Origin of the sequence: Pseudomonas sp. RIT-To-2, from assembly GCF_029623465.1 — a bacterium.
In the GTDB taxonomy this organism is placed as follows: Bacteria; Pseudomonadota; Gammaproteobacteria; order Pseudomonadales; family Pseudomonadaceae; genus Aquipseudomonas; species Aquipseudomonas silvicola.
Genome location: NZ_JAPYKM010000022.1, coordinates 56,917 through 104,977 on the forward strand (window position 1 = coordinate 56,917; position 48,061 = coordinate 104,977).

Genomic DNA, 48,061 nt, shown 5'->3' on the forward strand with positions numbered 1-48,061 from the left:
TGGTGATCGGCTTGACGTCGGACTCGATCGGGCGATACGGGTCGAGAGCGTGGGTCGACTTGTAGGTGATCACGCCCAGCACGATCAGCAGGCAGAGCGGGATGCCCCACACCACGGCTTCGATCTTGGTGGAGTGGTTCCAGTCCGGCGTGTACTTGGCCGCGGTGTTGGTAGCGCGATACTTCCACGCGAACACGACGGTCATGACAATGACAGGTACCACCACCAGCAGCATCAGCAGGGTAGCGGTAATGATCAGGTTTCTCTCGTCGAGACCGATAGGCCCTTTCGGGTCAAGCAGGGTCCACTTGCAACCACCGAGAAAAAGCATGCCGAAAAAGGGCAATATGCCAAACAGTCTGGGGTAACGCTTTTTGCTCATCTCACGACCTCTAAGCAGCTTGCATCAGTGCAATTGTGTTTTGATCGCCAACACTTCGTCCTGCCAAGCGTCAGCATTTATCGAGTTGGATACGGGCATGCCTAGAGATCAGCTGCTGCTGTTTGGCAGACCTGTGTGGTGCGGTAAATTCTTATCGGCAATAGCCTGTCTGCAAACCAAATCCATTTGGCTGCGCATTCACAAGGCGGGTTCTTGAACCCCGCGCCCGACGTGGCCTTGAGTGCCGTTCAAGAGGGCGGTTTGCCTTCTGTTCCAGCGGTTCGAGGCGCCTGGCCGAGCGATTTTGCGGGGATTGTAGATACCTCAGGAATCATTGACTATGGCTTATTTAGCAACAATAAGTTTCTGATTATGCAACAATGACCCCCACTTTCAAGGCCTTGCGACACGATGTCGCACCCCCTGCCACACCGCTAAAAGCCTATGTTTGCTAGGGATAAAGCCCGTACAAAAGGTCTGTGCTTATCGGTCACGCCCCCCGAAGGGAGCAAAACAGGCACGAATAATGATTTGTAACCGAGCGGCTTTTCACCCTTTGCGACGGTTGCGCCAGATGCCAAGCGGCACCAGAACGATGGTGAGTGCGAAGGCTACCAGAGCCCACTGGGCGAGCGACAGCCCCAGCACGGGTGGGTAGGCGGTGGTGCAGAAGCCGCCGACCTGGAACACCAGGGGCCAGGCATCGGCCATGGGGAGGCCGTCGACGAAAGGCTGCAGAACGTCGACGCCGCAGCTTACCGACGGGTTGGCGAGCACGTAGACATGATTGCCCGCGGCCACCGCGCCACCGATGGCGCTCACCACCACCAGGGCTTCGAACACCGTGAGGCTGCGCTTGCCGGGCATGGCGGCGCCGATGAAAGCGAACAGGGCAATGAACAGCAGCGCATAGCGTTGCAGGATGCACAGCGGGCACGGCATTTCCTGAAGCACCACCTGCATGTACAGCGCACCGCCTACCAGCGCCAGGCAGATGATGCCCAGCAAGACCAGAAAACGCTTTTCGCGGCTCAGCTGCAATTTCACATCGCTCATTGCTTGTCCTTTCATAGGTGTGGATCGGCGTACCGAGTCATTTCGCCCGCCAGTCTACACGCTCCCCAAGACCCCGAATAAACAGGAAGGTTCCTAAACTGCTGCAGGATGTTGGAGTTAATAGCAGGGAAATTATCCCAGCATTAACCCACCCGCCACGGCCCCTCCCCTCTTTGTTCATTCCAGGGCAGCGGCCGGCCCGAAGAATTCATGGTGCGCCTGGCCTTGCGGCACGCCCAGCGCCTTGAGATGGCCGCTTACCGCTTTCATGAAGCCCTTGGGGCCCAGGAAATAGGCATCCAGGTCACGCTCGGCCGGCAGCCAGGCGTCCAGCCGCTCCTGGCTCAGCAGCCCGTCAACATCATCGTAGCAATAGAAGCGCTTGAGCTGCGGGTGTTGTGCTGCCAGGCCGTCCACCCAAGCGCGAAACCCATGGGCGGCGCTGTTGCGCGCACAATGAATGAAGTGAATGGGCCGCCCACTGGGAAGTGCCGCCTCCAGCATGGCCAAGGTCGGGGTAATACCTACCCCGCCACTGATCAATACCAGCGGCTTGGTGCCGCCGTGAAGCACGAACTCGCCGGCCGGCGGGAACAGCTCAACCTGGTCACCCACTTTCAAGTGGTCATGCAGGAACCCCGAGACCTTGCCGCCTGCCTCTCGCTTGACGCTGATACGGTACTGGCCAGCGTTCAACAATGCCGACAGCGAATAGGTGCGGCGGTGCTCCTGCCCCTCGATCATGACCTTGATGCCAATGTACTGCCCGGCACTGAAGTCCAGAACCGCGCGGCCATCCACAGGCTCGAAATAGAAGGAAACGATTTCCGCGCTTTCTTCGACCCGCGCCGCCAGCTTGAACGCGCGGCCACCGCGCCAACCACCCGGTGCCTCTGCCTTGTGCTGATACACCTCGGCCTCGGCGCCCATCAGAATGTCGGCCAACTGCTGGTAAGCATTGCCCCAGGCGGCCAGCACATCGGGGGTCGCGATATCGCTGCCCAGCACATCCTCGATGGCGCGCAGCAGGCAGGCCCCGACGATAGGGTAGTGCTCGGCCTGGATCTGCAAAGCCACGTGCTTGTTGATGATGCGCGCCACCAGACCACCCAGTTGGTCGAGTTCGTCGATGTGCCGAGCGTACATCAGTACGCCGTTGGCCAGGGCGCGGGGTTGGTCACCATTGGCCTGGTGAGCCTGGTTGAACAACGGGCGCACGCCCGGGTTCTCTTCCAGCAGGGTACGGTAGAAATGGGTAGTGAGCGCTTCGCCGCCGCTTTCCAGCAGGGGGACGGTGGCTTTGACGATGGCGCGGTCCTGGGCACTGAGCATGAGGTAACTCCTTGAGCCTTGAGTAAAAAGTCACTTCAGCAGTATCAGTATCCGTGCCATTAATATTTTCCTTTAAAAACAACATCTTAAATATTATCGAGTCATATTGACCACGAAGCGCGTATAGTCAGTTTGACTACGCGAGGTCAATATGACTGCAAAACCACTGCTCACTGCCCTGCTTCCCCTGGTCTCGGACCTGTCACGGGACTTGCCCGAACAGGAGCGTTACCGCCGCCTGTTGCAGACCTTGCGCAACCTGCTGCCTTGCGACGCCACGGCCCTGTTGCGGCTGGAAGGCGATGTCCTGGTACCCCTGGCAGTGGATGGCCTCAGCACTGATACCCTGGGCCGCCGCTTCAAGGTCAGCGAGCACCCGCGGTTCGAGAGGCTGCTGGCCAGCCCCGGCCCTACCCGTTTCGATGTCGACACGACGCTTCCCGACCCATACGACGGCCTGGTCGAGGGGCTGCACGAAGACCTGCTCGTGCACGATTGCCTCGGTTGCCCGCTGTTCGTCGACGAGCACCCCTGGGGCTTGCTGACCCTTGATGCCCTTGACCCGCAACGTTTCGACAGCCTCGACCTGGAAGCCCTGCAAGCCTTCGCCAGCATGGCGGCCGCGACCGTCACCGTAGCGCAGCGTATCGACCACCTGGCCCTGCGTGCCGAAAACGAACACCAGCGGGCCGAGTTCTACCGCCAGGCCAGTGACCAGCAACCCCGGGAAATGATCGGCCAGAGCCCCGCCCTGAAACGGTTGGTGGACGAGACGCGTTTGGTGGGCAGCAGCGACCTGACCGTGCTGATCACGGGCGAAACCGGCGTGGGCAAGGAATTGGTGGCCCAGGCCATTCACCAGGCCTCCAGCCGCGCCGGGCAACCGATGGTCAGCCTCAACTGCGCTGCCCTGCCCGACACCCTGGTGGAAAGCGAACTGTTCGGCCATGTGCGGGGTGCGTTCACCGGCGCCACCAGCGAACGCCGCGGCAAGTTCGAACTGGCCAATGGCGGCACACTCTTCCTGGACGAGGTGGGCGAGTTGTCATTGACCGTGCAGGCCAAGCTGTTGCGGGTACTGCAGAGTGGCCAACTGCAGCGGCTGGGCTCCGACCGCGAGCACCGAGTGGATGTGCGCCTGATCGCCGCGACCAACCGCGACCTCGCCGAAGAAGTGCGCGAAGGCCGTTACCGGGCCGACTTCTACCACCGCCTCAGCGTGTACCCGCTGCTGGTGCCCCCCCTGCGGGCGCGCGGTGCCGATATCCTCTTGCTCAGTGGCTTCTTTCTCGAACAGAACCGCTCGCGCCTGGGCCTCAACAGTCTGCGCCTGAGCACTGACGCCCAGGAGGCGCTACTGGGCTACCCATGGCCCGGTAATGTGCGGGAGCTGGAGCACCTGATTGGCCGTGCATCACTCAAGGCCCTGGGGCAGCAGGGCAAGCGCCCGACTATCCTCACACTCAGCGCCAGCGACCTGGGCCTGCGCATGGGTGATACGCCCGATGTAGCCGAGCCACCCGCCGACCAGCCGACGGGCGTCGACGCCGACCTGCGTCAGGCCACCGATGCCTTCCAGCGGCGGCTGATCCAGGCCAGCCTGGGTCGGCACCCGGGCAATTGGGCGGCTGCGGCCAGGGACCTGGGCCTGGACCGCGCGAACTTAAGCCGCCTGGCCAAGCGGCTAGGGCTCAAGTAATGGCTCAATGGTGCTAAAGACAAGGGTTGCCGGGTCGATAAACCTGGCAATGAATAGATCCGGTCTGACAAAGAAGGTCCCCATGTCGTCCAAGAATGCCCGCGCAGATTCACTCTCGCTCCTGCTGTTTACCTTGCGCAGCGGCAAGCTGATGGCTATCAACCTGCTGAAAGTCAGCGAAATCATTCCCACGCCCTCCCTGACCCGGCTGCCGGAGTCGCACCCCCATGTAAAAGGCGTCGCCACCCTGCGCGGCAACTCGCTGTCGGTGATCGACCTCAGCCGTGCCATTGGTGAGCTGCCGCTACTGGACCCCAATGGCGGCTGCCTGATCGTCACTGATATCAGCCGCTCCAAACAGGGCCTGCACGTGCAGGCGGTGAGCAAGATCGTTCACTGCCTGACCACCGACATCCGCCCGCCACCTTACGGCGCGGGCATGAAGTCGTTCATCACCGGCGTCACGCGGGTCGATGACAAGCTCGTGCAGGTGCTGGACATCGAGAAGGTCATCCACGGCATCACCCCGGCGCCCCTGGTGGCCGCGCCCGAGCAACTGGGCGAAGATGATGCACAACTGCTGGCCACGGCCAAGATCCTGGTAGTGGACGACAGCCAGGTAGCCCTGCAGCAATCGGTACTGACCTTGCGCAACCTCGGCCTGCACTGCCACACGGCACGCAGTGCGCGGGAGGCCATCGACCTGTTGCTGGAGTTGCAGGGTACCCCTGAGCAGATCAATGTGCTGGTATCGGACATCGAGATGTCGGAAATGGACGGCTACGCGCTGACCCGCACCCTGCGCGAGACGCCGGACTACAAAGACCTGTACGTGCTGCTGCACACGTCCCTGGACAGCAAGATGAACAGCGAAAAAGCCCGGGCCGCCGGCGCCAACGCGGTGCTGACCAAGTTCTCCTCCCCCGAGCTTACCCAGTGCCTGATCCGCGCCGCCCGCGTGGTCAACGGCCTGGACGACTGAGCGAGGCGCCAGGGTGGAGTGCTTGATGTTGCGCAAGGCGCTGGACCCCGAACAGGGCCCGGCCCATTGGCCCAATGGCTTGCAGTCGCGCCCTTGGGCCCCGGCCACCGGCCCCGCAGCCCATGCCCTGCTGCTGGAAACCGAGCAGCTGGAGCCCGGCCTCACGTGCGTGCAGTGGCTGGAACAGCTGCAGGCAGACCCGGAAATCAGCCCCCACCTGTGCCTGACCGTTTTCGACGCCAACGGCCTGGCCGGCTTCGCCATGGGCTGGGCCAGCACCTTCATCCGCCACCTGGCGGTGCAACCTCACGCGCGGCGCCAGGGCCTGGGCGCCGCCCTGCTGGCCCAGCTGTTTTTCATGTACAGCCAGCGCGGCGAAGTGCTGGTCGACCTGACCCTGCGCGCCGACAACACGGCGGCGCGGCGCCTGTATGCCCGGGCGGGCATGTTCGAGTTTCGTCGATATACTCTGTAACAACGCCGGGCTGCAACCTACGCGATTCGCTCGGGCATACTTGCTGACTTTGCCCCGGAGACTCCCATGTTCAAAAGCGCCGCGCTGGGCCTGATACTCCTCGCCACCCTGGGCAACGCCCAGGCGTCCAGCGAAGAAGCCTGGGCCGAGCACGACCAGCAGGTACTGCAGGCCTGCGTGGCCGCCAGCCAGCTCGAGGATACCCAGGCCGTGGGCCGCCCGGCCGAGTTCGATGACAGCGTGGGTTACAGCGCCTTGTTGTTGCAGGGCCGCTACCCCCAGGCGCACATGAAGAACCGCACCGGCCGTGAGCTATGCCTGTTCGACAAGAAAACCCGCAGTGCCCACGTCAGCGAGTGGGACTCGATCATCAGCGTGCGCAAACCCTGAGCTCACAGCCGGATGAACACATTCACCAGCGGCCACCAGTCGTGCACGCGCTCGCCAGCGATGAACAGGGCCAATAGCGCCAGGGGCATCGACATGCACAGTGCGGCGGGGATGAACCATTTGCCCGAATTCTGATGGAGCACGGGGTGGCCTCTTGTAAGGGAATATGTACGCAACCAAGTGTCACGGCATCAGGGGGGATGCTGCCATTGGCCGTTTCGCTTTTTCTTGTAGGAAATGCCCTATTTCAAAGCGTTAACCGTTCGCCTGTGGAACCTCACGCGGCTCGGGAAGCGGCCATGCCAGCCCGTTGAAAGGGCTGGCCAGCCCGGTTTCCTGACAAATCTGACAGCAAGGCGTCACGTTCCCGACCGGGTTGCCGCTATATAAAGGACAGCATTACCCCCTTTCCAGCCCTGAACCCCGGCGTAGTCTCCGCATGCGCAACTCGATAACAAAAAAACTGCTGTTGGCCCTGATCGTCATCCTCATGCTCGCCACTGCCTTGTGGTACTGGAAACGCCCCGAGCACAAGGCCGCCATCGTGGCCGCCGTGCCCATCAGGGTGGTGCAAGTGCAACGCCAGGACGTGGCCAAGTCATTGTCGGGGATCGGTACCGTGCAATCACTGCAGAGCGTGACCATCCGCCCCCAGATCGATGGCATTCTCAGCAAGCTCGCGGTGAAGGAAGGGCAATGGGTCAAGCAGGGCGACCTGCTGGCAAGCATCGATGACCGCGCCATCCGCGCCGAGCTCGACCAGGCCCGCGCGCAGTTGGGGCAGAGCCAGGCGCAACTGCAGGTGGCCGGCGTCAACCTAAAGCGCTACAAGGACCTGAGCGTCGACAATGGTGTGTCGCGCCAGACGCTCGACCAGCAGCAAGCCCTGTTCGACCAGCTCAAGGCCACCATTCAGGGTAACCAGGCCGCCATCGCCGCCGCCCAGGTGCAGTTGTCCTACACCCAGATTCGCTCACCGGTGACTGGCCGCGTGGGTATTCGCACCGTGGATGAAGGCAACTTCCTGCGTGTCACCGATACCCAGGGGCTGTTCACCGTGACCCAGATCGACCCCATTGCCGTGGAGTTCGCCCTGCCCCAGCAGAGCCTGCCCATCCTTCAGGCGCTGGTGCACGGCAGCCAGCAAGCGGCCGTGAAGGCGTTCGTCGACGGCGATACGGATAACGGCACCTTGCTGGGCCAGGGCCACCTGACCCTGATTGACAACCAGGTGTCGGCCAGCACCGGCACCCTGCGCGCCAAGGCTGAATTCGATAATAGCGCGCAGAAGCTCTGGCCCGGCCAGCTGGTGAATATCAGCGTACAGAGCGAGGTATTGCGCGATGCCCTGGTGGTGCCGCCCCAGGTAGTGCAGCGGGGTGTCGATAACCACTACGTCTACCGGGTCAAGGCTGACACCGTGGAGTCGGTACCCGTGAAAGTGGTGTACCAGGACAGCAAACTCACGGTGGTGGACGGGGTCGCCGCCGGCGACACCCTGGTCAGCGATGGGCAGTCACGGCTCAAGCCCGGCAGCCATATAGAAGTGGTTCACCAACCGCAACCCGACGTCGCCGACAGCGTCGCGGAGCCACAGCCATGACCGTGCGCGGCGGCGTCTCGGGCTGGTGCATCGACCACCCGGTGGCAACCCTGCTGTTGACCTTCGCGCTGGTGCTGCTGGGCTGCATCGCGTTTCCGCGCCTGGCGGTAGCGCCCCTGCCCGAGGCCGAGTTCCCCACTATCCAGGTCAGCGCCACCCTGCCCGGCGCCAGCCCGCAGACCATGGCGTCATCGGTGGCAACGCCCCTGGAGGTGCAGTTCAGCGCCATCCCCGGGGTGTCGCAGATGACCTCCACCAGTGCCCTGGGTACCACCAACCTGATCTTGCAGTTCACCCTGGACAAGAGCATCGACACCGCCGCCCAGGAAGTGCAAGCCGCCATCAACACCGCCGCTGGCCTGCTGCCCAAGGACATGCCGACCCTGCCGACCTGGAAAAAGGTCAACCCGGCGGACAGCCCGGTGCTCATCTACAGCATCAGTTCTTCGCAGATGCCTGGCACCGAATTGAGCGATTACGCCGAGTCGCTGCTGGCCCGGCAGATCAGCCAGATCGAGGGCGTGGGCCTGGTCAACATTACCGGCCAGCAACGCCCGGCCATTCGTGTGCAGGCGTCGGCGGACAAGCTGGCCGCCATCGGCCTGACCCTGGCGGACGTGCGCGTGGCCCTGCAGAACACCAGCCTGAACCTTGCCAAGGGTGCGCTGTACAGTGACTCCAGCGTTTCCACGTTCTCGGCCAACGACCAGCTGTTCGAGCCGGCTGACTACTCCCAGGTGATCATTTCCTACAAGGACGGTGCCCCTGTGCACCTGACTGACGTGGCGAAGATCATCCACGGTTCGGAAAACGCCTATGTGCAGGCCTGGTCCGGTGACCAACCGGGGCTGAACCTGGTGATCACCCGCCAGCCGGGGGCGAACATCGTCGACACCGTGGAGCGAGTGCAGGCCGCCCTGCCCGGCCTGCAAGCCATGCTCCCAGCCTCGGTGAAAGTGACCACGCTGATCGACCGTACCCGCACCATCCGCGCTTCGCTGCATGAAGTGGAAACCACCCTGCTGATCGCCGTGCTGCTGGTGGTGGCGGTGATGGCGCTGTTCCTGCGGCAATGGTCCGCCACGCTTATCGTGTCGAGCGTGCTGGCCGTGTCGCTGGTCGCCAGCTTCGCGCTGATGTACGCCCTGGGCTTCAGCCTCAACAACCTGACCCTGGTGGCCATCGTCGTTGCCGTGGGCTTTGTGGTCGACGATGCCATCGTGGTGGTGGAGAACATCCACCGCCATCTGGAGGCCGGCGAGAACATGCGCGACGCCGCGGTGAAGGGCGCCGGGGAGATCGGCTTTACCGTGGTCTCGATCAGCTTCTCGCTGGTGGCGGCGTTCATTCCGCTGCTGTTCATGGGGGGCGTGGTGGGGCGGCTGTTCAAGGAATTTGCCCTCACGGCCACCTCCACCATTCTGATTTCCGTGGTGGTGTCGCTGACCCTGGCGCCTACCCTGGCGGCCAAGTTCATGCGCGCCCCCGTGCACACACCCGACGCCAAGCCTGGCTTCAGCGAACGGTTGCTGGCCGGGTATGAGCGCTATCTGCGCAAGGCACTTGCACACCAGCGCTTGATGCTCGGCATCTTCGGTTTGTCGGTAGCCCTGGCGGTGGGTGGCTACGTGCTTATCCCCAAAGGCTTCTTCCCGGTGCAAGACACCGGCTTCGTGCTGGGCACCACCGAGGCGGCTGCCGACGTGTCCTACCCGGACATGATCAAGAAGCATCTGGAACTGGCGAAGATTGTCAGCGCCGACCCGGCGGTGATGGCCTATTCCCACTCGGTGGGCGTCACCGGCAGCAACCAGACCATCGCCAACGGCCGCTTCTGGATTGCCCTCAAAGACCGCGGTGACCGGGACGTGTCGGCCAGCGAATTCATCGACCGCCTGCGCCCGAAACTGGCCAGGGTGCCGGGCATAGTCCTGTACCTGCGCGCCGGCCAGGACATCAACCTCAGCTCCGGCCCCAGCCGCGCCCAATACCAGTACGTGCTCAAGAGCAACGACGGCCCGACGCTGAACCTGTGGGCACAGCGCCTGACTGAAAAACTGCGCTCGCTGCCGGCCTTCCGCGACCTGTCCAACGACCTGCAACTGGGGGGCAGCATCACCCATATCAGCATCGACCGCAGCGCCGCTGCGCGTTTCGGCCTGAGCGCCGCGGATGTCGACCAGGCGCTGTACGACGCCTTCGGCCAACGACAGATCAACGAATTCCAGACCGAGACCAACCAGTACAAGGTGGTGCTGGAACTGGACGCTGCCCAGCGCGGCAAGGCCGAAAGCCTCAACTACTTCTACCTGCGCTCACCGCTGACCAACGAAATGGTGCCGCTCTCGGCGCTCGCGCGGGTAGACGCCCCCACCATCGGCCCGCTGTCCATTGCCCATGACGGCATGTTCCCGGCCGCCAACCTGTCCTTCAACCTGGCCCCTGGCGTAGCCCTGGGCGATGCAGTACAGATACTCAACCACGCGCAGAGCGAAATCGGCATGCCGGCGTCCATCACCGGCACTTTCCAGGGCGCCGCCCAGGCGTTCCAGAGTTCGCTGGCCAGTCAGCCGTGGCTGATCCTGGCGGCACTGGTGGCGGTTTACATCATTCTGGGGGTGCTGTACGAAAGCTTCGTGCACCCGCTGACCATCATCTCCACCCTGCCCTCGGCCGGCCTCGGGGCGCTGATCATGCTGTGGCTGTGTGGCCAGGACTTCTCGATCATGGCGCTGATCGGCTTGGTGCTGCTGATCGGTATCGTCAAGAAAAACGGCATTCTGATGGTCGACTTCGCCCTGGAGGCCCAGCGCCACGAAGGCCTGTCCCCCCACGATGCCATCTTCAAGGCCTGCCTCACACGGTTCCGGCCCATCATCATGACCACCCTGGCCGCCCTGCTCGGCGCCCTGCCGCTGATGTTCGGCTTCGGTGCCGGCGCAGAGCTGCGCCAGCCTCTGGGCATGGCGGTGGTAGGTGGGCTGCTGGTAAGCCAGGCGCTGACACTGTTCACCACGCCAGTCATATACTTGCAGCTGGAGCGGCTGTTCCACCGGCGCCAGGGGGCACCCGCCCCGGCGCTGCCAGCCGGCCATTGAGAGCGGACCATGCGTATCCTGATTATCGAAGACGAAGAAAAGACCGCTGACTACCTGTACCGCGGCCTCACGGAACAAGGCTTTACCGTGGATGTAGCCCCGGACGGCATCGAAGGGCTGCACCTGGCCCTTGAGAGCGACTATGCCGTGATCGTCCTTGACGTGATGCTGCCCGGCCTGGATGGCTACGGCGTGCTGCGTGCCTTGCGCGCGCGCAAACAGACGCCGGTGATCATGCTCACCGCCCGCGAACGGGTGGAAGACCGCATTCGCGGGCTGCGCGAGGGCGCCGATGACTACCTGGGCAAACCCTTCTCCTTCCTGGAACTGGTGGCCCGGTTGCAGGCCCTGACCCGCCGCAGCGGCGGCCACGAGCCGGTGCAGGTCAGCGTTGCCGACCTGTGGATCGACCTGATCAGCCGCAAGGCCAGCCGCGGCGGCCAGCGCCTGGACCTCACGGCCAAGGAGTTCTCGTTGCTCAGCGTTCTGGCCCGGCGCCAGGGCGAGATTCTCTCGAAAACCGCGATTGCCGAGCTGGTCTGGGACATCAACTTCGACAGCGACACCAACGTCGTCGAGGTGGCCATCAAGCGCCTGCGCGCCAAGCTCGACGGCCCGTTCGAGGAAAAACTGCTGCACACCATCCGCGGCATGGGCTATGTGCTGGAGAGCCGGCGTGAGTACTAACTCCATCGCCATGCGCCTCAGCGCCTTGTTTACCCTGGTGGCCATGGTGATCTTCCTGCTCAGCGGCTGGGCCATCTATTGTCGGGTGAACAAGAGCCTGGGGTTACTGCCCGAAGCCGAGCTGGACGCCCGCTATAGCGTGCTGGAGTCAGTGCTTACCCGCGACGGTTCCCCGGAGCGCTGGGCCAAGATTGTCGCCAAACTAAAACTGCTCGAGGAAGAGGACCGACGCCTGCACTTCTGGGTGGTCAGCAGCAACCCGACGTTCGAATACGGTACCCCGGACCAGCAGATCCGCCACTTCGCTCAAGGCCCCACCGGCAAGCGCGACCTGAACCGCCCTGGTGACCGCTCACCGTTGCGGGTGCTGGCCGTGGCCCTGCCGGCCATTGATCAGCGCCCCCCGCTGCGCTTCCTGGCAGCCATCGACACCGACAGCTTTTCGCAGACCCGCCAAACCCTCTTCATGTCGCTGGTCAGCTTTGCCGCGTTGGGCATTGTGCTGACGTGCGGCCTGGGTTACTGGGTGGCCAGGGTGGGCCTGCGGCCATTGGGCAACCTCTCTCGCGAGGCGCAGAAACTGGCGCCGCCCCGGCTTTCCGGGCGCCTGCAACTGACCTCCCTGCCGCCGGAGCTGGCGCAGTTCGCGGCCGCTTTCAATTCATCGCTGGAACGGGTCGACCAGGCCTATAGCCGCCTGGAAGCCTTCAACGCCGATGTCGCCCACGAACTGCGCTCGCCGCTGACCAACCTCATCGGCCAGACCCAGGTAGCCCTGACCCGTGGCCGCTCCGCCGAGCATTATTTCGAGGTACTGCAATCCAACCTTGAAGAACTGGAACGCCTGCGCAGCATCATCAACGACATGCTGTTCCTGGCCAGCGCCGACCAGGGCAGCAAGGCCACGCAACTGACTGCCAGCTCCCTGGCCGAGGAAGTGGCAACCACTGTCGAGTACCTGGACTTCATCCTCGAAGACGCGCAGATCAGCGTACGGGTCAGCGGCGATGCGCTGGTGCACATCGAACGCGCCCACCTGCGTCGGGCCCTGATCAACCTGCTCAACAATGCCGTGCAGCACACGGCTGCCGGCCAGCACATCGACGTGCACATCCAGCCCCGGGGGGACCAGGTGGACATCGAAGTGAGCAACCCCGGCCCACGCATCGACGACGAACACCTGCCCATGTTGTTCGAACGCTTCTATCGCGTGGACGCCTCGCGCAGCAACAGCGGCGCCAACCACGGCCTGGGCCTGGCCATCGTCAAAGCCATCGCCCTGATGCACGGGGGCAATGTTTTCGTGCGCAGCCAGAACGGCGCCAACACCTTTGGCATCAGCCTTCCCGCCTGATCAACGGCTACTGTTACAAGTTCTGTAAAGGCTCTTATCTTTATTTTCACTTGTTCGGTGGCCCCACGCTTTATATATTGGCGCCACACAAACGAACTTGCAGACGCAAGAAGGCTTCTCCAGATGTCCAACTCAATGGGTATTGCCAGCGCATTCATTCTCTCTTCTCTGTTGTTGTCCCCACTGGCCATGGCGGAAGAATCGCCGGCATTCGTGGCGCGGAACGAGGCTATTCAAGCCAACTTCGAACAGCATCAGGAAGCGTTGGCGCAGAAGGCCCAACAGCACGAAAACAGCCAACAGGCCCAGGCGGTGAAGGCCCAGGGCGACAATGCCAAGGCGAGCTGAAGTTGCTGACGAAACTTTTTCCCTCGACGTTGCTCAGATGATCGTTGTCCGAGCGATTGATCTTAAAGCCGCTGCTTTCAGCGGCTTTTTTTTGCGTGTCGATAACACAGATCTACACCCGATTTTACCTATTACAAAAAACTGAGCTGATGAAAATAACAACTGCCAAAGTTAAATAATGTTTACCAAGGAGTTTAACAGCAGTGAAATCGACATTCCGCTTTACCCCCCTTTTCGTTGCATTGGCTGCAACGATGTCCGGTGCCGCGTTCGCTGACGACGCCCCGGCCACCAACAACCAGGACGGTTTCATCGCCGGCTCCAGCCTGACGCTGGACCTCAAGAATTACTACTTCAACCACGACCGCCACGACGGCAAGCAGGACAGCAAGGAATGGGGCCAGGGCTTCATCGGCATCTTCCAGTCGGGCTTCACCGAAGGCACCGTGGGCTTTGGTGTAGACCTCAATGCCATGCTGGGCCTGAAACTGGACGGCGGTGGCGGTAGCGGTGGTTCGAGCATCCTGCCGACCACGGCTTCGACGAAACCCGACAACCTGTACGGCGATGCGCCGGACTCGTTCTCCTCGGCCGGCGGCGCAGTGAAGATGCGTGCGTTCAACACCATCGTCCGCGCCGGTGACCTGTTCCTCAACAACCCGGTCATCGCTGGCGGCTCGACCCGCATGCTGCCCATGACCTTCCGCGGTTTCGAGGCGACCAACACCAGCATCGACCACCTGACCCTGGACGCTGGCCAGGTCAGCTTCGACAAGCTGTTCAACCAGAGTGGCAACGGCCGCATCGGCACCTACTACGGCGCCCTGCCCGACGGCAAGGAAAGCAAGCACATGGACTGGGCGGGCGGCACCTATACGGGCCTGCCGGGCGTGACCACCAGCCTGTATGCCTCGCAGCTCAAGGACATCTGGAACCAGTACTACTACGACCTGGACTACACCTGGGCGCTCAACGACCTGGTCAGCCTGAACCCCGGCTTCCATTACTACCATACCGAAGACAGCGGCCAGGCCTTGCTGGGCCCGATCGACAACAACACCTTCAGCCTGCACCTGGGCGTGACCGTGGGCCACCAGACCGTGACCGCGTCCATGCAGAAGGTCAACGGCAACACGCCGTTCGACTACATCCAGGACGGCGACAGCATCTTCCTCGACAATTCGCAGCAGTACTCGGACTTCAACGCCCCCGGCGAGAAGTCGTGGAAGCTGCAATACGCCTACGACTTCGTGGGCTGGGGCTTGCCGGGCCTGACCTCGGCCGTGTCCTACACCCGCGGTACCATGGACCTGACCAAGGCCACCCAGAACCCGGATTCGGGCTACAGCTATTACAGCGCCGATGGCAAAGACGCCAAGCACTGGGAGCGGGATGTGGATCTCAAGTACGTGGTTCAGGAAGGCCCTGCCAAAAACCTGGGCGTGCGCCTGCGCTGGGCGACCAACCGTGGTGGCGACGGCTACAAGGCGGTGGACCACAATGCTGATGAATACCGGGTCATCGTTGATTACCCGATCAATATTTTCTAAAACAAACGTTTAAATGATCCAGGAGCCGGCAGTTGATGCCGGCTTTTCATTTTCACGGTAACTTCAAGAAACACAAAAGAATGTGAGCATAATCCTGACTGAACAATCAGCACGTTCGTCTTAAACGGTGCCATTATTTTCCAATCACGCTTGTCCTACAATTTCAACCCTCCTAGAATACCGCCGCCTAGCGCGCCTCAGCCCCCTTGCAGTAGCGATATTCACTGCGTCAGACGCTATTCAGCGCGCCGCTGACATCCCGGTTTCACCGGGCCCCGCCCGCGCCTGTCGTGCCATGGAACGACACAAGTACCGCGGCGATTGAAATGATCAGAGCTCGTTGACTTGCGCCCGACCAACCCAACTTCACGGCGGCAATCGCGCGCACCGCTTCGGTATTTATATATCGGCTGTGCGCTGACTATTATCGCGATTGTCAGCATCGTCACCTTCTTGCTGGTGCGTGAGCACGATAGCGCCGAGCGCTCTGCCGCGCGCTCGGCGAATAATATCGTGCAACTGATCAACCTCGATGTGCAGCGCAACGTCGACCTGTATGACCAGTCGATCAAAGCGCTGATCGAAGCCACTCAGCATCCCGACTTCCAGCGCATTCCCCAAAGCCTGCGCTACCGGGTGTTGTTCGACGCGGCCATCACCGGCCCGTTTCGCGGGGATATTCTGTGGTTGAGCCCGGCGGGCGACATCATCGCCGATTCACACAGCTACCCACCGCGCCAGGCCAACTTCAGTGACCGCCCCAATTTTCAGTACCTGCGGGACCACCCGGACGCGGGGCTGGAGATCAGCGCGCCCTTCCACGACCGTATCGGCAACCTGGGCTGGTGCATCAGCTTCAGCCGGCGTATTTCCTCGCCCAATGGCCAATTCCTCGGCGTGGCATCGGGAGCATTGCAACTGGCCTATTTCGCCGGGCTGTTCAAGAGCCTGACCATTGGCAAGGACAGCAACGTCAACCTGATCAGCGAGCAAGGCCTGTTCCTGGCCCGCGAGCCCCAGGTGCCTGGCCAGGACCTGATTGGCCAGGACTTCAGCCAACGGCCCAACTTCCAGCGCGTCGTGCGCGAGGGCAGCGGCAGCTTCGTTTCCACCTCCAGCCTGGATAACAAGGAACGTCTGTATACCTTCGCCAAAGTCGGACAACTGCCGTTCGTGGTGATCGTCGCCTTGTCCACCGAAGAGGTGTACGCCCCCTGGCGCCGCACCGTGGCTTTCGTGGGTACCGCCACCGCGCTGCTGTGCCTGGCCTTGCTGTGGCTATGCCTGATGATGGGCCGTGAACTGCGCCGGCGCCTGAGCGCCGAGCGCGAGCTGGCCACCCTGGCGTCGACCGACAGCCTGACGGGGCTGGCCAACCGCCGTAGCCTGGACCGCACCCTGCGCACCGAATGGGCGCGGACCCAGCGCAGTGGCAAACCGCTGTCGGTGCTGATGATCGATGTCGACCACTTCAAGGCTTTCAACGAACGCCATGGGCACCCGGGTGGCGACAAAGCATTGCAGCAGGTGGCCAAAGTCATTGCCGGCTGCGTACGAAGGCCGGCAGATCTGGTGGCGCGTTACGGCGGGGAGGAATTCATGGTGGTGCTGGCCGAGACCGACCTGAACGGCGCGCTGATCATCGCCGAGACCATCCGCAATGCCGTCGAACATCAGCCACCCTATGGTGACGATGCCACGCCGGTGACGGTCAGTGTGGGGGTGGGCACACACAGATCACGGTGCGGGCTGAAGCTGGAGGATTTGCTCGCATCGGCGGACCTGGCGCTCTACCAGGCGAAGGACAATGGCCGGAACCAGGTAGGTTTCAGTGAAGAGCGGCTTTATAAAAGCAACGACAGGAGCTGACTTGCCAGCGAGCTATTTGGGCAAAAAGCTCACTGGCAAGCCAGCTCCTGTACAAGCCGGCGTTGCTTCAGCTATCGATGATCAGCTAGCGCGGGCAATGTTGCGCAGCGCCTTGACCTGGTCATGGTTACGCTGCACGCCGTGGAACTGGCGCTCGACAATCGCGTAAATATTGGCTGGCAAGGGCTTGGCCAACGCTTCCTTGTACGCTTTCAGGGCGTGGTCTTCACCGCGCTCGGCTTCGTTCAGCACAGCTTCTTCACCTTTGCCGGTGAACAGCGACTTCACGTCTACCCAACGGCGGTGCAGGTCACCGGCCACACTGGTAGAGTCTTCCGGGTCGCCACCCAATGCACGAACTTCGCGTTGCAACTCGGCCGCTGCCTCACCGCATTCCTGAGCGTGCTTGACGAACAGGGCTTTCAGTTCGGCGTTCTTGATGTCTTCGGCACAGGTCTGGAAACCTTTCTGGCCGTCCTTGCTGGTTTCGATCAGGTCGTTCAGTACCGAGATAACTTCTTTGTTTGGATTGGACATTTTCGATTCCCTCGTGGGTTGAAAGGTTACGAAGGTATATCGCAGGGTTTGTGCCAAGTTTTACGATCTGTAAAAACCCTTTTAATTCAACAAGTTATAATATAAATGAACTTCTGGATTGCCGCGTTCTGCATGAAACGGGTTTGGCGGTCATGCAGAATGCATGTATCTTCGATTTCCTTTTGCACCCCAGTATTTGATGCCCATGAATCCGGAAAAACTTGAACTGCTGATTACGCGTGAAATGCCCTTCGGCAAATACAAGGGGCGTATTCTGGCCGACCTGCCAGGCCCTTATCTCAACTGGTTCGCGCGGGAGGGGTTCCCCAAGGGGGAGCTGGGCGGGTTGCTGGCGCTGATGCAGGAGATCGACCACAACGGGCTCTCGGACCTGCTGGAGCCGTTGCGCAAGAAGCATAACCGGCCGGCGCCCAAGCACTGAAAACGCGATGCTCGGGAAGCCAGACACAAAAACTCCGGGCAAAAAAAAGGGGCGCCGACCAAGCGCCCCAAAAAGCCGTAAAACAACCAACAGCAAGCAAAAATCAGTCGAACAGCGACAGCGCCTCTGCCGTGCATTCCTGGATGCGTGCCCAGTCGCGGTTTTTGATCCACGCGCTGTCCAGCATCCAGGAGCCGCCCACGCACATCACGTTGGGTTGGGCCATGTAACTTTTCAGGTTGGCTGGGCCAACGCCCCCCGTCGGGCAGAAACGCACCGAGGGGAAAGGGCCGCCAAATGCCTTGATCGCCGCCACGCCACCGCTCACTTCCGCCGGGAACAGCTTGAAGCGGCGGTAGCCAAGGGCGTAGCCCATCATCAATTCCGACGGGCTGCTGATGCCCGGCAGCAGCGGCAATGGGCTTTCCACGCCCGCTTCGAGCATGTCCTGGGTCACGCCCGGGGTCACGGTGAACTGCGAGCCCGCGGCCTCGGTGGCCGCCAGCATGTGGCGGTCCAGCACGGTGCCGGCACCGACGATCAACTCGGGGCGTTCCTCGCGCAGCAGCTTAATGGCCTTCAGGCCCAGCTCGGAACGCAAGGTCACTTCCAGTGCAGTCAGGCCACCGGCAGCCAAGGCATCGGCCAGCGGCAGAATGTCTTCTTCACGGGCGATGGTGATCACCGGAAGAATTTTCGCCTTGGCGGCCAGGGTGTCGATCAGGGCGATCTTGTCCGCCATGCGGTTTTGCACCAGTTGTTGTTTTTCGAGTGTCGTCATAGCGGCTGATCCTTGGCTCAGGGGCACCAGTAGATATCCAGTGGAGAGTGTAAGAAGGCGCGCACCGGCATCTGGGCAATGTCATCGCCCGCCAGCGCGTCACGCAGCGTGTTCAATTTGCCCTGCCCCTGCAGCGACAGCGCGGTGTAACCGGCCGTGGCCAGCAGGGCGCGGGTCATGGTCAGGCGCTGGTGCGGCACGGTGGGTGCCAGCATCGGCAGGCAGCGACGGCTACCGGCAGGCTCCAGCGCCTGGGCCAGGTTCGGGCTGTTGGGGAACAGCGACGCGGTGTGACCGTCGTCACCCATGCCCAGGATCAGCACATCGATGGCGGGCAATTCACCCAGCACGGCGTCGGCTTCATCAGCCGCCAGTTCCAGGTTCTGGGCCGGGCTGTACAGGCTGACGAAACGCGCCTTGGCTACCGGCCCTACCAGCAGGTAGCGCTTGAGCAGGCCAGCGTTGCTGTCAGCATGCTCAACCGGCACCCAACGCTCGTCGGCCAGGCTGACCACCACCTTGGACCAGTCCAGTGCCTGGCGCGCCAGGCATTGGAAAAACATCACCGGGCTGCGGCCACCGGAGACGACCAGGGTGGCGACGCCGCGCTGCTCGATGGCAGCACGCAGTTTGTCGGCCACCGTGGCTGCCAGCCCTTCGGCCAGCAGAGGTGGGCTGGCGAAGTCGCGTGGAACCACTTCGCTTGGCAGTTTGAGTTCAGATATCGCCATACCAGGACCTCCCATCGCGGGTAATCAGTGCGATGGAGCTCATAGGCCCCCACGACCCCGCCGCGTACGGCTTGGGCGCATCGCCAGACTTCTTCCAGCCGGCGATCAACTGGTCGCACCACTTCCACGCATATTCGATTTCATCTTTACGGACAAACAGGTTCTGATTGCCCTGCATCACCTCCAGCAACAACCGCTCGTAGGCATCGGGGATGCGCGCGCTGCGGTAGGTGTCGGAGAAGTTCAGTTGCAGCGGGCCGCTGCGCAGTTGCATGCCTTTGTCCAGGCCTTGGTCCTTGGTCATCACCCGCAAGGAAATGCCTTCGTCCGGTTGCAGGCGGATGATCAGCTTGTTGCTGATCTGCAGGCGCTGTTCGGGGGCGAAGATGTAGTGCTGCGGTTCCTTGAAGTGGATGACGATCTGCGACAGTTTCTGCGGCATGCGCTTGCCGGTACGCAGGTAGAACGGCACGCCGGCCCAACGCCAGTTGCGGATATCGGCACGCAGGGCGACGAACGTCTCGGTGTCGCTCTGGGTGTTGGAATTCTCTTCTTCCAGGTAGCCGGGCACCGCCTTGCCGCGGCTGTAGCCGGCAATGTACTGGCCACGCACTACCTGGGTGGCCAGGCCTTCGCCGCTGATGGGCGCCAGCGCCTTGAGCACCTTGACCTTCTCGTCACGAATACTGTCGGCCGAAAGTTCGGCGGGCGGGTCCATGGCGATCAGGCACAACAGCTGCAACAGGTGGTTCTGGATCATGTCGCGCAACTGGCCGGCCTGGTCGAAATAGCCCCAGCGCCCTTCGATGCCAACTTCCTCGGCCACGGTGATTTCCACGTGGGAAATGTAGTTCTGGTTCCACTGGGTTTCGAACAGGCTGTTGGCGAAACGCAGGGCGATCAGGTTCTGTACCGTTTCCTTGCCCAGGTAGTGATCGATACGGTAGATGCGGTTTTCCGGGAAGTACTGCGCCACCGCGTCATTGACCCGACGCGAGGAAGCCAGGTCGTGGCCGATTGGCTTTTCCAGCACCACACGAATGCGTTCGGCCAGCCCGACCTTGGCCAGGTTCTCGCAGATGCCGCCGTAGACAGCAGCCGGAGTGGCGAAGTAAGCGATCAACTGCTCACTGGCGCCTACCCGCTCGGCCAACTGGACGTAGTCCTCAGCCCTCATGAAATCAACATGCACGTAGCTCAGCCGCGCCAGGAAGCGACGCAGCGGCTCTTCTTCGACCTGCGCCTTGGCCACATACAGCCGCAGGTGTTCCTCGATATTGGCCAGATGCTGCTCGGGCGTGCCGGCCTCGCGGGCCAGCGCCAGAATGCGCGTGTCGTCGTGCAGCAGCTGGGCTCGATCAAGCTGGTAGAGCGCCGGGAACAGCTTGCGCAATGCCAGGTCGCCCAAGGCGCCAAACAAGGCAAAAGTGCAGGGTTCTACGGAAGTCGAAGGCATGATGTTTGTTCTTTTATCAAGTTAGACTAGAAATACCTTTTTTCAAGGCACCATTCAAGGGAAAATGTAGTAATAAACACAACATTTTCCCGGTACAGCAGATTCGAGTGGTGATCGCACCAAGCCGTCAGTACGATAGGCCACCCGTGAATACAGCCGCGCCAGACAGCTGTACTGGCTGCATCCTCGACCCAAGGACATAACATGGACCGCGTGCGTAATCTCCTGGAGCAAATCCAGGGCCGCCTCGAAGAGCTGAACAAGGCTGAGCGAAAAGTCGCCGAAGTCATTTTGCTCAACCCTCAGCAAGCCACCCGCTTCAGTATTGCCGCGCTGGCCCAGGCCGCCTCGGTCAGCGAACCGACGGTCAACCGGTTCTGCCGTTCGTTCGGGGTCAGTGGTTACCCCGAGCTCAAGCTGCAACTGGCCCAGAGCCTGGCCAGCGGCGCTGCCTACGTCAGCCGCGCGGTGGAAGCCGATGATGATCCGGCCGCCTACACGCAGAAGATTTTCGGCAGTGCCATTGCATCATTGGACAGCGCCTGTCAGCAACTGGATCCTCAGCTGATCAGCCGCGCCGTGGACATGCTGATACAGGCGCGGCAGATCCATTTCTTCGGCCTGGGCGCGTCGGCGCCGGTAGCATTGGACGCCCAGCACAAGTTCTTCCGTTTCAACCTGGCGGTGTCGGCTCACGCCGATGTGCTGATGCAGCGGATGCTGGCCTCGGTGGCACACACCGGCGAGCTGTTTGTGATCATTTCCTACACCGGGCGCACTCGCGAACTGGTGGAAGTGGCGCGAGTGGCGCGGGAAAACGGCGCGTCGGTACTGGGCCTGACCGCCAAGGACTCGCCCTTGGCCAAGGCCAGCAGCCTCAGCCTGAACATCCCGCTGCCCGAGGACACCGACATCTATATGCCGATGACCTCGCGGATCATTCAGTTAACCGTACTCGATGTGCTGGCCACGGGCATGACCCTTCGTCGCGGCGCGGACTTCCAGCCGCACCTGCGCAAGATCAAGGAAAGCCTGAACGCCAGCCGCTACCCCATCGATGAGTGATGTGGGTTGAAGATTGCCTGATACCCGGCGCCGCCCTCATCGCGAGCAAGCTTGGCTCGCAGCTTCGACATCAATTCAACAGGCGCGCCTGCAGGCTGATATGAGCTTTCTCGCCAGGCGCCAGGCTCAGGTTGTCCTGGCTGCCACTGGTGGCCTCCACGCACAGAAACCCCTGGCTTTCGTTGCCCGCCACGCCCAGCAATGGCCGCGAACCGGGGTGCCACACCACGGTGTCCTCGCTGTCAGCCGTGTGGATGGCCAGCTTTCGCGCCCAGGCATGGTCTTTGAGGTGCAGCTGGTTGGCCCCACTGAACACCCGTTGGCAGGCGCCTGTCACTTCCAGCTCGCCCTTTTGGGTGGTGGTCTTGCGGCTCAGCTTGTCGTAGCTCTGCACGCCGTCCAGCCCCGCCAGGCTCACTTCATTCACATCCCCGATGCGCCAGTAGGCCAGCAATGCATGGCTGAGCTGACACGGCAGGCTGTCCTGGTGCTCGGTGCTCAGGCGCAACTCCATCTGGTCACCCAGCCGCGCGTGCAGGTCTACCTGCCAGTCGCATAGCATCAGCCGCCAGTGCAGGGTCACGCCATCATTGTCTTCACTGGTGTCGTGCAGTTTCCAATCCACCAGGCGGCCCCAGCCGTGGGCTGGCCACATGCCTTCGCTGGGGTGCCGTCCGTACCACGGCCAGCACACCGGCACACCACCGCGGATGGCGCCGGCCTGGGGCCAATGGCCCGAGCACCACAGCCAGGGCTTTTGCCCCTGGGGGCGAAAGTGCAGCAATTGCGCGCCCTGGCGGCTGAACACCGCCTGGCATTTGGGGTGGTCGATGACCAGCACGTCGCGCTGCTGAAAACGCTCCCACTCAAAGGTGGGCCGAGGCCGCTGCGATTTGAAGAAACGCTGGAGCGGGTGGTCGTGCATGACAGTAGACATGGAAGTAAAGCTCACCGAGGTCGGCTGATATTATTCGAGGTAGCGCTATCTTACCGATATAAACCAGTTTTTCGCCGAGCTTTTTGCCGCAAAGGAATTGGCGGGATTTGTGGCGAGGGGTCGGTGCTGGCGTACCAGCGAGCTTTTCACGGTATCAAAAGCTCGCTGGCAAGCCAGCGCCTGCAGGGCGGGTTCAGCGCCCTTTTTGCGTCAGAACTTGGTTTGCAGCTTCAGGCCAGCCACCACTGCGTTGTCCACCTGGTCAACACCACCCGGGTGCTTGATGTATTGCAGGTTGGGGCGCACGGTGAGCCAGTTGGTCACATGGAAGCCATAGTAGATCTCGGCGTCGTACTCGGTGTCCTGCACGGGCAGGTAGCCGGGGTTGTCGTAGTCGTCGATGCCACTGAGCTGGTTGACCAGTTTGGCGCGGTCCTGGGCGTCGTCGTTGACATGGATACGGCCGATACCTACACCGATGTCATCCTTGGGCCGTGCGTCGAACGGGCCTTTGTACACCAGGCCTACCTGCTGGTAGTTGTCGATGTAGTTGGTGGCCTTGTCATGCACGGTGAAGTTGGCGAACACGCTCAAGCCGCGGCTGGCATCACCGTTGTGGGCGGTCAGTTGTTGCTGTGCCACGATCCACCAGCCGTGCTTGCTGCCGTGGGTCTTGTAGGCACCCGACACCGGTTGTGGCTGGCCATCGATGCCGTCGTAGACGTCATCAGCCTTGGCGGTGCTGTAGTAGTAACCCAGGCGGTATTCACCCGGCAGCCCGTTGATCTGTGGCGACCACACGCCTTCGACCGGCAGGATGGTGCCCTTGGTACCGCTGCCGTTGAGCTTGAAGCCGTTGCCGGTTTCCAGGTTGGACGGGTTCTGGTTGTACGCACCCACCTGCATGTAGAACTCGGGGGTCAGGTTGTACTTCACGCGCCCGGCCCACTGGCTGACAGGCCAGTTGTACCAGATACCGCCCACCCAGTTACCCACTTGCGAGCCGCAGAAGGTCAAGTTCTGGAAGTCGCACGGGAAGCTGTTGAAGTCTTCGCCCGGGCCGAAGCGGCCGACCTTGACGTCCAGTGCACCGTCGAAGAACTTCTGCTTGTACCACATCTGGGTCAGACGCCAGGTCTGGCCACGGCCCCACACTTCCTGCGAGGAGCTGAGGGTGCCGGCACGCGGGTCGCCGATGCGGTCGTTGGAGATGTTGCGGCCGCTACGCTCAGTGACCGTCAGCTTGAACTCCGCATCCTTCCAGCCAAGGATCTTGTTCAGGTCCATGTCCACGCCCAGGGCGAACTGGTCGCTGTAACGCGCGGTCACGTGCTTGTCGTAGCCGCCGCCCAGGTTGCTGCCCGCCTCACCCACGTACTCCAGCGTGAAGTCATAGCCCTTGTTCAACAGTTCCGTACGTTCCCCACCCCAGTCACCGAGCATCCACGGCGATTCCGGGTCGAAGGCGTCGTACGCGTGGGCGCTTGTGGCCAGGCCCAGTGCGCTGAGCACCGAGACCTGCAACAAACGATTGCGTGCTGACTTGTTCATGCGCTTTTTCATCCTTTGCTTCCTCGTCTTATTGTTATTGGCTGTTGATAAACGCGGTGTACTTCGGTGATGCCGGGCGACAGGCCGCCCGGCACGGATTCAGCGCCCCTTGAACTGCGCGACGTTGTCGCCTGCAAGAGATGCCTGTGCACGCCCCACCGCCCCCAGGCGTTCGCCGGTCTGGGCGTCGAACAGCAACACCTTCGCCGGGTCGAATTGCAGGTTCAGGGTCTCGCCCACGCGCGGCGCCATATCGGGGGCCAGGCGGCAGCAGACCTTGGTGTCGTTGAGGGTGACGAAGACCAGGGTGTCCGGGCCGGTCGGCTCGGTGATGTGAACCTCGGCGCGGATGCTCGGCAAGCCGTTCTCCTGCGCACCGGCCAGCACGATCTGCTCAGGGCGCATGCCCAGGATCACTTCGCGGTCTTCCAGGCCCGCGTCGCTCATGGCCAGGGGCAGCTCGCAACGGGCCTGCCCGCTGTCGAGCAGGGCCACCAGGCGGCCGTCCTTGCGCTGCAGGCGCAGCGGGATGAAGTTCATCGGCGGCGAGCCGATGAAGCTGGCGACGAACAGGTTGGCCGGGTCGTTGTAGATGTCCTTGGGCGTGCCGAACTGCTGGATGATGCCGTCCTTCATCACCGCCACCTTGTCACCCAGGGTCATGGCCTCGATCTGGTCATGGGTGACGTACACGGTGGTGGTCTTGAGGCGCTGGTGCATCAACTTGATTTCAGTGCGCATCTCGACCCGCAGCTTGGCGTCGAGGTTGGACAGCGGTTCGTCGAACAGGTAGATCTTCGGCCGCCGCGCCAGCGCCCGGCCCATGGCCACGCGCTGCTGCTGGCCACCGGACAGCTGGCCCGGCTTGCGGTTGAGCAGGTGTTCGATCTGCAACAGCTTGGAGACCCGCGCCACTTCCTCGTCGATGGCCGCGGCGGACATCTTGCGAATCTTCAGGCCAAAGGCGATGTTCTCGCGCACGGTCATGGTGGGGTACAGGGCGTAGGACTGGAACACCATGGCGATGTCACGGTCCTTGGGGCTCATGCCGCTGATGTCGGCGCCGTCCACCAGAATGGCGCCGCCGGTGATGTTTTCCAGCCCCGCGATGCAGTTCATCAGGGTGGACTTGCCACAGCCAGAGGGGCCGACCAGGATCAGGAACTCACCGGAATCGATACTCAGCTGGATGTCTTTCAAGGTGTCCGGCAGGCCGCTGCCATAGGTCTTGATTACGTTGCGCAGTTCGAGCGTTGCCATGTTTCTACCCCTTGACCGCGCCGGCGGTTAGCCCACGCAGGAAATACTTGCCGGCCATGATGTACACCAGCAATGTCGGAAGGCCGGCGATCATCGCCGCGGCCATGTCTACGTTGTATTCCTTGGCACCCGTGCTGGTGTTCACCAGGTTGTTGAGCGCCACCGTGATCGGCTGCGCGTCGCCACTGGCGAACACCACGCCGAACAGGAAGTCGTTCCAGATCTGGGTGAACTGCCAGATCAGGCAGACCATGATGATCGGAATCGACATGGGCAGCAGGATCTTGTTGAAAATGGTGAAGAACCCTGCACCATCCAGCCGCGCGGCCTTGACCAGTGCATCCGGGACGCTGACGTAATAGTTACGGAAGAACAGCGTAGTAAAGGCCAGCCCATACACAATGTGCACGATGACCAGACCCGTGGTGGTATTGGCCAGGCCCAGCTTGCCGAGCGTGAATGAAGCAGGCAGCAATACCGTCTGAAACGGCAGGAAACAGCCGAACAGCAGCAGGCCGAAGAATAGCTGTGAACCGCGGAAGCGCCACATGGACAGCACGTATCCGTTCATGGCACCGACGAAAGTCGAGATCAGCACCGCAGGCACGGTGATCTTCACCGAGTTCCAGAAGAACCCGCCAACGATGTCCCAGGCCTTCAACCAGCCGATGCCGGTGAACACCTCGGGCAGGCTCAGCAGGTTGCCGGTACGAATATCGTCAGGGGTCTTGAAGCTGGTCAGCAGCATCACCACCAGCGGTACCAGGTACACGGCCGCGGCAAGGATCAAGGTGGCGTAGATAGCCACGCGGCTGAAGGTCAGCGCAGGTTTGCCATAGGCACTATTCAAGGCGCTTGCTCCTCAATTCCGAATACAGGTACGGCACCAGAATCGCCAGGATCGCGCCGAGCATCAGCATCGCACTCGCCGAGCCGACGCCCATCTGGCCACGGCTGAAGGTGAACGAATACATGAACATGGCGGGCAGGTCCGAGGAGTAGCCCGGGCCACCGGCGGTCATGGCCGCCACCAGGTCGAAGCTCTTGATGGCGATGTGGGCCAGGATCATGAAGGCACTGAAGAACACCGGCCGCAGGCTGGGCAACACAATCTTCAGGTAGATGGTGGGCAGGCTGGCGCCGTCCACCTGGGCGGCGCGAATGATCGACTGGTCGACCCCGCGCAGCCCCGCCAGAAACAGCGCCATGACGAAGCCCGAGGCTTGCCACACCGCAGCAATCACCAGGCAATACACCACGCGGTCCTGGTCGATCAGCCAGTCCAGGCGAAAGCCTTCCCAGCCCCAGTCACGCAGCATCTTGTCCAGGCCCAGGCCTGGGTTGAGCAGCCATTTCCAGGCCGTGCCGGTGACGATCATCGACAACGCCATGGGGTACAGGTAAATGGTGCGCAGGAACCCTTCGCGGCGGATGCGCTGGTCCAGCAGCACCGCCAGGAATACCCCAAGTACCAGACTGATGGCGATGAACATGCCGCCGAACACGGCGAGGTTCTTGCTTGCCACCCACCAGCGGTCGTTGTTGAGCAAACGCTCGTATTGCGCCAGGCCGGCGAAGGTGTACGTCGGCATGAACGTGGAGGTGGTGAACGAAAGAATGAACGTCCAGAAAATGTAACCGTAGAAACCGACCAGCACGATCAGCATGCTTGGCGCCAGCACCACTTTGGGGAGCCAGCGTTGCAGCGCATCGAACGGCGAGGCCTTGCTGAACACAGCCACAGAGCTCATCGAGAAATCCAGTGTAAAGGTCAATCGGCACCGAATCCCTGCGCCGGGGGATGGGGAGGGAGAACCCCGGCGCAGGTATCGGACGCGTTATCTATACGGCGTTACTTGGCCGAAGAGATACCGGCATACAGTTGCTTGGCAGCCTTGGCAGGGTCGGCGTTCTTGTCACTCATGAAATTGGTGACGACGTCGAAGATCGCGCCTTGTACCGCCAGCGAAGTGGCCATGTTATGCGCCATGCTCGGTTCCAGCTTGCCGGCCTTGTCGGCGTCGGCGAAGTCTTTGGCCGAGGCCTGGCCACAGCTGTCGAACTTGGTCATGTCCAGGTCGTTGCGAACCGGGATGGAGCCTTTGTTCTGGTTGAACACGTACTGGAATTCCGGCTCCAGGACGACCTTGGCCAGGTCGTCACGCGCAGCGTTGTTGCCGGGGGTGTCGTTCTTCTTGGCCAGCTTGAACATGGCCAGGGAGTCGATGTTGTAGGTGTAGCTGCCCTGGGTGCCGGGGAATGGCACGCACTCGTAGTCGCTGCCGGCTTTCTTGCCTGCCGCGCTCCACTCGCTCTTGGCCCAGTCGCCCATGATCTGCATGCCGGCCTTGCCGCTGATGACCTTGGCCGCTTCCAGGTTCCAGTCCTGGCCAGCGCCGTCCGGGTCCATGTAGGTCTTGAGCTTTTTGAGCTCGGTGAACACCTTGGTCATTTCAGCGCCGGTGAGGGTCGCCTCGTCCTGGTCGATGAAGGCTTTCTTGAAGCCGTCGGCGCCCATGACGCTCAGTACCATGTCTTCGAACACGGTGCTGTCCTGCCACGGCTGGCCACCGTGGGCGATCGGGATGATGCCGGCGGCCTTCAGCTTGTCGCCAGCGGCGTAGAGTTCTTCCAGGGTGGTGGGGGCCTTGGCGATGCCGGCCTTCTTGAAGGCCTCGGGGTTGACCCACAGCCAGTTGACGCGGTGAATGTTCACCGGCACGGCCACGTAATGGCCTTCGAATTTCATGGTGTCGGAGACGGTCTTGGACAGCAGCTTGTCCCAGTTGTTGGCCTTGGCCACGGCGTCAACATTGGTCAGCAGGCCCAGGGAGGCCCATTCCTGAATGTCCGGCCCCTTGATCTGCGCGGCAGAGGGCGGGTTGCCCGACACGGCACGGGTTTTCAGCACGGTCATGGCAGCGGCACCACCGCCGCCGGCGACAGCGCTGTCCTGCCAGGTGTAGCCATCTTTCTCGACGAGCTGTTTGAGCACACCCACAGCCTTGGCTTCACCGCCCGAGGTCCACCAGTGCACCACTTCGACGTTGCCTTTGGCATCGGCAGCGTGCGCGGCGAGGGGAAACAGGGTGGCAAGCGAAATGACAGCGGCGAGGCGATTGATCGCGTTCATCGGATTCCCTTTTTTGTTGTTATGCATTGCAAGTCTGATGCTTGCGCTGCGTGGAGTGTAAACAGGGTATTTAGTGCGCCAGGTAACGAAGCGATGCGCAAATGTCACCAACCGGTGACAATGTGCTGCCCGCCCAGGCGCGCCAGGCTGCTGGCCAGGCTGGGCGCCAATGGCAAGCGCGGCAACAGCACGGCTTGCAGGGCGTGGTAGAGGTCGGGTTTACCGGCCCAAACAGTGGCGCTGGGCCTGTTCTGCGGGTCGAGTTCGTGGTGCCAGCTGCCGTGTTCTCGGTCCAGCAGGTGCACGGCGGCGAACTCCCAGAAGTCGCGATACCAGTGCTCGTACTGCACATCGCCGGTACGACGCAGCAGCGCAGCCGAGGCGGCGATGGCTTCGGCGGTGACCCAGTGCATGCGCTGGCGCACCACCGGCTTGTCGTTCCAGTCCAGGGTATAGACCAGCCCCGGCGCGCCGTCGGCGTGCCAGGCGGTACGGCAGGCCTGTTCGAACAGGCCACGGGCGCTGGCCAGCAGCCAGGTAGGCGCCGGGCGCACGGCGTCCAGCAACGCGGCTTCCAGGTTCAACAGCAGGCGCGCCCACTCAAAGGCGTGGCCCGGCGTGCTGCCGTAGGGACGGAACGGATCAGCGGGCTGAGCCTGGTTATAGTCGAGGTCGGCCGACCAGTCCGGATGAAAATGTTCGATCACCCGGTGCTGGTTGGGCACGGCATGCTGGTGAATGACCCGCTCGGCGATGCGCAGGGCGCGTTCGAGCCAGTGGGGGTCGTGGGTCACATCGGCCAGGGCCAGGAAGGCCTCGACGCTGTGCATGTTGCTGTTCGCACCGCGATAGGGCTCCGAGCGGCTCCACAAGCGGTCGAAAGACTCGCGCATGGCGCCCTCCTCCTCGCTCCAGAACCGCATCAGGATCACTTCAATGGCCCGGTCCAGCAAGGCCTGGGCGCCGGGCCGGCCGGCCGCCACCGCGCTGCTGGCGGCCAGGGCGACGAAGGCGTGCAGGTAAGCGGCCTTGCCCATGTCGCCGTCGGCCGCATGGGCCACGGCGTACCAACCGCCCTGCTCGGCATCGCGCAGGCTGCCTGCCAGCGCCTCCAGGCCATGATCGACCAGTGCCGCGAAACCCGGCAGGCCTTGCAGGCTGGCCAGGGCAAAGCTGTGAGTCATGCGCGCAGTGATCAGCGTTTGTGCCGGGGCATCAGGCAGCCATCCGCGTTCATCCAGGTGGCCAAAGCCTTCACTCAGCTTCGACGCCCGGGCGAAATCCAGCAACCGCAAACCCTCGGCCGCCAGCCAGTGGTGATGGGAGGGGGTATTGAGCCAACTGCTGAATTCCAGCTGCAACCGTTCCATGGGTGTCCTTGGTTTTTTGTTATTCGCGTAGGCAGTTTAATCAAGGGTGGGGAATTCGCAGGTAACCAAATGTCACTGTCTGGTGACAGGGTTTGTCAGGGCGGGCCGATCCCAATCCCAAGGCGAACCAACAAGGCGGTCCAGGCAATGGCACAGACATGACTGGCCCGAAACAGATGTAGGACCGGGCGCCAGCTCGGGAAGCGCCGCGCGGGCGGCGCACGGTCTCAAGGGCGCTGGAGAAACCCAAGCCATGCAACTGGCAGCCCTGATGCAGTTTCATGACAGGCTTTCGGGGCCCCGCTAGAGATCTCATCATGGCCACCAAGCGCTAGTCGATGGTTTTGTGGCGCCCTTGCGACCGTGCGCCGCCCGCGCGGCGCTTCGCGAGCAAGCTCTGCTCCTACATTTGTTTCGGGCCAGTTATGCCAGTGGGATTGCCTGGTCCGCTTTGTTTTTCGGCTTCAGGCCGTACCAGGGCTGACGGGTGCAGGAACCAAGATTAACGTGGTAGATACAACGTCACCCGCAACCCCCGCTCCGGCAGGTTACGCAGGCTTACCTCCCCCCCATGGCTATGGGCGATATTGCGCGCGATGCCCAACCCCAACCCGTAGCCCTGCTGATTGCCCGACAAGCGGAAATGCGGTTCAAACACCTTTTCCAACCGCAACGCCGGTACCCCGGGCCCTTCGTCATCCACGTGGAGGATGAACGCCTTGGGGTCGTCTTCCACGTGCAGGTGTGCCCGGTCGCCGTATTTCAGCGCGTTGTCGATCAGGTTGCCCATGCAGCGCTTCAGCGCCAGGGGTTTGCCCGGGTAGGGCTTCCAGGCGCCGCCATGCAGGGTCACACGGCCGTCGCCACCCGGGGAGAGAAACGGTTCGATCAGGCAGTCCAGGACATGGTTGAGGTCCACCGGCTCGATGTTTTCGTGAATGTCGGTGTCCTTCACACACTGCAACGCGCCTTTGACCAGCAGTTCCAGTTCATCCAGGTCGCGACCGAACTTGGCTTCCAGGGCCTCGTCTTCCAGCAGCTCCACCCGCAGGCGCAGGCGGGTGATGGGGGTTCGCAGGTCGTGGGAGATGGCACTGAACAGCTGACTTCGCTCGGTAAGGTAGCGGCTGATGCGTTCGCGCATGGCGGTGAAGGCGCGGCTGACCTCAATCACCTCGCTACCGCCGCCCTCCACCTCCGGTTCTTCTGGCTCGGCACCCAGGGACAGCTCCCGTGCCGCGCGGGCCAAGCGCTTGAGCGGGCGGCTCTGCCAGTGCACCAGCAGGCCGATGAACAGCAACAGAAACGAGCTGGTGAGCAGAATGAACCACCATTGCTGGGCGGGCAGCCCCTCTTCTTCCAGGCTGGTGTAGGGCTCGGGGAGCAACGAGGCGATGTACAGCCATTCGCCTTCGCCCAGGCGGATCTGGGTGACCAGCACGGGCGGGTTCACCGGCTCCAGGGTGAGGGAATAATGCGCCCAGGAGCGTGGCAGCTCATCCAGGGCCAGGCCGCTGTTGAAGATGCGCAGGTCCTGGGGGCTGACGAATTGCACCGAGAGGTCCACCGGCGCCCCCAGGCTCTCGCGCAACACGCTATCCACGGCCTGGATGACCGCGGTCTTGCGCACGGTCGGGGGCAGCACCTGCATGTCCAGCGGGCGGTTGTTGAGCGACACCACGAAGCGCGTGCCACCCATGCTGCGCAGCTGTTCCAGCACCATGGGCCGGTACGCCAGGGGCAACGAGCGGAAATAGCTGACGCTGGCCGACATGGAATGCGCCAGGCTGCGTGCCGTGGTGACCAGCCCTTCCAACTGGGTGGCGCGCAACTGCGAGACCCAGATCAGGCTCGACAGGCCCTGGGCCAACAGCACTACGAACAAGGTCAGCAGCAGCATGCGCCCCAGCAGTGAGCGCGGCACCAGCCGCTTAAGCCGTGACAACGCTGGCCGCCAGCAGGTAGCCACTGCCGCGCACGGTGCGGATCAGCCGGGGCGGTTTGTCCGTGTCGCGCAGACGCTGACGCAGCCGGCTCACGGCCATGTCGACGATGCGGTCCAGGGGCATCAGGTCACGGCCACGGGTAGCATTGCCGATGGTGTCGCGGTCGAGGATTTGCTGGGGGTTGTCGAGGAACAGCTTGAGCAGCGCGAAATCGGCACCGGAAAGAAACACTTCCTCGCCGTCGGTGTGAAACAGCCGATGGCTGATCATGTCCAGCCGCCAGTCATCGAACGCTACCACTTCACCGGCGCGCTCCTGGCCGAACTGGGCGCGGCGCAGCAGCGCCTTGATGCGCGCCTGCAGCTCGCGCGGGCTGAAGGGCTTGCCCAGATAATCATCGGCCCCCAGTTCCAGGCCAATGACCCGGTCGGCCTCGTCGGAGCTGGCGGTGAGCATGATGATCGGCATCTGCCCTTGGCGCGGGTGCTGGCGCACCCACCGGCACAGGCTGAAGCCGTCTTCGTCGGGGAGCATGACATCGAGGATGGCCAAGTCCGCCGGGGCCTCGTTGAGGGCCTGGCGGAAGGCCTGGCCGTCACCCGTGGTGCGGACGGTAAAGCCCGCGCGGGTGAGGTAGGTGTCCAGCAGTTCGCGGATTTCCTGGTCGTCGTCGACCAGCAATATTGTTTTGCCGGCAGTGGTCACGTGCTGCGTCCTTGTGTCCAGCGTCGGGTCGTGGCGCCCGATCAATAGGCACAGATTAAACGCCTAGCCCCGTGCCTGCTGCAAGGCCACACCGGCACCAATGAGCCCCGAGAACTCGGCGGTCACAACCCACACGGGAATGCCCTGGAAGTATTCGCTCATGCAACCCTTGTCGCTGAAGCTCTCGGCGAAGCCGCTGGCCAGGAACAAATCGATGAAACGCGGGATCACGCCACCGACGATATACACCCCGCCGCGGCCGCCCACGGTCAGCACATTGTTGCCCGCCACACGGCCCAGGAAGCGACAGAACTGGTCGATCACTGCCCTGGCCACCGGGTCACCAGCCAGCGCGGCCGAAGTCACAGCCGCCGGGGTGTTCAGCGTCGGCGCATGGCCGTCCACGGCGCAGATGGCCTGGTACAGGCGCAGCAGACCACCGCCACTGAGGATGGTTTCGGCACTGACATGGCCGATCTCATCCTGGATGTGCTGGCGCAACTGTGCCTCGCGGGCGTTGCCCACTGGCAGGTCGACATGGCCACCCTCGCCCGGCAACGCCACGAACTGGCCCGCGCCGGTGTGCAGCAACGTGCCCACCCCAAGCCCCGTCCCTGGCCCAATCACCACGGCGGCCCGCTCAGGGTCGGCGGTGCCTGGGCACACGGCCTTGAATTCACCGTCCTGCAGCCGAGTCATCCCCAGCGCCATGGCGGTGAAATCGTTGATCAGCAACAGGTGCTCTACTTGCAAGGTATCGCAGAAGGCCTTGCGGCTCAGGCGCCAGTGGCTATTGGTAAAGCGAAATTCATCGCCGCTGACCGGCCCGGCGACCGCCAGGCACACCGCGTCGATGGCGCCGCGCTCGTGGCCCAGGTCTTTCAGATAGACCCCGATGGCTTGCTCGGGGCTGGTGTAGTCGGCCGTGGGAAACACCCGCACAGAGTGCAGGTCGTTGTTTTCCCACAACGCAAAGCGGGCATTGGTGCCGCCGATATCGCCTACAAGGGCGAGCTTCATTTGAGATTCTCCAGGCCGGACGTGAAGGCGCTGGCGCCTTGCTCCGCCGAGCTGAAGGCCAGCCGCATGAAACCGAACAGTTCGCGCCCGCAGCCCACGGCGTTGGCCAGCTGGCCCACGGCGGGGGTGCGCGCGGCGAATTCAGCGGCGTCCATCAGCACCTCCAGGGTGCCCTTGACGCCGTCCACGCGGATCATATCACCGTCGCGCACCTTGGCCAGCGCGCCGCCATCGAAGGCTTCAGGGCACACGTGGATAGCGGCCGGGATCTTGCCCGATGCACCGGACATGCGCCCGTCGGTTACCAGTGCCACCTTGAAGCCGCGGTCCTGCAGCACGCCCAGGAACGGCGTCATCTTGTGCAGCTCGGGCATGCCGTTGGAGCGCGGGCCCTGGAAACGCATCACGGCGACGAAATCATGTTCCAGCTCACCGGCCTTGAAGGCGTCGGCCAGGTCCTGCTGGTCTTCGAACACCCGGGCCGGGGCCTCGACCACCTGGTGTTCGGGGGCCACGGCCGAGACCTTCATCACGCCGCGGCCGAGGTTGCCTTCCATCACCCGCAGGCCACCCTCCAGCGAGAACGCACGGGCCACCGGGCGCAGGATATTTTCGTCCAGGCTCTGCACGGGGCCTTCGCGCCATACCAGCTTGCCGTTGTCCAGGAACGGCTCCTGGGTGTAGCGGCTCAAGCCGTGGCCGGCCACGGTGTTGACGTCTTCGTGCAACAGACCCGCGGCCAGCAGTTCGCGGATCAGGAACGACATGCCGCCGGCGGCCTGGAAGTGGTTGATATCAGCCTTGCCGTTCGGGTAGACGTGCGACAGGGTGGGTACCACCTCGGACAGGTCGGCCATGTCCTGCCAGGTCAGGATGATGCCCGCCGCCATGGCGATGGCCGGCATGTGCAGGGTGTGGTTGGTCGAGCCACCAGTCGCGTGCAGCGCGACGATGGAGTTGACCAGCGCTTTCTCATCGACGATCTCGCCGATGGGCATGAAGCCGGTGCCGCTGGCCTTGGTCATGCGCGTGACCTGGTGCGCCGCTTCCACGGTGAGGGCATCGCGCAGCGGGGTGTTCGGGTTGACGAAGGACGCGCCGGGCAGGTGCAGGCCCATCACTTCCATCAGCAATTGGTTGGTGTTGGCGGTGCCGTAGAAGGTGCAGGTACCCGGGCTGTGGTAGGACTTCATTTCCGATTCCAGCAGCTCTTCGCGGCTGGCCTTGCCCTCGGCGTAGCGCTGCCGGACGTCGGCTTTTTCCTTGTTGGAAATACCCGAGGGCATCGGCCCGCCCGGCACGAAGATCATCGGCAGGTGGCCGAAGCGCAGCGACCCCATCATCAGGCCCGGTACGATCTTGTCGCAGATACCCAGCATCAGCGCGGCGTCGAACATGTTGTGCGACAGCGCCACGGCGGTGGACATGGCGATCACTTCGCGGCTGGCGATGCCCAGCTCCATGCCCGGCTCGCCCTGGGTCACACCGTCGCACATGGCGGGCACGCCGCCGGCGAACTGACCGACCGAGCCAATCTCGCGCAGGGCCTGCTTCAATTGCTCGGGGTAGGTTTCGTAGGGCTGGTGCGCCGAGAGCATATCGTTGTAGGAAGACACGATGGCCACGTTGGCGGAGTTCATCATCCGCAGCGCGTTCTTGTCTTCGGTGCCGCAGCCGGCCACGCCGTGGGCGAAGTTGGCGCATTGGAGCTTGGCACGCATAGGGCCATCACTGGCAGCCCCGCGGATCAGTTGCAGGTAACGCTCGCGCGTCGCGCGGCTGCGGTCGATCAGCCGTTGGGTAACCTCTAGAACGCGGGGATGCATGTGGAGAACTCCAGGCTATGGGGGTGACCGCTGCACCGAATTTCCCATTCTTCCATTCGCCGCCCAGGCTTCAGGCCTAGGCTTGCTTGTGATCAACAGGAACAGCCGCGCCGGTCACTCGTTGTAGATAAGACAAAATATTGCCATGAAAAAAGGCTTGTTTTCTATTTTTTTGCGAATAATCTTGTAATTCCAATAACAAAACAGATTCTGTGAACGATTTACCTCGCTCAGCGCCTCATATTGAGAGGGCAGCGCACACAATCTGAACGCAGGTACCGACAATGACGCTTCGAATTGCCATCAACGGTTTTGGCCGCATCGGCCGCAACGTGCTCCGTGCACTGTATACCCAAGGCTACCGCCAGGACCTGCAGGTCGTCGCGATAAACGACCTGGGTGACAGCGCGATGAACGCCCACCTGCTCAAGTTCGATAGCGTGCATGGTGCCTTCGACGCGACCGTGGAGTCCGACCAGGAAAGCATCACGGTCAACGGTGACCGTATTGCGGTCAGCGCCATCCGCAACCCGGCCGACCTGCCGTGGAAAGCCGAGCGCATCGACGTGGTGTTCGAATGTACCGGCTTGTTCACCGACCGCGCCAAAGCAGCCGCGCACATCCAGGCCGGCGCCCGCAAGGTGATCATCTCGGCGCCGGCCAAAGGCGTTGACGCCACCGTGGTGTACGGGGTGAACCATGACATCCTGCGCGCCTCCCATCAGGTCATCTCCAACGCTTCGTGCACCACCAACTGCCTGGCTCCGGTGGCCCAGGTGCTGCACCGCGAACTGGGCATCGAACAGGGCCTGATGACCACCATACACGCCTACACCAACGACCAGGTGCTGACCGACATGTACCACAGCGACCCGTTCCGGGCGCGTTCGGCCACCCAGTCGATGATCCCCAGCAAGACCGGCGCCGCCGAGGCGGTCGGCCTGGTGCTGCCGGAACTGGCCGGCAAACTGACCGGCATGGCCGTCCGGGTGCCGGTGATCAACGTTTCCCTGGTGGACCTGACCGTGAACCTGTCGCGCGAGACCTCTGCCGACGAGGTCAACGCGCTGATGAAGGAAGCCAGCCAGCACTCCAAGATTCTGGGCTACAACACCCTGCCGCTGGTGTCCTGCGACTTCAACCACAACCCGCTCTCTTCGATTTTCGATGCCAATCACACCAAGGTCTCTGGGAAGATGCTGAAGATCATGGCTTGGTACGACAACGAATGGGGTTTCTCGAACCGCATGCTGGATAACTGCCTGGCGCTGTTCAACGCGCAGTGATGCCGGGAAAACAGAGCGAGGACCGGTGAAGCGCCGCGCGGGTGGCGCTTCACCAGCAAGCGGTCCCCTGTCGGACCGCGTTGCCCGCCGTTGAGGCTCGGCTGGGGTAAGGGGCAACCAAACATTTACATTCTTGTACTTGACCTCGGGGCTAGATGATAAGCATTATCATTAACATCCCATTGGTTCGGTATCGCTGTGAGTCAGTCACACTTCAACGCTGTCTTCCTCACCCAGCGGCTCAGCCTGCTGCGCACCTTGCAGCGCATGGTCGATAACCCCAGCACGGCCGAAGACCTGCTGCAGGAAACCTACCTGCGGGTTACCCGTGCGCTCAGCGAGCGGGCCATCGACCATCTGGAACCCTTCGTCTTTCAAACCGCGCGCAATCTGGCGCTGGACCACCTGCGCGCCCGCAAGGTACAGGAACGCACCCTGCTCGAAGACGTGCCCAGCGAAGTGGTGTACAGCGTCGCCGCGATCCAGAGCACGCCGGAAGAAGCCGCCCATGCCGAGCAATTGCTGATGCGCCTCAACACCAGCCTGGGCCAATTGACCGCCCGCCAGCAACGCATCTTCATCCTCAGCCGGCTGCATGGCTGCAGCTACCTGGAAATCGCTGGGCAACTGCAGGTATCGGCAAGCACGGTGCAGAAGGAACTGAAACTGATCATGGCCATTTGCGTGGGCGTGGCGCAACGTATGGAACAATGAGAAGTCTGACAGAGGCTCGTCAGGACAGTGTGCGACATGACGCTAGCTTCACCGCAAGCGCCACGAGTCTTTGATAAGCTCTCTCAATGTACCATTCGCCGTCATGAACTCGATGCCCGAGGAACCCGCGTGACCGAACACCCCCCCGCTCACGACAGCGCCATGGACCAGGCCCTGGACTGGCTGATTCGCCTGGAGTGTGCCAGCGCCGCTGAGCGCCTGGCCTTTGAGCAGTGGCTGGCCGCCGAGCCCGCCAATGCCCAGGCGTTCGCCCAGGCCAGCGCGGTGTGGAACGGCCCGGCGGTGAACCAGGCGGCGCAGCAACTGCACACCGTGGCTACGCGTTCGTGGCGTGCGCGGCTGCGGCCGTATTTCAAGCCCATGGCGGCTGCGGCGGTGATACTGGTCGGCGTGTTCAGCTTTACCAATCTGCCCCTGCGCCTGGAAGCGGACCACCTGACCGTGGTGGGCGAACGCCAGCGCCTGCAACTGGACGATGGCTCCAAGGTACTGCTAAACACTAACACGGCGTTCTCGGCCCACATCGACAAGGCCCAGCGTGAAGCCAGGTTGTACCAGGGCGAAGCTTTCTTCCAGGTCGCCGACAGCCGCCAGCAGCCGCTGGAACTGCAGGCAGGCCCCGTGCGTGCCAGCGTGCGCGACACCGACTTCGCCGTGCGCCTGCTCGATGGCGTGGCCCAGGTCGAGGTGCAGCGCGGCAATGTCGACCTGCTGGGCGGTAACGACGCGCGGGTGCGCCTGAGCGCCGGCGACAGCATCCGCATCAGCCCATCAGGCTTCGGCCAGCGCCAGCATCTGGACCCGCAAAAGGATCTGGCCTGGGTGCAGGGGCGCCTGGTATTCGAGAACTGCCCGCTGAGCCAGGTGCTGGACGAACTGCGTCGGTATTACCCCGGGTGGATCGTCAACACCAATGACCGCCTGGCCAAGGTCGAGGTAACGGGCAACTATCGGTTGGAGAACCCCCTGGACGTGGTGCGCTCCCTGGCGCATATCACCTCGGCGTCGATACGCGAATACCCGGCGCTGGTTATTCTCAACTGAAAAAAGGCTCGCTGGCGAGCCCGCCCGGGCGACGGCACCCGCCGCTAGCGGCAGCCAAAATTATTTTTACGCGATTGCCTGCCCTGCCACGTCTCGTTATAGCCAATGAAAGTGATTCGCATTTTGAATCCGCTCAACACTATAACGCCGCGCGACAGGGAGCGCCCTTCGATGTCCTCAGGTTTCAAGCATTCCAGCATTGCCACCCCCGGCCCTCGCACATTGTCCGTGCTGACCATGGCCATCGTGCTCGCCGCCACCCAGGTCACCCCGGCCGTGGCCGCCGAATCCGCTGGTAGCACCCAGGCCATGGGCAATTACACGTTTGCCATCGGCCAGCAGTCGCTGGTCTCGGCCATCAACGCCTTCACCCAGGTGACCGGTTGGCAGGTGGGGCTGTCGGCTGACCTGGCGCGTGATGTGCAGTCGCCCGGTGTACGTGGCTCGCTGAAGCCCGACCAGGCCTTGGACCGCCTGCTGATAGGCACCAACCTGAGCGTGCACAAGGTCGGCCCCAACAACGTGGTGCTGGAACGCCGCAACACCGGCGCCCTGGCCTTGCAGCAAGTCACCGTCAGCGCCACGCGCAGCGCCCAGGACGTGAACAGCGTGCCCAGCACCGTGACCGTCCAGGACCGCGAGACCCTGGACCGCAACAACGTCAACACCATCAAGGAACTGGTGCGCTATGAACCGGGTGTATCGGTAGGCGGCACTGGCCAGCGCGCGGGTATCAGCGGCTATAACATCCGCGGCATCGATGGCGACCGGGTACTGACCCAGGTTGACGGCGTGGAAATTCCTGACAGTTTCTTCAACGGCCCCTACGCCCAGACCAACCGAAACTACGTGGACCCGGAGATCGTCAAGCGCGTGGAAATCCTGCGCGGCCCGGCCTCGTCGCTGTACGGCAGCAACGCCATCGGCGGTGCGGTGAGCTACTACACCCTGGACCCGGACGACATCATCAAGCCTGGCAAGGACGTGGGCGCACGCCTGAAGGCCGGCTACAGCTCCGCAGACCGCAGCTGGCTGAAATCCGGCACCGTAGCGGGCCGTGAAGGCGACTTCGACGCCTTGCTGCATTTCAGCCAGCGCGACGGCCACGAAACCGAGTCCTATGGTAGCCACGGCGGCACCGGCCTGGGCCGCACCGCCGCCAACCCGGAGGACGCCACCACCACCAACGTGCTGGCCAAGCTGGGCTGGAACTACGGCGATGACGCACGCCTGGCCCTCACCTATGAAAAATACAAGGACGACCGCGACACCAACCTCAAGAGCGCGGTTGGCGGCCCATTCGTCAACGGCGCTGGCCTTGGGATGTACAGGGCTCGCAGTGGCAACACCACCACCTCGCGCGAGCGCTTCGGCATCGAGAACACGTTCGGCCTGGACAGCGTGCTGGCGGACCACGTGAAGTGGACCCTCAACTATCAGTTGGCCAAGACCGACGAAAGCACCAACGAAATCTACGCGCCGTCGCGGGTGGTGCAACGTCTGCGTGACACCCAGTACAAGGAACGCCAGTGGGTATTCGATGGCCAGTTGGACAAGTCCTTCGCCATCGCCGATACCGACCACCACCTGACTTACGGCACCACCATCAAGCAGCAGAAAGTGACCGGGCTGCGCACCGGTACCGGCACCTGCCTGAGCGTGGCGGCGTACTGCAGCGCCATCGGCGCGACCAGTACCAGTGCCTCGGACACCCTGACACCGGCCAGCGACTTCCCGGACCCGACGGTCAACACCTACAGCCTGTTCGCCCAGGACGAGATCAAGTGGAACCAGTGGACCTTCCTGCCGAGCGTGCGCTACGACTACACCCAGATGAAGCCGCACGTGACCCAGGAGTTCCTCAACACGGCTGCCCAGAGTGGCGACGCCATCAGCACCGAGGAAAAGCGCTGGCACAAAGCGACGCCAAAACTGGGCCTGACCTACGCCTTCAATGATAACTACACCTGGTACGGCCAATACGCCGAGGGCTTCCGCACGCCAACCGCCAAGGCCCTGTATGGCCGCTTCACCAACACCTCCCAAGGCTATACCGTAGCGCCCAACCCGGATCTCAAACCTGAAAGCAGCAAGAGTTTCGAGACCGGCCTGCGCGGCCAGTTCGAGCATGGCAACTTCGACCTGGCGGTGTTCTACAACAAATACCACGACTTCATCGACGAGAACTCGCTGACCCCAGGCTACACCGAGACGACCTTCCAGAGCGTCAACATCAAGAAGGCCACCATCAAGGGTGCCGAGGCCAAGGGCCGCCTGAACCTGGACTACTTCGGCCTGCCGGCCGGTCTGTATACCCAGGGTTCGGTGAGCTACGCCTATGGCCGCAACGATGACGACGGCCAACCCCTCAACAGCATCAACCCGCTGACCGGCGTGTTCGGCCTGGGCTACGACCAGGACAACTACGGCGGCCTGTTGAGCTGGACCGTGGTCAAGCGCAAGGACCGGGTCGACGATTCCACCTTCCACGCCCCCGACGGCACCAGCAGCCAGTTCAGGACCCCGGGCTTCGGCGTGCTGGACCTGACCGGCTACTACAAGGTCACCCAGGACGTGACCCTCAGCGCCGGCCTGTACAACCTCGCCGACAAAAAATACTGGCTGTGGGATGACGTGCGCGGCTACGACGGCGTCGGCGAAGCCGGTGTGACGCAGCCGGCCAACATGGACCGCCTGACCGCGCCTGGCCGCAACTTCTCCATCAACGTGGTCTGGGACATCTGAGGCCTTTCGCGGTACCGTTACCCCAGGTGGCGGTACCGCGAAGTTTTTTTACTGAGTTTGCCGCGCTGGAACGTCTAGTAAGGCAACCTCTACTGTTTTCAAGGACCCCTGCCATGAGTGCCATCGAAACCCACGCCGCCCCTGCGGCCGAGCAGCCGGCCCTGCGTTCCGCGCGCCTGCGCCAGGCCAGCGCCGTGCTGCACGACCAACTGGAACATGCGGTCGGCGCCCACGCCCCGTTCGAAAGCCGTGAAAGCTACGGCCGTTTCCTGCAGATGCAGTACCTGTTCCAGTCCGAGCTCAAGGGCTTGTACAACGACCCCGAGCTGAACCAGCTGTTCCCGGACCTGGCCTCGCGCTGCCGCGCCGACGCCGCCCTGGCCGACCTCAACGACCTGGGCCTGGCCGTGCCGGCCGCCGTGCCCGGCGCCCTGATCGCCCCCAACCGTGCCACAGCCCTGACCTGGATTCGCGTGTCCGAGGGTTCGAAGCTGGGCGCTGCCATTCTGATCAAGCGCGCCGAGGCCATGGGCCTGAGCGAAAGCTTTGGTGCCCGCCACCTGGCAGAGCCTGAAGGCGGCCGCATGCGTGGCTGGAAAGCCTTCAACGCCATCTTCGATGCGCTACCCTTCACCCCCACCGAAGAAGCGGACGCCGATCAGGCCGCGGTTGACGCCTTTTCCCGTCTGCAAATACTCTTGCAGCACACTTATTCCGCTCACGCCTGAGCTGAACCCTTGAGTCGAACCTGGCCGGCGGCCTACCGCTGGCCGGTCGCTGCCCTAGTACGTTGCCCCCATGACCCGCCCACTGCCCTCCAAAACCGCGCGCATCCTGTTCGGCCTGCTCGCCTACGTCAGCCTGGGCATCGGCCTGGTGGCCATCGTCATCCCCGGCCTGCCCACCACCGAGTTCATCCTGCTGGCCGCCTGGGCCGCCACCCGCAGCTCGCCGCGCCTGAGTGCCTGGTTGGAAAACCACCGGTTGTTCGGGCCCATCCTCAGCAACTGGCGCAATGGCAAGGTGATCGTGCGCCGCGCCAAGGTCAGCGCCACCCTGAGCATGCTGGTGTGTTCCGTGGTCATGGTCCTCACCCTCAAACATGCCTGGCCACTGTATGCCGCCATTGGCTGCATGCTGGTGGTGAACCTGTGGATCTGGTCGCGCCCCGAGGCGCCACCTGTCAAAAATATTTAAAGTTGCAACATTTGCCGCCGATGTCTCGTTAACGCTGGAAGGATCCGGCGGGCAGGGCCGTGCCCCCAAGGGCTGGGCTCTCGCTGTCCCGACTGGTCAACTCGTGAGTGCGCGCCCATGTTCGACAAACTCTCCATCCGCTTGAAAATCGTGCTGTTGGCCGGTCTTTGCCTGTTGGGCGTGGCCGGGCTGATCGTCGGGATAAACCTGTACCAGACCCGCGAGAACAACGCGCTGGTGAGTGCGTCGAGCCGCAAGATGCTCACCGACAGCGTTCAGAATTTGCTACAGACAAAAGCGGCGGAAAATGCTGCGCAGATGCAGAAAACCTTCGGCGATAACCTGCTGGTGGCCAACGCCGCCGCCGACCAGATCATCGGCCTGCGCGGCCTGGCCGGGCGTCGCGGCCTGCCCCCGGCCGCCCTGCGGGAAGACATCAACCAGGCCATCAAGGCCATCTTCGACCGCAACCCTCGGGTGCTGGGCGTGTGGGCAGCCTTCGAGCCTCAGGCCCTGGATGGCCATGACGCCGACTTCGTCAACGATGACAAACGTTCATCCAACCAGAGCGGGCGCTACGCCCCCTACTGGAGCCGCGCCAACGGCACCGCGCTGAATACCGTGACCGCCGAAAGCGACATGAACAAGACCGACCTGACCCTCACCGGCGTGCCCTACAACGCGTGGTACACCTGTGCCCGGGACAGCGGCAAACCGTGCCTGCTGCAACCCTATACCGACACCGTGGGGGGCAAGCTGATGCTGATGAGCAGCATTGCCGTGCCCCTGCGCGACCAGGGCAAAGTGATCGGCGTGGTGGGTGTCGATGTAGCTCTGGACTCGCTGCAGACGTCGGCCGAAGCCTCCCAGCGTGACCTCTTCAACGGCGCCGGGCACATGATGATTGTCTCCACCGCCGGCGCCCTGGCCGCCAACAGTGGCGATGCCAGCCTGCTGGGCAAGAAAGTCGACCAGGTGCTGGGCGAAGACGGCCGGCAGATCGTGCAACTGATCAACGCCAACCAGCCCAAGGTACTCAAGCAAGGTGACCTGATTCGCGCCATTTACCCTGCCCCGGCCATCACCGATGGCACACCGTGGGGCGTGGTCATCGACCTGCCGGAAAAAGTCCTGCTGGCCGACGCCACCACACTGCAAGGGGTACTGGACGGCGCCCAGACCCGCGGCACCATCACCGTGATCGTGGTCGGCGCCCTCGCCACCCTGGCCGGCCTGGTATTGTTGTGGTTGACCGCAAGTGGCGTCACCCGCCCGATCAACAGCGTGGCCGCCATGCTCAAGGATATCGCCAGTGGCGACGGCGACCTGACCCAGCGCCTGAAGTACGCCAAGCAAGACGAACTGGGCGAACTGGTGAGTTGGTTCAACCGCTTCCTGGACAAGCTGCAACCCACCATCGCCAAGATCAAGCAGACCGTCAGCGATGCACGCAGCACCGCCGACCAGTCGTCGGACATCGCCCGACGCACCAGTGATGGCATGCAGGTGCAGTTCCGCGAGATCGACCAGGTGGCCACTGCTTCCAACGAAATGAGCGCCACGGCCCACGATGTCGCCAACAGCGCGTCCAACGCCGCCACCGCCGCCCGTGGCGCCGACCAGTCGGCCAAGGACGGGTTGTCGATCATCGAGCGCAGCACCCGTGATATCAACTCGCTGGCCGAAGAGGTGAGCAAGGCGGTGGGCGAAGTGGAAGCCCTGGCGGTCAACAGCGAGCAGATCGGCTCGGTGCTGGAAGTGATCCGCAGCATCGCCGAACAGACCAACCTGCTGGCCCTGAACGCCGCCATTGAAGCGGCGCGTGCCGGGGAGAGCGGCCGCGGTTTTGCCGTGGTGGCCGATGAGGTGCGCAACCTGGCCAAGCGCACCCAGGACTCGGTGGAAGAGATTCGCCATGTGATCGAGCGTATCCAGAGCGGTACCCGCGGCGTGGTGCAGACCATGCACTCCAGCCAGACCAAGGCCCAGGACAACGCCGTGCAGATCAACCAGGCCGTGCAGGCGCTTGGCAAGATCAGTGAAGCAGTGACGGTGATCAGCGATATGAACCTGCAGATCGCCAGTGCTGCCGAGGAACAGAGCGCCGTGGCCGAGGAGGTCAACCGTAACGTCTCGGCCATTCGCACGGTCACCGAAACCCTCACCGGCCAGGCAACCGAATCGGCTCAGGTGAGCAGCCAGCTCAACGCCCTGGCCAGCCAGCAGATGAAACTGATGGATCAATTCCGCGTTTGACGGTCCAATCCTGAGTGGTAGGCGATCATGAGTTGAGGTAGGCGCTGGCAAACCAGCGCCTACCGGCCACCCAGGAGGACTGACGCGATGCCTGATTTACTCGCCACCCTTGCCCAGGCGCTGGGCTTGCCTTCGCATGAACGGCCCCTGGTCAGCTTTACGGGTACCGGGGCCCTGCCCTCCACCTTCGCCGTGACCGACTTTGCCAGCGCCAGTATTGCTGTCGCCGGCCTGGCGGTGGCCGAGCTGTTGCGCCAACAGGGCCTACCGGTGAATACCCTGGAAGTGGACCGCCGCCTGGCCTCGTTCTGGTTTGCCAGCAGCCTGCGCCCCATGGGCTGGGAGCCCGCCCCCTCCTGGGACCCGATTGCGGGGGACTACGCCACGGTCGATGGCTGGATTCGCCTGCACACCAACGCACCGCATCACCGTGCCGCGGCCTTGAGCGTGCTGGGCGACTGCGCGGGCCGGGACGCCGTGGCCGCAGCGGTCAGCAGTTGGCAGGCCGAGGTACTTGAAAGCGCCGTGGTCGCCGCCGGTGGCTGCGCCGCGCAAATGCTGGACCTGAAGCAGTGGAGTGCACACCCCCAGGGCAAGGCGGTGGGGGCCGAACCGCTAGCCGCCAGGCAGGCAGGCCCGGAACACGCGCCCCTGGCCTGGCGCGGCAGCCGTGCGCAACCGCTGGCCGGCATCAAGGTACTGGACCTGACACGCATCCTCGCAGGGCCAGTAGCTACTCGCTTTCTCGCCTCGATGGGCGCCGACGTGCTGCGAATCGACCCGCCGGGCTGGGAGGAACCCGCACTGGCGCCCGAAGTCACCCTCGGCAAGCGCTGCGCCCGCCTGGACTTGCATGACAGCCTGGACCGCATCAGTTTCGAGCGGCTGCTGGCCCAGGCCGATGTGTTCGTGCACGGTTACCGCGCCGACGCGCTGGAACGCCTGGGGTACGACGCCGCGCGGCTGCAACAACTGGCGCCGGGGCTGGTCAATGTCAGCCTCAATGCCTACGGCTGGACCGGGCCGTGGCGCAACCGGCGCGGTTTCGACAGCCTGGTGCAGATGAACACGGGTATCGCTGCAGCTGGGCAGCGATGGCGGCAGGCCGACAAGCCCGTGCCGCTGCCGGTCCAGGCGCTGGACATGGCCACCGGCTACCTGATTGCCGCGGCCGCCATCGATGGCGTGCGCGAGCGACTGGCGAGCGGCCGTGGCAGCACATCGCGCCTGTCCCTGGCGCGCACCGCCAAGGCGTTGGTCGACCATGGCCAGGTCACCACCGATCTGCCCCTTGCCGCACAAGCCAGCGGCGACCTGGCCAGCCAGATCGAGCACACCCCATGGGGCCCGGCGCAGCGCCTTTCACCGCCGCTGCGTATACAGGGAACCCCCATGCAGTGGCCCTGCCCCGCCAGCGAACTGGGTTCCTCGCCTGCCACTTTCAACGACGCACTGCAGTTCTTGTAGGACGGGGCGAAGCTGGAAAACAGACGCCACGCAGCTGCTGGAGCTACGCGGTGCCTGCTTCCCGAGCTTCGCCCGGTCCTGCAGGCACCTCAGTTGCCGAACCTGATGCCGGCTGTTGGGTCTATCCTCTACGTTTCCGCCTACAAGGAGCCCGCCATGGCCCTGTTCGAACCTGGCCGCCTGCACCTGCAGCACGCCGCTTTGCAGCCCAACGATTTCAGCTATGAAGTCAACCTCTACTACGAGGTGCTGGACGACGCCGGCCGCGGCCGCTACGTGCAATTCAAGGTCGAAGGCCATATCAACGAAAAAGCCTTTCAGGATGAATTCCAGTTGGGCAAGGACGATTGGTACAACTTCGCCAGTTCCGCCGACCATATTGCTCGCAAGAATGGCCTGCCGGCCACCAGTGTCCTGGCCGTTTCCCTGCACCATCACTATGATGCCGTCTTCGAGGATATACGCAGCAAGATCGGCGCTCAGTCGGGCGATTGCGTGTCGCCCGAGCACCTGGATTCGCGGTAGACCGCCTCACTGGCTTCCCGGACCTCCAGCACATAGCTGAACGCTTGGGCACGGCCGTCCCACCGGTATCGAAGATGGGGCCCCTGCGTGGGCAGCGACAACGCAGGTGGGCGCAGCGCGGCGACACATTCGTGACCCGGTGCGCGTACGCTGCGGTACAACAGCCCCCAGGCCCCCGCCTCTCGCAGTTGCCGGCCCAGCGCCTGGGTGATGGGGTAGTGGATGGCCTCGGGCTGGTGCAGCGATTCATCGCCACGCAGGTCTTCCATGGGCTTGACCACCTGGTTCACATAAGTGCGCATCGTGACCTCGATGGTTGCCTCGGCCGTCGCACGCCAGAACGCTTCCTGATGGTGCCGGGTTTCGGCGATGGCGGCAGTGATGGAACTGGCGCAGTAATAGACGCCAAATGTGCCATCGGTAAAGCGGCTGGCTCTGCCGATATGAGTGAAAGCCGCCATGATCGGTGTCGACCCTGGGCCGCTGACCCGGTCCTGTGGCGGCACCCGCTGGATTTGCCCGGCCTCATCGCACAAACGGTCGTTGGTCATGCCCTCGATCAGAAAGGCCACCTCCAGGTCCGCAGGGTCAAAGGTGTCCTCAAAGACCGCGATAGGCGGGAAAGCGCTATTGACGATGCGGTAGGCCTTGTCCCAGGCAGGCAACACTGACGACGCCATCAGCCACGAACCGCGTCGAGGTAGCGCCGCACATCCGCCAGGTCCATGACCCGTCCGCCCAGCATGTAGGCCAACGCCGAGCGCCCATTGAACGGCGCTGCGAGGTTGGCCTTCGATGGCCATTGATACGCACGTTCCGGCTGGTTGCTGAACAGGATCCGGAGCGCCTTGTGAATGCCCATCAAATAGGAAATGCGTTCCAACGTGTCATGGGGCAAACGCACCGCAGGGCGTTTTTTCCAGTTGAAATAGGTGGTATTGCCAATGCTGCCCAGCAGGACGCGTTGCTGCTCGGTGGTGCACTGCCAATGCTCCATGAGGTTGAAGAAAAACGTCAGGGCAACTCGCCCTGTGTCGAGCGGGTCTGGGGAGGGGCTCGGCGATGGGGTCGGGGAAGGCATGGGCAGCTCCAGTGTTTTGAGGAGAATACTCCACATACGAATTATTTAAACAGGATAGTTCAGATACGAATTGCGGAACTAAGCTATTTTAGCGTCATCCGATTCGCGACTTTCGCCTGCTCCTACGGAAGAGTTCGTAG

The 48,061-nt window shown here is 62.8% G+C and carries 43 protein-coding genes and 1 pseudogene (1 of these 44 cut by a window edge); 23 read left to right on the forward strand and 21 right to left on the reverse strand.

The window, feature by feature from the left end; translation table 11 throughout:
- From cyoA to hmpA, 3 genes are all read right to left on the reverse strand, one after another.
- Window positions 1–382, reverse strand: partial view of a ubiquinol oxidase subunit II gene (gene cyoA, locus QBK88_RS19395; RefSeq protein ID WP_277963300.1) — the 5' portion only. The gene continues 563 nt to the left of window position 1, outside the view; the window shows 382 of its 945 coding nt (coding positions 1–382); the start codon lies at window positions 380–382; its stop codon lies off the left edge, out of view.
- A 549-nt stretch (window positions 383–931) separates the two neighbouring features.
- Window positions 932–1,438 (reverse strand): disulfide bond formation protein B, encoded by a 507-nt coding sequence (locus QBK88_RS19400; protein ID WP_277963301.1) that lies wholly within the window; start codon window positions 1,436–1,438, stop codon window positions 932–934.
- A 177-nt stretch (window positions 1,439–1,615) separates the two neighbouring features.
- Entirely contained in the window at window positions 1,616–2,770 is a 1,155-nt protein-coding gene (gene hmpA, locus QBK88_RS19405) for an NO-inducible flavohemoprotein (RefSeq protein ID WP_277963302.1), read from the reverse strand.
- Window positions 2,771–2,921: 151 nt separating this feature from the next.
- Here hmpA and norR point away from each other — a divergent pair, with 151 nt between their 5' ends.
- The 4 genes from norR to QBK88_RS19425 all read left to right on the forward strand — a co-directional run bounded on the left by norR (window position 2,922) and on the right by QBK88_RS19425 (window position 6,316).
- Window positions 2,922–4,469 carry a nitric oxide reductase transcriptional regulator NorR gene (gene norR / locus QBK88_RS19410; protein WP_277963303.1) on the forward strand — a complete coding sequence of 516 codons (1,548 nt, stop codon included), beginning with the start codon at window positions 2,922–2,924 and terminating at the stop codon, window positions 4,467–4,469.
- Between the two features lie 82 nt (window positions 4,470–4,551).
- On the forward strand, window positions 4,552–5,451 hold the full coding sequence (locus QBK88_RS19415) for a chemotaxis protein (protein WP_268145222.1): 900 nt from the start codon (window positions 4,552–4,554) through the stop codon (window positions 5,449–5,451).
- 25 nt (window positions 5,452–5,476) lie between these two features.
- On the forward strand, window positions 5,477–5,926 hold the full coding sequence (locus tag QBK88_RS19420; RefSeq protein ID WP_277963304.1) for a GNAT family N-acetyltransferase: 450 nt from the start codon (window positions 5,477–5,479) through the stop codon (window positions 5,924–5,926).
- Window positions 5,927–5,992: 66 nt separating this feature from the next.
- Complete coding sequence (locus tag QBK88_RS19425; protein WP_277963305.1) at window positions 5,993–6,316, forward strand: hypothetical protein; 324 nt, start codon at window positions 5,993–5,995, stop codon at window positions 6,314–6,316.
- A 2-nt stretch (window positions 6,317–6,318) separates the two neighbouring features.
- Here QBK88_RS19425 and QBK88_RS19430 read toward each other — a convergent pair whose 3' ends face one another.
- The gene (locus QBK88_RS19430) at window positions 6,319–6,459 is read right to left on the reverse strand and encodes a hypothetical protein (RefSeq protein WP_277963306.1); all 141 of its coding nucleotides are present in this window, start codon (window positions 6,457–6,459) and stop codon (window positions 6,319–6,321) included.
- A 296-nt stretch (window positions 6,460–6,755) separates the two neighbouring features.
- Here QBK88_RS19430 and QBK88_RS19435 point away from each other — a divergent pair, with 296 nt between their 5' ends.
- The 7 genes from QBK88_RS19435 (at window position 6,756) to QBK88_RS19465 (ending at window position 16,825) form a co-directional block, all read left to right on the forward strand.
- Entirely contained in the window at window positions 6,756–7,919 is a 1,164-nt protein-coding gene (locus QBK88_RS19435) for an efflux RND transporter periplasmic adaptor subunit (RefSeq protein ID WP_277963307.1), read from the forward strand.
- A complete protein-coding gene (locus QBK88_RS19440) occupies window positions 7,916–11,017 on the forward strand; it encodes a multidrug efflux RND transporter permease subunit (protein ID WP_277963308.1) in 3,102 nt (1,033 codons plus the stop codon). The genes QBK88_RS19435 and QBK88_RS19440 overlap by 4 nt, the downstream gene beginning before the upstream one ends.
- Window positions 11,018–11,026: 9 nt before the next feature.
- Complete coding sequence (locus QBK88_RS19445) at window positions 11,027–11,704, forward strand: heavy metal response regulator transcription factor (RefSeq protein WP_158154413.1); 678 nt, start codon at window positions 11,027–11,029, stop codon at window positions 11,702–11,704.
- Window positions 11,694–13,058, forward strand: a complete 1,365-nt coding sequence (locus QBK88_RS19450; RefSeq protein ID WP_277963309.1) for a heavy metal sensor histidine kinase — start codon at window positions 11,694–11,696, stop codon at window positions 13,056–13,058. The genes QBK88_RS19445 and QBK88_RS19450 overlap by 11 nt, the downstream gene beginning before the upstream one ends.
- A gap of 123 nt (window positions 13,059–13,181) precedes the next feature.
- Window positions 13,182–13,406, forward strand: coding sequence for a hypothetical protein (locus tag QBK88_RS19455; RefSeq protein WP_277963310.1), 225 nt, complete (start codon window positions 13,182–13,184; stop codon window positions 13,404–13,406).
- Window positions 13,407–13,609: 203 nt separating this feature from the next.
- A complete protein-coding gene (locus tag QBK88_RS19460; RefSeq protein ID WP_277963311.1) occupies window positions 13,610–14,956 on the forward strand; it encodes an OprD family porin in 1,347 nt (448 codons plus the stop codon).
- 345 nt (window positions 14,957–15,301) lie between these two features.
- Complete coding sequence (locus QBK88_RS19465) at window positions 15,302–16,825, forward strand: sensor domain-containing diguanylate cyclase (RefSeq protein WP_445764965.1); 1,524 nt, start codon at window positions 15,302–15,304, stop codon at window positions 16,823–16,825.
- 81 nt (window positions 16,826–16,906) lie between these two features.
- Here the strand turns inward: QBK88_RS19465 and QBK88_RS19470 are convergent, their stop codons facing one another.
- Window positions 16,907–17,362, reverse strand: coding sequence for a PA2169 family four-helix-bundle protein (locus QBK88_RS19470; RefSeq protein WP_268145242.1), 456 nt, complete (start codon window positions 17,360–17,362; stop codon window positions 16,907–16,909).
- Between the two features lie 205 nt (window positions 17,363–17,567).
- Between QBK88_RS19470 and QBK88_RS19475 the strand changes: the two genes are divergently transcribed.
- The gene (locus QBK88_RS19475; RefSeq protein WP_176569973.1) at window positions 17,568–17,804 is read left to right on the forward strand and encodes a DUF3820 family protein; all 237 of its coding nucleotides are present in this window, start codon (window positions 17,568–17,570) and stop codon (window positions 17,802–17,804) included.
- Between the two features lie 103 nt (window positions 17,805–17,907).
- Here QBK88_RS19475 and QBK88_RS19480 read toward each other — a convergent pair whose 3' ends face one another.
- From QBK88_RS19480 to zwf, 3 genes are read right to left on the reverse strand one after another with little or no spacing between them, the layout of a single operon-like run.
- Complete coding sequence (locus QBK88_RS19480) at window positions 17,908–18,585, reverse strand: bifunctional 4-hydroxy-2-oxoglutarate aldolase/2-dehydro-3-deoxy-phosphogluconate aldolase (RefSeq protein ID WP_268145244.1); 678 nt, start codon at window positions 18,583–18,585, stop codon at window positions 17,908–17,910.
- Window positions 18,586–18,602: 17 nt separating this feature from the next.
- Window positions 18,603–19,316, reverse strand: coding sequence for a 6-phosphogluconolactonase (gene pgl / locus QBK88_RS19485; RefSeq protein WP_277963313.1), 714 nt, complete (start codon window positions 19,314–19,316; stop codon window positions 18,603–18,605).
- Complete coding sequence (gene zwf / locus QBK88_RS19490; protein ID WP_277963314.1) at window positions 19,303–20,772, reverse strand: glucose-6-phosphate dehydrogenase; 1,470 nt, start codon at window positions 20,770–20,772, stop codon at window positions 19,303–19,305. The genes pgl and zwf overlap by 14 nt, the downstream gene beginning before the upstream one ends.
- A 213-nt stretch (window positions 20,773–20,985) precedes the next feature.
- Here zwf and hexR point away from each other — a divergent pair, with 213 nt between their 5' ends.
- Window positions 20,986–21,837 carry a DNA-binding transcriptional regulator HexR gene (gene hexR / locus QBK88_RS19495; protein WP_268151712.1) on the forward strand — a complete coding sequence of 284 codons (852 nt, stop codon included), beginning with the start codon at window positions 20,986–20,988 and terminating at the stop codon, window positions 21,835–21,837.
- Window positions 21,838–21,907: 70 nt separating this feature from the next.
- Here the strand turns inward: hexR and QBK88_RS19500 are convergent, their stop codons facing one another.
- The 11 genes from QBK88_RS19500 to edd all read right to left on the reverse strand — a co-directional run bounded on the left by QBK88_RS19500 (window position 21,908) and on the right by edd (window position 35,585).
- The gene (locus QBK88_RS19500) at window positions 21,908–22,762 is read right to left on the reverse strand and encodes a D-hexose-6-phosphate mutarotase (RefSeq protein WP_277963330.1); all 855 of its coding nucleotides are present in this window, start codon (window positions 22,760–22,762) and stop codon (window positions 21,908–21,910) included.
- Between the two features lie 222 nt (window positions 22,763–22,984).
- Window positions 22,985–24,325, reverse strand: coding sequence for a carbohydrate porin (locus tag QBK88_RS19505; RefSeq protein ID WP_445764966.1), 1,341 nt, complete (start codon window positions 24,323–24,325; stop codon window positions 22,985–22,987).
- A gap of 99 nt (window positions 24,326–24,424) precedes the next feature.
- Complete coding sequence (locus tag QBK88_RS19510) at window positions 24,425–25,585, reverse strand: ABC transporter ATP-binding protein (protein ID WP_277963316.1); 1,161 nt, start codon at window positions 25,583–25,585, stop codon at window positions 24,425–24,427.
- Between the two features lie 4 nt (window positions 25,586–25,589).
- Window positions 25,590–26,435: a carbohydrate ABC transporter permease gene (locus QBK88_RS19515; RefSeq protein WP_277963317.1), complete on the reverse strand. Its 846-nt coding sequence runs from the start codon at window positions 26,433–26,435 to the stop codon at window positions 25,590–25,592.
- Window positions 26,428–27,336, reverse strand: a complete 909-nt coding sequence (locus tag QBK88_RS19520) for a carbohydrate ABC transporter permease (protein ID WP_277963318.1) — start codon at window positions 27,334–27,336, stop codon at window positions 26,428–26,430. Before QBK88_RS19520 ends, QBK88_RS19515 begins: the two co-directional genes overlap by 8 nt.
- A gap of 101 nt (window positions 27,337–27,437) precedes the next feature.
- Window positions 27,438–28,718 (reverse strand): ABC transporter substrate-binding protein, encoded by a 1,281-nt coding sequence (locus tag QBK88_RS19525; RefSeq protein WP_277963319.1) that lies wholly within the window; start codon window positions 28,716–28,718, stop codon window positions 27,438–27,440.
- Between the two features lie 104 nt (window positions 28,719–28,822).
- Window positions 28,823–30,088 carry a D-mannose isomerase gene (locus QBK88_RS19530; protein WP_277963320.1) on the reverse strand — a complete coding sequence of 422 codons (1,266 nt, stop codon included), beginning with the start codon at window positions 30,086–30,088 and terminating at the stop codon, window positions 28,823–28,825.
- Between the two features lie 502 nt (window positions 30,089–30,590).
- On the reverse strand, window positions 30,591–31,988 hold the full coding sequence (locus QBK88_RS19535) for a sensor histidine kinase (protein WP_277963331.1): 1,398 nt from the start codon (window positions 31,986–31,988) through the stop codon (window positions 30,591–30,593).
- 31 nt (window positions 31,989–32,019) lie between these two features.
- Entirely contained in the window at window positions 32,020–32,739 is a 720-nt protein-coding gene (locus QBK88_RS19540; protein WP_277963321.1) for a response regulator transcription factor, read from the reverse strand.
- A gap of 63 nt (window positions 32,740–32,802) precedes the next feature.
- Entirely contained in the window at window positions 32,803–33,759 is a 957-nt protein-coding gene (locus QBK88_RS19545; RefSeq protein WP_277963322.1) for a glucokinase, read from the reverse strand.
- Window positions 33,756–35,585 (reverse strand): phosphogluconate dehydratase, encoded by a 1,830-nt coding sequence (edd, locus tag QBK88_RS19550; RefSeq protein ID WP_277963323.1) that lies wholly within the window; start codon window positions 35,583–35,585, stop codon window positions 33,756–33,758. Before edd ends, QBK88_RS19545 begins: the two co-directional genes overlap by 4 nt.
- 284 nt (window positions 35,586–35,869) lie before the next feature.
- Between edd and gap the strand changes: the two genes are divergently transcribed.
- The 10 genes and pseudogenes from gap (at window position 35,870) to QBK88_RS19595 (ending at window position 46,840) form a co-directional block, all read left to right on the forward strand.
- A complete protein-coding gene (gene gap, locus QBK88_RS19555) occupies window positions 35,870–36,871 on the forward strand; it encodes a type I glyceraldehyde-3-phosphate dehydrogenase (RefSeq protein WP_268145259.1) in 1,002 nt (333 codons plus the stop codon).
- Between the two features lie 198 nt (window positions 36,872–37,069).
- Window positions 37,070–37,585: an RNA polymerase sigma factor gene (locus tag QBK88_RS19560; protein ID WP_268145261.1), complete on the forward strand. Its 516-nt coding sequence runs from the start codon at window positions 37,070–37,072 to the stop codon at window positions 37,583–37,585.
- A 162-nt stretch (window positions 37,586–37,747) separates the two neighbouring features.
- Window positions 37,748–38,650, forward strand: a complete 903-nt coding sequence (locus tag QBK88_RS19565) for a FecR domain-containing protein (RefSeq protein ID WP_277963332.1) — start codon at window positions 37,748–37,750, stop codon at window positions 38,648–38,650.
- A gap of 171 nt (window positions 38,651–38,821) precedes the next feature.
- Entirely contained in the window at window positions 38,822–41,395 is a 2,574-nt protein-coding gene (locus QBK88_RS19570; protein ID WP_277963324.1) for a TonB-dependent receptor, read from the forward strand.
- Between the two features lie 113 nt (window positions 41,396–41,508).
- The gene (locus QBK88_RS19575; protein ID WP_268145265.1) at window positions 41,509–42,123 is read left to right on the forward strand and encodes a biliverdin-producing heme oxygenase; all 615 of its coding nucleotides are present in this window, start codon (window positions 41,509–41,511) and stop codon (window positions 42,121–42,123) included.
- A 70-nt stretch (window positions 42,124–42,193) separates the two neighbouring features.
- A complete protein-coding gene (locus QBK88_RS19580; protein WP_158158807.1) occupies window positions 42,194–42,592 on the forward strand; it encodes a YbaN family protein in 399 nt (132 codons plus the stop codon).
- Window positions 42,593–42,910: 318 nt separating this feature from the next.
- Window positions 42,911–43,990 (forward strand): annotated as a pseudogene (locus QBK88_RS30925) (PDC sensor domain-containing protein); the annotation flags it as partial.
- Between the two features lie 102 nt (window positions 43,991–44,092).
- Entirely contained in the window at window positions 44,093–44,848 is a 756-nt protein-coding gene (locus QBK88_RS30930; RefSeq protein ID WP_445764967.1) for a methyl-accepting chemotaxis protein, read from the forward strand.
- 87 nt (window positions 44,849–44,935) lie between these two features.
- The gene (locus QBK88_RS19590; RefSeq protein ID WP_277963326.1) at window positions 44,936–46,315 is read left to right on the forward strand and encodes a CoA transferase; all 1,380 of its coding nucleotides are present in this window, start codon (window positions 44,936–44,938) and stop codon (window positions 46,313–46,315) included.
- Between the two features lie 156 nt (window positions 46,316–46,471).
- The gene (locus tag QBK88_RS19595) at window positions 46,472–46,840 is read left to right on the forward strand and encodes a DUF5064 family protein (RefSeq protein ID WP_277963327.1); all 369 of its coding nucleotides are present in this window, start codon (window positions 46,472–46,474) and stop codon (window positions 46,838–46,840) included.
- Here the strand turns inward: QBK88_RS19595 and QBK88_RS19600 are convergent.
- Window positions 46,795–47,520: an RES family NAD+ phosphorylase gene (locus QBK88_RS19600; RefSeq protein ID WP_277963328.1), complete on the reverse strand. Its 726-nt coding sequence runs from the start codon at window positions 47,518–47,520 to the stop codon at window positions 46,795–46,797. The two genes, QBK88_RS19595 and QBK88_RS19600, sit on opposite strands and share 46 nt — an antisense overlap.
- On the reverse strand, window positions 47,520–47,921 hold the full coding sequence (locus tag QBK88_RS19605) for an MbcA/ParS/Xre antitoxin family protein (protein ID WP_277963329.1): 402 nt from the start codon (window positions 47,919–47,921) through the stop codon (window positions 47,520–47,522). Before QBK88_RS19605 ends, QBK88_RS19600 begins: the two co-directional genes overlap by 1 nt.
- Between the last annotated feature and the right edge of the window lie 140 nt (window positions 47,922–48,061).

Coding starts and splice junctions, on each gene's coding strand:
- QBK88_RS19400 (WP_277963301.1), bottom strand. CDS start 1,438: ATGAGCGATGTGAAATTGCAGCTGAGCCGCGAAAAGCGTTTTCTGGTC.
- hmpA (WP_277963302.1), bottom strand. CDS start 2,770: ATGCTCAGTGCCCAGGACCGCGCCATCGTCAAAGCCACCGTCCCCCTG.
- norR (WP_277963303.1), top strand. CDS start 2,922: ATGACTGCAAAACCACTGCTCACTGCCCTGCTTCCCCTGGTCTCGGAC.
- QBK88_RS19415 (WP_268145222.1), top strand. CDS start 4,552: ATGTCGTCCAAGAATGCCCGCGCAGATTCACTCTCGCTCCTGCTGTTT.
- QBK88_RS19420 (WP_277963304.1), top strand. CDS start 5,477: ATGTTGCGCAAGGCGCTGGACCCCGAACAGGGCCCGGCCCATTGGCCC.
- QBK88_RS19425 (WP_277963305.1), top strand. CDS start 5,993: ATGTTCAAAAGCGCCGCGCTGGGCCTGATACTCCTCGCCACCCTGGGC.
- QBK88_RS19435 (WP_277963307.1), top strand. CDS start 6,756: ATGCGCAACTCGATAACAAAAAAACTGCTGTTGGCCCTGATCGTCATC.
- QBK88_RS19440 (WP_277963308.1), top strand. CDS start 7,916: ATGACCGTGCGCGGCGGCGTCTCGGGCTGGTGCATCGACCACCCGGTG.
- QBK88_RS19445 (WP_158154413.1), top strand. CDS start 11,027: ATGCGTATCCTGATTATCGAAGACGAAGAAAAGACCGCTGACTACCTG.
- QBK88_RS19455 (WP_277963310.1), top strand. CDS start 13,182: ATGTCCAACTCAATGGGTATTGCCAGCGCATTCATTCTCTCTTCTCTG.
- QBK88_RS19470 (WP_268145242.1), bottom strand. CDS start 17,362: ATGTCCAATCCAAACAAAGAAGTTATCTCGGTACTGAACGACCTGATC.
- QBK88_RS19475 (WP_176569973.1), top strand. CDS start 17,568: ATGAATCCGGAAAAACTTGAACTGCTGATTACGCGTGAAATGCCCTTC.
- QBK88_RS19480 (WP_268145244.1), bottom strand. CDS start 18,585: ATGACGACACTCGAAAAACAACAACTGGTGCAAAACCGCATGGCGGAC.
- pgl (WP_277963313.1), bottom strand. CDS start 19,316: ATGGCGATATCTGAACTCAAACTGCCAAGCGAAGTGGTTCCACGCGAC.
- zwf (WP_277963314.1), bottom strand. CDS start 20,772: ATGCCTTCGACTTCCGTAGAACCCTGCACTTTTGCCTTGTTTGGCGCC.
- QBK88_RS19500 (WP_277963330.1), bottom strand. CDS start 22,762: ATGCACGACCACCCGCTCCAGCGTTTCTTCAAATCGCAGCGGCCTCGG.
- QBK88_RS19505 (WP_445764966.1), bottom strand. CDS start 24,325: ATGAACAAGTCAGCACGCAATCGTTTGTTGCAGGTCTCGGTGCTCAGC.
- QBK88_RS19510 (WP_277963316.1), bottom strand. CDS start 25,585: ATGGCAACGCTCGAACTGCGCAACGTAATCAAGACCTATGGCAGCGGC.
- QBK88_RS19520 (WP_277963318.1), bottom strand. CDS start 27,336: ATGAGCTCTGTGGCTGTGTTCAGCAAGGCCTCGCCGTTCGATGCGCTG.
- QBK88_RS19525 (WP_277963319.1), bottom strand. CDS start 28,718: ATGAACGCGATCAATCGCCTCGCCGCTGTCATTTCGCTTGCCACCCTG.
- QBK88_RS19530 (WP_277963320.1), bottom strand. CDS start 30,088: ATGGAACGGTTGCAGCTGGAATTCAGCAGTTGGCTCAATACCCCCTCC.
- QBK88_RS19535 (WP_277963331.1), bottom strand. CDS start 31,988: ATGCTGCTGCTGACCTTGTTCGTAGTGCTGTTGGCCCAGGGCCTGTCG.
- QBK88_RS19545 (WP_277963322.1), bottom strand. CDS start 33,759: ATGAAGCTCGCCCTTGTAGGCGATATCGGCGGCACCAATGCCCGCTTT.
- edd (WP_277963323.1), bottom strand. CDS start 35,585: ATGCATCCCCGCGTTCTAGAGGTTACCCAACGGCTGATCGACCGCAGC.
- gap (WP_268145259.1), top strand. CDS start 35,870: ATGACGCTTCGAATTGCCATCAACGGTTTTGGCCGCATCGGCCGCAAC.
- QBK88_RS19565 (WP_277963332.1), top strand. CDS start 37,748: ATGGACCAGGCCCTGGACTGGCTGATTCGCCTGGAGTGTGCCAGCGCC.
- QBK88_RS19570 (WP_277963324.1), top strand. CDS start 38,822: ATGTCCTCAGGTTTCAAGCATTCCAGCATTGCCACCCCCGGCCCTCGC.
- QBK88_RS19575 (WP_268145265.1), top strand. CDS start 41,509: ATGAGTGCCATCGAAACCCACGCCGCCCCTGCGGCCGAGCAGCCGGCC.
- QBK88_RS19580 (WP_158158807.1), top strand. CDS start 42,194: ATGACCCGCCCACTGCCCTCCAAAACCGCGCGCATCCTGTTCGGCCTG.
- QBK88_RS30930 (WP_445764967.1), top strand. CDS start 44,093: ATGCAGGTGCAGTTCCGCGAGATCGACCAGGTGGCCACTGCTTCCAAC.
- QBK88_RS19590 (WP_277963326.1), top strand. CDS start 44,936: ATGCCTGATTTACTCGCCACCCTTGCCCAGGCGCTGGGCTTGCCTTCG.
- QBK88_RS19595 (WP_277963327.1), top strand. CDS start 46,472: ATGGCCCTGTTCGAACCTGGCCGCCTGCACCTGCAGCACGCCGCTTTG.
- QBK88_RS19600 (WP_277963328.1), bottom strand. CDS start 47,520: ATGGCGTCGTCAGTGTTGCCTGCCTGGGACAAGGCCTACCGCATCGTC.
- QBK88_RS19605 (WP_277963329.1), bottom strand. CDS start 47,921: ATGCCTTCCCCGACCCCATCGCCGAGCCCCTCCCCAGACCCGCTCGAC.